Origin of the sequence: Devosia naphthalenivorans, from assembly GCF_003056355.1 — a bacterium.
Taxonomy (GTDB): domain Bacteria; phylum Pseudomonadota; class Alphaproteobacteria; order Rhizobiales; family Devosiaceae; genus Devosia; species Devosia naphthalenivorans.
This window is the reverse complement of sequence record NZ_PYVW01000008.1, coordinates 113,800-167,588: the sequence shown is the minus strand read 5'-3', so window position 1 is coordinate 167,588 and position 53,789 is coordinate 113,800. Positions and strand designations below refer to the sequence as shown.

The 53,789-nt window shown below is 59.7% G+C and carries 44 protein-coding genes and 2 tRNA genes; 23 read left to right on the top strand and 23 right to left on the bottom strand.

Annotated elements, in window-relative coordinates; genetic code table 11:
* The 5 genes from phoU to C8264_RS12210 all read right to left on the bottom strand — a co-directional run.
* On the bottom strand, positions 1 to 525 hold a 525-nt coding region (gene phoU / locus C8264_RS12230), incomplete at its 3' end, for a phosphate signaling complex protein PhoU (protein ID WP_108461258.1).
* 17 nt (positions 526 to 542) lie between these two features.
* On the bottom strand, positions 543 to 1,325 hold the full coding sequence (gene pstB, locus C8264_RS12225; RefSeq protein WP_245893132.1) for a phosphate ABC transporter ATP-binding protein PstB: 783 nt from the start codon (positions 1,323 to 1,325) through the stop codon (positions 543 to 545).
* A 97-nt stretch (positions 1,326 to 1,422) separates the two neighbouring features.
* Positions 1,423 to 2,703, bottom strand: coding sequence for a phosphate ABC transporter permease PstA (gene pstA / locus C8264_RS12220; protein ID WP_108461257.1), 1,281 nt, complete (start codon positions 2,701 to 2,703; stop codon positions 1,423 to 1,425).
* Between the two features lie 7 nt (positions 2,704 to 2,710).
* Positions 2,711 to 4,090, bottom strand: a complete 1,380-nt coding sequence (gene pstC / locus C8264_RS12215; RefSeq protein WP_108461256.1) for a phosphate ABC transporter permease subunit PstC — start codon at positions 4,088 to 4,090, stop codon at positions 2,711 to 2,713.
* Positions 4,091 to 4,148: 58 nt separating this feature from the next.
* Positions 4,149 to 5,186: a substrate-binding domain-containing protein gene (locus C8264_RS12210; protein ID WP_108461255.1), complete on the bottom strand. Its 1,038-nt coding sequence runs from the start codon at positions 5,184 to 5,186 to the stop codon at positions 4,149 to 4,151.
* A gap of 234 nt (positions 5,187 to 5,420) precedes the next feature.
* Here C8264_RS12210 and C8264_RS12205 point away from each other — a divergent pair, with 234 nt between their 5' ends.
* Complete coding sequence (locus tag C8264_RS12205) at positions 5,421 to 6,101, top strand: response regulator transcription factor (protein WP_108461254.1); 681 nt, start codon at positions 5,421 to 5,423, stop codon at positions 6,099 to 6,101.
* A gap of 48 nt (positions 6,102 to 6,149) precedes the next feature.
* Here C8264_RS12205 and phnE (C8264_RS12200) read toward each other — a convergent pair whose 3' ends face one another.
* The 5 genes from phnE (C8264_RS12200) to C8264_RS12180 form a co-directional block, all read right to left on the bottom strand.
* A complete protein-coding gene (phnE, locus tag C8264_RS12200; RefSeq protein WP_108461253.1) occupies positions 6,150 to 7,496 on the bottom strand; it encodes a phosphonate ABC transporter, permease protein PhnE in 1,347 nt (448 codons plus the stop codon).
* Positions 7,497 to 7,505: 9 nt separating this feature from the next.
* Positions 7,506 to 8,474 (bottom strand): phosphonate ABC transporter, permease protein PhnE, encoded by a 969-nt coding sequence (phnE, locus tag C8264_RS12195; protein ID WP_162783608.1) that lies wholly within the window; start codon positions 8,472 to 8,474, stop codon positions 7,506 to 7,508.
* Between the two features lie 58 nt (positions 8,475 to 8,532).
* On the bottom strand, positions 8,533 to 9,441 hold the full coding sequence (gene phnD / locus C8264_RS12190) for a phosphonate ABC transporter substrate-binding protein (protein WP_108461252.1): 909 nt from the start codon (positions 9,439 to 9,441) through the stop codon (positions 8,533 to 8,535).
* A gap of 81 nt (positions 9,442 to 9,522) precedes the next feature.
* On the bottom strand, positions 9,523 to 10,338 hold the full coding sequence (phnC, locus tag C8264_RS12185; RefSeq protein ID WP_108461251.1) for a phosphonate ABC transporter ATP-binding protein: 816 nt from the start codon (positions 10,336 to 10,338) through the stop codon (positions 9,523 to 9,525).
* A gap of 123 nt (positions 10,339 to 10,461) precedes the next feature.
* Positions 10,462 to 10,698: a helix-turn-helix transcriptional regulator gene (locus C8264_RS12180; protein WP_281261446.1), complete on the bottom strand. Its 237-nt coding sequence runs from the start codon at positions 10,696 to 10,698 to the stop codon at positions 10,462 to 10,464.
* A gap of 251 nt (positions 10,699 to 10,949) precedes the next feature.
* On the opposite strand from C8264_RS12180, the gene C8264_RS12175 reads away from it, so the two are divergent.
* The 6 genes from C8264_RS12175 (at position 10,950) to C8264_RS12150 (ending at position 20,165) form a co-directional block, all read left to right on the top strand.
* Entirely contained in the window at positions 10,950 to 11,582 is a 633-nt protein-coding gene (locus C8264_RS12175; RefSeq protein WP_162783607.1) for a hypothetical protein, read from the top strand.
* A gap of 72 nt (positions 11,583 to 11,654) precedes the next feature.
* A complete protein-coding gene (locus tag C8264_RS12170) occupies positions 11,655 to 13,607 on the top strand; it encodes an AAA family ATPase (protein WP_162783606.1) in 1,953 nt (650 codons plus the stop codon).
* A 464-nt stretch (positions 13,608 to 14,071) separates the two neighbouring features.
* Positions 14,072 to 14,872, top strand: coding sequence for a hypothetical protein (locus C8264_RS12165; protein WP_162783605.1), 801 nt, complete (start codon positions 14,072 to 14,074; stop codon positions 14,870 to 14,872).
* Positions 14,869 to 17,196 (top strand): Mu transposase C-terminal domain-containing protein, encoded by a 2,328-nt coding sequence (locus C8264_RS12160; protein ID WP_108461247.1) that lies wholly within the window; start codon positions 14,869 to 14,871, stop codon positions 17,194 to 17,196. The genes C8264_RS12165 and C8264_RS12160 overlap by 4 nt, the downstream gene beginning before the upstream one ends.
* Complete coding sequence (locus C8264_RS12155) at positions 17,189 to 18,259, top strand: hypothetical protein (RefSeq protein ID WP_108461246.1); 1,071 nt, start codon at positions 17,189 to 17,191, stop codon at positions 18,257 to 18,259. Before C8264_RS12160 ends, C8264_RS12155 begins: the two co-directional genes overlap by 8 nt.
* A gap of 43 nt (positions 18,260 to 18,302) precedes the next feature.
* Positions 18,303 to 20,165, top strand: a complete 1,863-nt coding sequence (locus C8264_RS12150) for a TniQ family protein (RefSeq protein ID WP_108461245.1) — start codon at positions 18,303 to 18,305, stop codon at positions 20,163 to 20,165.
* Between the two features lie 120 nt (positions 20,166 to 20,285).
* Here the strand turns inward: C8264_RS12150 and C8264_RS12145 are convergent, their stop codons facing one another.
* The 3 genes from C8264_RS12145 to C8264_RS12135 all read right to left on the bottom strand — a co-directional run bounded on the left by C8264_RS12145 (position 20,286) and on the right by C8264_RS12135 (position 22,863).
* Positions 20,286 to 20,804 carry a phosphate ABC transporter permease family protein gene (locus C8264_RS12145; RefSeq protein WP_108461244.1) on the bottom strand — a complete coding sequence of 173 codons (519 nt, stop codon included), beginning with the start codon at positions 20,802 to 20,804 and terminating at the stop codon, positions 20,286 to 20,288.
* Between the two features lie 60 nt (positions 20,805 to 20,864).
* Entirely contained in the window at positions 20,865 to 21,887 is a 1,023-nt protein-coding gene (locus C8264_RS12140) for a substrate-binding domain-containing protein (RefSeq protein ID WP_108461243.1), read from the bottom strand.
* Between the two features lie 220 nt (positions 21,888 to 22,107).
* The gene (locus C8264_RS12135; protein ID WP_108461271.1) at positions 22,108 to 22,863 is read right to left on the bottom strand and encodes an IclR family transcriptional regulator domain-containing protein; all 756 of its coding nucleotides are present in this window, start codon (positions 22,861 to 22,863) and stop codon (positions 22,108 to 22,110) included.
* 109 nt (positions 22,864 to 22,972) lie between these two features.
* On the opposite strand from C8264_RS12135, the gene C8264_RS12130 reads away from it, so the two are divergent.
* Positions 22,973 to 23,048, top strand: a tRNA-Ile gene (locus C8264_RS12130).
* 103 nt (positions 23,049 to 23,151) lie between these two features.
* On the opposite strand, the gene C8264_RS12125 is transcribed toward C8264_RS12130, so the two are convergent.
* A complete protein-coding gene (locus C8264_RS12125; RefSeq protein WP_108461242.1) occupies positions 23,152 to 23,727 on the bottom strand; it encodes an NADPH-dependent FMN reductase in 576 nt (191 codons plus the stop codon).
* Positions 23,728 to 23,922: 195 nt separating this feature from the next.
* On the opposite strand from C8264_RS12125, the gene C8264_RS12120 reads away from it, so the two are divergent.
* Positions 23,923 to 23,999, top strand: a tRNA-Ile gene (locus C8264_RS12120).
* Between the two features lie 417 nt (positions 24,000 to 24,416).
* Entirely contained in the window at positions 24,417 to 24,725 is a 309-nt protein-coding gene (locus C8264_RS12115) for a septal ring lytic transglycosylase RlpA family protein (RefSeq protein ID WP_245893121.1), read from the top strand.
* Between the two features lie 238 nt (positions 24,726 to 24,963).
* Here C8264_RS12115 and C8264_RS12110 read toward each other — a convergent pair whose 3' ends face one another.
* The gene (locus C8264_RS12110; RefSeq protein WP_162783604.1) at positions 24,964 to 26,109 is read right to left on the bottom strand and encodes a GGDEF domain-containing protein; all 1,146 of its coding nucleotides are present in this window, start codon (positions 26,107 to 26,109) and stop codon (positions 24,964 to 24,966) included.
* A gap of 457 nt (positions 26,110 to 26,566) precedes the next feature.
* Here C8264_RS12110 and C8264_RS12105 point away from each other — a divergent pair, with 457 nt between their 5' ends.
* Entirely contained in the window at positions 26,567 to 27,259 is a 693-nt protein-coding gene (locus C8264_RS12105) for a L,D-transpeptidase (RefSeq protein WP_108461239.1), read from the top strand.
* 24 nt (positions 27,260 to 27,283) lie between these two features.
* Here C8264_RS12105 and C8264_RS12100 read toward each other — a convergent pair whose 3' ends face one another.
* Entirely contained in the window at positions 27,284 to 28,609 is a 1,326-nt protein-coding gene (locus tag C8264_RS12100; RefSeq protein ID WP_108461238.1) for an erythromycin esterase family protein, read from the bottom strand.
* A 216-nt stretch (positions 28,610 to 28,825) separates the two neighbouring features.
* Here C8264_RS12100 and C8264_RS12095 point away from each other — a divergent pair, with 216 nt between their 5' ends.
* From C8264_RS12095 to C8264_RS12085, 3 genes are all read left to right on the top strand, one after another.
* Complete coding sequence (locus tag C8264_RS12095) at positions 28,826 to 29,266, top strand: DUF1236 domain-containing protein (protein ID WP_162783603.1); 441 nt, start codon at positions 28,826 to 28,828, stop codon at positions 29,264 to 29,266.
* Between the two features lie 71 nt (positions 29,267 to 29,337).
* Complete coding sequence (locus tag C8264_RS12090; protein ID WP_162783602.1) at positions 29,338 to 30,810, top strand: DUF6600 domain-containing protein; 1,473 nt, start codon at positions 29,338 to 29,340, stop codon at positions 30,808 to 30,810.
* Positions 30,811 to 31,056: 246 nt separating this feature from the next.
* On the top strand, positions 31,057 to 31,977 hold the full coding sequence (locus C8264_RS12085; RefSeq protein ID WP_108461235.1) for a crotonase/enoyl-CoA hydratase family protein: 921 nt from the start codon (positions 31,057 to 31,059) through the stop codon (positions 31,975 to 31,977).
* A gap of 3 nt (positions 31,978 to 31,980) precedes the next feature.
* Here the strand turns inward: C8264_RS12085 and C8264_RS12080 are convergent, their stop codons facing one another.
* The 3 genes from C8264_RS12080 to C8264_RS12070 form a co-directional block, all read right to left on the bottom strand.
* Positions 31,981 to 34,305 (bottom strand): putative bifunctional diguanylate cyclase/phosphodiesterase, encoded by a 2,325-nt coding sequence (locus tag C8264_RS12080; RefSeq protein ID WP_108461234.1) that lies wholly within the window; start codon positions 34,303 to 34,305, stop codon positions 31,981 to 31,983.
* Positions 34,306 to 34,516: 211 nt separating this feature from the next.
* Positions 34,517 to 35,128 (bottom strand): LysE family translocator, encoded by a 612-nt coding sequence (locus tag C8264_RS12075; protein ID WP_108461233.1) that lies wholly within the window; start codon positions 35,126 to 35,128, stop codon positions 34,517 to 34,519.
* Between the two features lie 60 nt (positions 35,129 to 35,188).
* On the bottom strand, positions 35,189 to 36,130 hold the full coding sequence (locus tag C8264_RS12070; RefSeq protein WP_108461232.1) for a nucleoside hydrolase: 942 nt from the start codon (positions 36,128 to 36,130) through the stop codon (positions 35,189 to 35,191).
* A 149-nt stretch (positions 36,131 to 36,279) separates the two neighbouring features.
* Between C8264_RS12070 and C8264_RS12065 the strand changes: the two genes are divergently transcribed.
* The 9 genes from C8264_RS12065 to C8264_RS12025 all read left to right on the top strand — a co-directional run bounded on the left by C8264_RS12065 (position 36,280) and on the right by C8264_RS12025 (position 51,488).
* Positions 36,280 to 37,539 carry an AI-2E family transporter gene (locus C8264_RS12065; protein ID WP_108461231.1) on the top strand — a complete coding sequence of 420 codons (1,260 nt, stop codon included), beginning with the start codon at positions 36,280 to 36,282 and terminating at the stop codon, positions 37,537 to 37,539.
* A gap of 75 nt (positions 37,540 to 37,614) precedes the next feature.
* A complete protein-coding gene (locus C8264_RS12060) occupies positions 37,615 to 39,477 on the top strand; it encodes a monovalent cation:proton antiporter-2 (CPA2) family protein (RefSeq protein WP_245893119.1) in 1,863 nt (620 codons plus the stop codon).
* 93 nt (positions 39,478 to 39,570) lie between these two features.
* Positions 39,571 to 42,039: a glycogen/starch/alpha-glucan phosphorylase gene (locus tag C8264_RS12055; protein WP_108461229.1), complete on the top strand. Its 2,469-nt coding sequence runs from the start codon at positions 39,571 to 39,573 to the stop codon at positions 42,037 to 42,039.
* 103 nt (positions 42,040 to 42,142) lie between these two features.
* Positions 42,143 to 44,338 carry a 1,4-alpha-glucan branching protein GlgB gene (gene glgB / locus C8264_RS12050; RefSeq protein WP_108461228.1) on the top strand — a complete coding sequence of 732 codons (2,196 nt, stop codon included), beginning with the start codon at positions 42,143 to 42,145 and terminating at the stop codon, positions 44,336 to 44,338.
* A 55-nt stretch (positions 44,339 to 44,393) separates the two neighbouring features.
* The gene (glgC, locus tag C8264_RS12045; protein WP_108461227.1) at positions 44,394 to 45,665 is read left to right on the top strand and encodes a glucose-1-phosphate adenylyltransferase; all 1,272 of its coding nucleotides are present in this window, start codon (positions 44,394 to 44,396) and stop codon (positions 45,663 to 45,665) included.
* Entirely contained in the window at positions 45,665 to 47,125 is a 1,461-nt protein-coding gene (gene glgA / locus C8264_RS12040; RefSeq protein ID WP_108461270.1) for a glycogen synthase GlgA, read from the top strand. The genes glgC and glgA overlap by 1 nt, the downstream gene beginning before the upstream one ends.
* A complete protein-coding gene (locus C8264_RS12035) occupies positions 47,106 to 48,740 on the top strand; it encodes an alpha-D-glucose phosphate-specific phosphoglucomutase (protein WP_108461226.1) in 1,635 nt (544 codons plus the stop codon). Before glgA ends, C8264_RS12035 begins: the two co-directional genes overlap by 20 nt.
* A 13-nt stretch (positions 48,741 to 48,753) precedes the next feature.
* Positions 48,754 to 50,760 carry a glycogen debranching protein GlgX gene (gene glgX / locus C8264_RS12030; protein WP_108461225.1) on the top strand — a complete coding sequence of 669 codons (2,007 nt, stop codon included), beginning with the start codon at positions 48,754 to 48,756 and terminating at the stop codon, positions 50,758 to 50,760.
* Positions 50,757 to 51,488 (top strand): metallophosphoesterase, encoded by a 732-nt coding sequence (locus tag C8264_RS12025; RefSeq protein ID WP_108461224.1) that lies wholly within the window; start codon positions 50,757 to 50,759, stop codon positions 51,486 to 51,488. The genes glgX and C8264_RS12025 overlap by 4 nt, the downstream gene beginning before the upstream one ends.
* A gap of 30 nt (positions 51,489 to 51,518) precedes the next feature.
* On the opposite strand, the gene C8264_RS12020 is transcribed toward C8264_RS12025, so the two are convergent.
* From C8264_RS12020 to C8264_RS12005, 4 genes are all read right to left on the bottom strand, one after another.
* Positions 51,519 to 51,950 carry a DUF3995 domain-containing protein gene (locus C8264_RS12020; RefSeq protein WP_108461223.1) on the bottom strand — a complete coding sequence of 144 codons (432 nt, stop codon included), beginning with the start codon at positions 51,948 to 51,950 and terminating at the stop codon, positions 51,519 to 51,521.
* 75 nt (positions 51,951 to 52,025) lie between these two features.
* Positions 52,026 to 52,409 carry an MliC family protein gene (locus C8264_RS12015; RefSeq protein WP_162783600.1) on the bottom strand — a complete coding sequence of 128 codons (384 nt, stop codon included), beginning with the start codon at positions 52,407 to 52,409 and terminating at the stop codon, positions 52,026 to 52,028.
* Positions 52,410 to 52,484: 75 nt separating this feature from the next.
* Positions 52,485 to 52,883, bottom strand: a complete 399-nt coding sequence (locus tag C8264_RS12010; RefSeq protein WP_108461221.1) for a hypothetical protein — start codon at positions 52,881 to 52,883, stop codon at positions 52,485 to 52,487.
* Positions 52,884 to 53,180: 297 nt separating this feature from the next.
* Positions 53,181 to 53,702: a MarR family winged helix-turn-helix transcriptional regulator gene (locus tag C8264_RS12005; protein ID WP_245893118.1), complete on the bottom strand. Its 522-nt coding sequence runs from the start codon at positions 53,700 to 53,702 to the stop codon at positions 53,181 to 53,183.
* Between the last annotated feature and the right edge of the window lie 87 nt (positions 53,703 to 53,789).

The window sequence follows — 53,789 nt, the reverse complement described above, 5'->3', positions numbered from 1 at the left end:
GTAGGTCAGAAGTTCGCGGAACAGGGAGGTATGCATGGCATCGACTTCGTCGTCGCGATTGCAAACCTCGATGGCGGCCGCCGCATCGCGGCTGGCATAGGCGTCGAGCGCTTCCTTGATCTGGCGCTGCACCAACGCGGTCATGTTCTTGACGCCATTGTAGAAGGTAGGCTGCAGCGTCATGCCTTCGAGCTTGAGCGAGCGGCGCGCCAGCTGCTTGGCCATGTCGCCGACGCGCTCCAGATCGGAGGCCACGTGGATGGACGTGACGATGGCCCGCAGGTCCGATGCCATGGGCTGGCGGCGGGCGATCATGGAAACAGCGACGTCGTCGATCCTGCGCTGCATGTCGTCGATGCGCTGGTCGGCGATAATGGTGAGATCGGCAAGCTCGCGATCGAGCTTGAGCAGGGATTTGGTGCCATTGTCGATGGCAACCTCCACCTGACCGCCCATTTCGGAGATCATCTGCCCGAGGGCGACGAGTTCGTCATTGTAGGACGAGACGATATGTTCGGTGGCCATTGTGATACTTCCTCGCCTTAGCCGATGCGGCCCATGATGTAGTCCTGGGTCTGCTTGTTGACCGGGTTGGTGAAGATGTCTTCGGTGACACCTTCCTCGATCAGGTTGCCCAGGTGGAAGAAGGCGGTCCTTTGCGACACGCGGGCCGCCTGCTGCATGGAGTGGGTGACGATCACTATGGTGTAGTTCTCGCGCAGCTCGTCGATCAGCTCCTCGATGATGGCGGTAGCGATCGGGTCGAGGGCGGAGCAGGGCTCGTCCATCAGGATGACCTCAGGGCCAACAGCGATGGCGCGGGCAATGCAGAGACGCTGCTGCTGGCCGCCGGAGAGGCCGGTGCCGGGTTCGTTCAGCCGGTCCTTGACCTCTTCGAAAAGGCCTGCCTTGCGGAGCGACGAGACGACGATCTCATCGAGATCGGTCTTGCCGCGAGCCAGGCCATGGATGCGCGGACCATAGGCGACGTTTTCGTAGATCGACTTGGGGAAGGGGTTCGGCTTCTGGAAGACCATGCCGATGCGGGCACGGAGTTCCACGACGTCCAGATTGGGATCGTAAACGTCTTCGCCATCCAGCTTGATCGTGCCGCCGACCTTGGCGCCTTCGATGGTGTCGTTCATGCGATTGATGCAGCGCAGGAAGGTCGACTTGCCGCAGCCCGAGGGCCCGATGAACGAGGTGACGGCGCGGTCAGGGATGTCGATGGAGATCCCGTGCAGAGCCTGCTTGGCACCATAGTGGACGGTGACGTCGCGGGCGGTCAAGCGAATGGGGCGTTCAAGCATGTCGGACGGGTCCATTGCGGTGTTCACTGATTGCTGGGTCATCTTTACCTTGCCGGCGACCATATCCATTTTCGACGTTCCTTCTAAGCTCGGGGTTGCGGGTGACCGCGGCCTACCAGCGCCGCTCAAGGCGCTGGCGCAGGAATATGGCGATGGCATTCATCAGGAGCAGGAAGCCAAGCAGCACCAAAATGCCGGCAGAGGTCCGGGAGACGAAGCCACGTTCTGGGCTGTCGGCCCAGATGTAAATCTGTGTCGGCAGAGCAGTTGAAGCTTCCATGACGCCCCCGGGAGGGCTGGTGATGAAGGCATTCATGCCGATAAGCAGCAGTGGGGCAGTTTCGCCCAAGGCCTGGGCGAGACCGATGATGGTGCCGGTCAGGATGCCCGGAAGCGAGAGCGGCAGCACATGATGCCAGATGACCTGCTGGGGAGATGCGCCCATGCCATAGCCAGCCTCCCGGATGGAGGGGGGTACTGCTTTGAGAGCGTTGCGAGTGACGATGATGATTGTAGGCAGGGTCATCAGTGCCAGAACAAGGCCGCCTACAAGTGGCGCCGAGCGCGGAAGCCCGAAGATCTGCAGGAACACCGCCAAACCCAACAGGCCGAAGACGATAGAGGGCACCGCCGCCAGGTTATTGATGTTGACCTCAATGATGTCCGTCCAGCGATTCTTGGGGGCGAATTCTTCGAGATAAATCGCCGCGGCTATGCCGACCGGGAAGCTGATGACGAAGCAGACCAGGAGGGCGTAAAAGGAGCCCGTGATGGCGCCGGCAAGTCCGGCGATTTCGGGGAAGCGGCTGTCCGCGTTGAAGAACAGGCCCCAGTTGAAAGGCGTTGAAATGCGACCCTGTTCGACCAGGGTGTCGAACCAGCCAATTTGCTGATCGGAGACGCGACGGTTCGCCTCGGGCGTGTCGCGGCTGATGTTGCCCTTGTTTAGCTGGTCGAAGATGTCGGCCGCCGGAACGTCGAGCGTAAGTGTGCCGCCTATGACGTCCGGATTGGCCAGGACCGCATTGCGCACGAAGAACTGAGTATTGCTGGTGAGAATCTGGGCGATCTGGCGTGTTTCGGCGGGGCTCTGGGAGCCCGGCAGCAGGGTCGCCATGGCATCGCTGACCACCGCTCGCCAATTGCCTTCGGCCGGATTGGCAGGATCGACGTTTTCCGCTGCGATGGGGAAGTCGACGCGGATATGGGTTTGCACGAATGCTGAGTAGCCGCCAATCACCAGGGTGAAGAGCAGGATGGCCAGCAGTCCGATGGCGGTGCCGATGGCGGCGATGCCATAGGCCCGCAGGCGGAAATCCGCAGCATTGCGCCGATTGCGCAGACGGATGCGATCTTGGCTGATGGGGCGAGTCGACACGGTTGCTTCGGACATGATGGTCTCAGTCGTACTGTTCGCGGTAACGGCGGACGATGGTCAGGGCGATGACGTTGAGCCCCAGTGTGACCAGGAAGAGCACCAGGCCCAGGGCGAAGGCGGCCAGAGTTTTAGGATTGTCGAAGGCCGTATCGCCGATCAGCAGGGTAACGATCTGCACGGTTACGGTGGTTACCGAGTCTAACGGGTTGATGTTGAGCGTGGCGATCAGGCCCGCGGCCATAACGACGATCATGGTTTCGCCGATGGCACGGCTCAGAGCCAGCAGGATGCCGCCCATGATACCCGGCAGAGCGGCGGGCAACAGCACCTTGGTCATGGTCTCGGCTCGAGTGGCGCCCATCGCCATGGAGCCATCACGCAGCGAACGCGGGACGGAACGGATGGCGTCGTCAGCCAGCGAGGAAATGAAAGGGATGATCATGATGCCCATCACGCCGCCGGCAGCAAGGGCGCTGTTAGGCGAAGTAGCTAGGCCCATCAGGCTGCCCGCGCTACGGATAGCTGGCGCCACGGTGAGCACGGCAAAGAAGCCATACACAACTGTGGGCACGCCAGCGAGGATCTCCATGATCGGCTTGACAATATTGCGCACGCGGTCATTGGCGTATTCGGTAAGATAGATGGCTGTGAACAGCCCAATGGGGGTAGCAACCAGCATCGCGATGGTGGCGATGACGATCGTGCCCAGAAACACCGGCACTGCGCCGAATGCCCCGTTCCCAGCGACTTGGTCGGCACGGATGGCGATCTGCGGCTCCCAGCGAAGGCCGAATAGGAACTCGTGCACTGGTACCATGGAGAAGAACTCGATGGATTCGTAGACCAGCGAGGCGATGATACCCATGGTGGTCAGGATAGCGGCCACTGAGCAGGCGATCATGATGAAGGTGGTGAAACGCTCGACGCCGTGACGGGCCCGGAATCGCGGAGCGAGGCGCGAGTAGGCGAAGAACATGGCCAGCAGCATTACGGCGATGACGACGACCACCATCAGCCAGTCGGCGATCTGCTGCCAGCGTAGCAAGGACTGGGCTGCCGCAGCGATCTCAGGAGTGGGTTCGGCGAAAATGCGCCCTGCGGCAACATTCTTGATCTCGGAGAGAAGCAGGCTGCGATCGGCATTGCTGGCGCCATCGAGCAGCGTGGCAGGGAGCGTGCCGAGCAGGAGGCCGTCGATCACCGGACCTTGGGCCATGATCCAGAGCAGCAGCAATACAAGTGCGGGAATGCCGACCCAAACGGCGACAAAGGCGCCATGATAGCCAGGCAAGGAGTGTACGGATGCGCCGCCGGCGGTGACGAACCGATCGCCGGCCGATCGGCCGACCCAGAAGGCCACAAGGGCGAATACCACGATGGCAAGGAGCAGGTAGCCGACCAAGGAAGCCTCCAGCAGAGACAGAAAAGGAAAGGGAGCCGGCGGGCCGGCTCCCAGGAACTTAGTTACCGGCGGTCATTGCGGTAGATTCGGCAACTGCGGTGCGGGTTGCGTCACGCTCTTCCGTGCTCAGCGGAATCAGGCCGCGCTCGGAGAGGTAGCCGCCTTCACCGAAGGATTCTTCCGAAACGTATTCGGTGACGAATTCCTCGAGGCCGGGGATCACGCCCTTATGGGCGTTCTTCACGTAGATGTAGAGGGGACGCGATACGGCATAGGAACCGTCTGCGATGGTCTCGGTTGACGGCAGGACGCCTTCGACTGCCACTGCCTTGAGGGTGTCGCTGTTTTCATACAGGAACGAATAGCCGAAGATGCCGAGGGCATTGGAGTCAGCATTGAGGCGCTGCACGATCAGGTTGTCGTTCTCACCGGCTTCAATGAAAGGTCCGTCCTGGCGCATGCGCGAGCAGGTCTCTTCCTTGGCATCTTCTTCAAGAGCCTCAATGGCCGGGAAGGTTGCGCAACCTTCAAGCATAACGAGTTCGACGAAGGCGTCGCGCGTGCCGGAGGTTGGAGGAGGGCCGAACACAGTGATCGCGGCGTCCGGCAGGGAAGCGTCGATATCGGACCAGTTCTTGTAGGGGTTGTCGACGATCTCGCCATCGACTTCAACCTGGGCTGCCAGGGCCTGGAAGATCTGCGCCTTGGTCAAGTCGAGGTCTGGGCCCTGCTGGGAGTGGGCGATCGACAGACCGTCGTAGCCGATCAGAACTTCAGTTACCGAGTCGACGCCGTTAGTTTGGCAGAGCTCGAATTCCGACTGCTTCATGGCACGCGAAGCGCCAGTGATATCAGGATGGTCCGGGCCGACGCCGCCGCAGAAAATCTGCATGCCGCCACCGGTGCCGGTCGATTCAACAACTGGCGCCGCGCCGCCGGTCATGGCTGCGTACTGCTCGGAGACAGCCTGCGTGTAAGGGAACACGGTCGACGAACCAACGATGCGGATCTGGTCGCGGGACTGGGCGAAGGCGGCGGTGGTGCCCAACGCAGCGAGCGTGATTACGGCGGCACTGGCGTAAAGTGCGGTCTTCATGGATTTCCCTTCCGGAATTCGTTTCAAGCACGGTCGACCTTCCGGAACTTTCCGTGATCGCCCTATGACGTCCGGACCGTACTTAGGTTGTGTGACACTTCTATAACGCACGAATGAAGGTAATATGACAGCTCAAGCCATTGTAAACGCGGGACAAATCAACATACTGTAGATTTTCGGCGTTGTCATAAAACCGTGACGAGGATGCAATATCGGTGTCCTTTGAGGTGACGAATGACGCAGCTTACTATTCTTCTTGTCGAGCCAGGTGCCCCCGAGGCTGCCCTGCTGACCGTTTCCCTGGAAGGTATCGGTTTCAAGGTTGCGCAGGCTTCGACGCCACAGAACATGGTGAATTCCCTTGCGTCGTCAGAGCCCGTGCATCTTGTGCTGGCGAACTGGAATCAATACGGTTACAGCGGTCTTGAACTTGCCGACATCATCCATGGAAGAGCCAAGGTTCTCCTTCCAGTCGTGATGTACGCCAGATCGGTAGCGGATGAAGATCTGGACCAGGCGAAGAGCGCTGGAGTGAGCGCCCTCATCAGCCTCCCCATCTCGGAGTCCGAGCTGAATCAGCGGCTCACTCCTCTTCTTCGCGAGCGGTACCCTTGGGCATACCCGGCAAGATCGGTTGTAGGGGACATCGAACTCGACCGGGAAACTCATGTCGTGACTAGGCGTGGACATCGGATACACCTCACGCCCAGCGATTTCCGCATGCTCGAACTGCTCGTGCGAAAGCCTGGCGAGGTTCTCTCGCGGGAAGTGCTGCTTGAGGCCTTTTCGTCGCCCAAAGCCGGAATTCGAACGGTGGATGTCCGGGTCCAACGGCTCAAATCAGCCTTAACGGTGGGCGGGAACGCACCGTCGATCAAAGCAGTTCGCGGCAAGGGCTACGTTATCGAGGCATAGGGATCGATGCGCCCCGACGCCACAGCACTTGCTGATAGATGCCGGACCCTATTGCGATTTCCCGATCAGCCGCGTCCTGAGTGCGTTCGATATGTTGTCGAATACGAAGACGACTATCAGGATCAACAGCACCATATAGGCGACATTTTCCCAGTCCTGGTTGGTGCGCATGGCCTCGAGCAGTTTGAGGCCGATGCCTCCGGCCCCGACTGCGCCGATGATGGTTGCGCCGCGGATATTTGCTTCCCAGAAGTACAAGGTCTGGCTGATAACCACGGGTGCGATCTGCGGTACGACACCGAAGCGATTGACATCCGCTGCGGAAGCTCCCACCGACCGCACGCCCTCGCGCTGCTTATCGTCTATGTTCTCAATTGCTTCTGAGTAGAGCTTGCCGAACGTGCCGGTGTCGGTAACGAAAATCGCTGCAATACCCGCTAGCGGCCCAGGTCCAAATCCACGGGTGAACACCAGCGCCCAGATAAGCATGTCCACCGAACGGGTGAAGTCGAAGAATCGCTTGGTGATCCAGTTCATGGGCCTGGAATTGGTTACGTTCCGAGCTGCGATGAACGCCAGCGGGAAGGCGAGGGTGGCTGCAAACAGGGTGCCGACAAACGCCATGACTATCGTTTGCAGGAGTTTGTTCAGCACGTCACCATGCTGCCACTCCGAATTGGTGAGGAACTCGTGCCAGGCGAGGGTCAAGTTGGATTGGTCGGGTTCGATTTGAGGCCCTGATGCAATCGTAGACCACAGCTCCGGCAGGCTCATGCCCCAGAAGGGCGAGGTGGTGTCGAAAACGAAGTTCTCCCAACCAAAGAAACGTCGACGGACCAACACCTGGGTCGACCGGATTTCCGCGCTGCCCGCAAATCCGAAACTTACCGTTACCCTGCCGTTCTTCTCGCTGAAGGCTGCTGGGGCATTGACGGGCAAGACTGCGTTTTCATTGGCGAAAACGATCTCATATGGAACGTCGTCAACAACCGCCACGACGTCCGTTGTCCCGATCTCCACGCGATTGGCCGAGCTGCCAAATGTCACTTCTTCCCGGCCATCGGGAAGGGTGGTCATCCAGTCGGTGTCGGGGTTTTCTCCCAAAGGGGAGAACCGTTGGTGCTCGATCTGCAGGGAACCATCCGGCTGAAAGCGATAGCGTGGCTGGGCCTCCCAGCTGATCCAGTCAGCCATATAGATGCCTGCACGTTCCCATTTTCCATCGCTCAGGGTGCGGCCGATATCAAAAAATGCCCAGCCATAGATAAGGTAGGCTAGCGCTCCGGCGATCAGCATCAGTCCACCCCAGCGCTTGAATATCCCGGGGTTAAAAAGGCTAGGGTGGGACCTGCGCAGTCGGGTCCGGTCGGAGGCGGTCAGGACGATTGCGGACATTGTTGGCTCCTAAGCTCCGAACTGGAAGGCGGCGTTTCCGACAAGGCGTCGACGCAGCCAGCCAGAGAGCTGGTCGATGGCGACGATGGTCAGGAACAGGAGGATGACGATGGCATAGGTCTTTGCCGCATGGTCGCGGCCGATGGACTGGCGGAAGACCTCGCCGATGCCGCCACCGCCCACGGCACCTATGATGGTGGATGCACGAACGTTGATTTCCGTCCGCAGAAGGAAATACGACACGAAGTTGGGCATGACTTGCGGCACAATGGCAAACCGCACCCGCTCGAACCAGTTGGCGCCGACCGCCCGCAAACCGTCATCGGGCTTCATGTCGGCGTTCTCGACGACTTCAAAAAACATCTTTCCCAAAGCGCCAACGGTATGGACCGAGACTGCGAAGATTGCAGCGATCGGTCCTAGGGACAGCACCGCAGCGAGCATGCCGGCCAGAACGATCTCAGGAAAGGCGCGCATCAGTTCAAGGATGCGGCGAACAATCCAGCGCACGGGAGCGGCGACACCCAAGTTTGATGCGGCGACGAAGCACAGCAGAAACGCGAACAAACCGCCTATCAGTGTGGACATGAAGGCGATGTTCAGCGTCACCAGCATCTCGAAGAAGTATTCCGGGACATAGAGGCCGGTGCCGAACAGGTAGTGCCGCCCAACCTCGTAGTCGTACTTGAAGGAGCCATCCGCATAGGGGGAGGGGAGGTCGAACATGGCGCGGATGATCTCGAACGGATCGTCCGGAACGAAGTTCTTGATAAAGTCGAAAAGATAAGGAATGCGATCGACGAATTTTCCCGAGCTCGCGTCGTTGGCGAAGATCAGGGCCAGGACCAGCACTATGGCGATGCCGGCAACCGCCAGGGCAGAATACAGTCGCTTGGTGGCCAACAATTGGCGGTAGTGGCGGTGTATCGCGGCAGTGGCCGCACTGAGTTCGCGGCCGTCGTTCGTAATGTCTGCCATGATCATCTCCATCAGGGACAGCGGCCGGCCCCTAGGAGGGAACCGGCCGCCATTTGGCTTAGCCGCCGATTGTCGCCTTGCGTGCGTCGATCACTGGTTTGTAGAATTCGGAGTCCACTTCGACGTAGCCGTTGTAGTCGCCAGCCTGAGCGGCACGGAAGCAGTCGTAATTGGTTTCCGGAAGGGCCTTGAGGAAGGACTCGATATTGTCCTTGGTTTCCTGGTCGAGGCCAGAGCGAACGACGATCGGGCCGTTGGGGATCAGCGGGGACTTCCAGATCTCCACGACGTCTTCCATGTCCAGCATGCCCTTGTCGACCATGGAGCGGATGTTGCCGGAGGTGTAGCCCTCGGAGAAATCACCGACACCCGAACCCCAGGTCACGCCGGCGTCGAACTGCTCGTCAAGGACGGCGAGAACAAGGTTCTCATGGCCGCCACCGAAACCTGTCTCAGAGAAGTATTCCTCCACCGGCATGCCGAGGTCGTTAGGGAGGGCGACGACGGGGATCAGGTAGCCGGAAGTTGAGTCCGGATCTGCAAATCCGAGCTTCTTGTCCTTCATGTCCTCCAGCGAGGTGATGCCAGAGTCCTTGCGGGCCAACATAATCGAGTAGTAGCCGGTGGCGCCGTCCGTCTGTTCGGTGGTGAGGATTGGCTCCACAGCTTCTGGATCCTGGAGGTATACCGCGGCATAGGCGGAAGCGCCCAGTTCGGCATAGTCGAGGGTACCGCCCAACAATCCTTGGATGACGCCGTTGTAATCGGCGGCGGGGAACAGCTGAACGTCAGAGAAGCCAAGTTCAGACTTCATGAGGTCGACAAGGCACTGGTTGTCACGCAGGCGGTCGGCTTCGTTTTCGCCTCCGAGCAGACCGATGCGCAGGACGTTGTCCTGGGCGACGGCGCCTGTGATGAGAGCGAAACTGGCAACGCCGGCCAGCAGAGCGGTACGGATCGCGGTCATGGGAATCTCCTTTGGTGACGCGAGGATATCGGCAGGTCGGCCCATCGCGACGGAAGGCCGGCCGGGGAACGCAAGAAAGACTCAGATAGCTTGGGCGGTAACCAGGGGCGGGGTGATCGGAGCGATCGAGGTCGATGTCATGGCCTCAGAGAACGCTTCCTTCAGGCCATCGGCACCATAGATAGTGCGGGCGACGTCCGTCGTGAGCTCATCCGGGGTCCCGTCGAAAACGACCTTGCCTGCCGACATGCCGATAATGCGCTCGCAATATGCGCGGGCAGTATCGAGCGTGTGCAGATTGGTGATGACGGTGATGCCGTCGGAATTGATATCCCGCAGGCTGTCCATCACGATTTGCGCATTGCGCGGGTCGAGGCTGGCGATCGGTTCGTCAGCAAGGATCATCTTGGGGTTCTGCATCAATGCACGGGCAATGGCCACCCGCTGTTGCTGGCCGCCCGAAAGCGTTTGGGCCCACTGCATAGCCGTAGAAGCGATGTCCAGTCGCTCAAGCGCCTTAAGTGCTTGGAGCTGCTCGTCGACCGAGAATATCTGCAGCAGGTTCAGCACGGGGTTGCGGCCGTTCAAGCGCCCCAGCATTACATTGGTGATGACGTCGAGTCGCGGCACCAGGTTGAACTGCTGGAAGATCATGGCGCAGTCGCGCTGCCACATGCGGAGCGATTGGCCACGCAACTCGGAGGTGCGCACGCCGTCATGCTCGATGTAGCCGCCGGAAACATCGGCGAGCCGGTTGATCATGCGCAATAGCGTCGACTTTCCGGCACCAGAGCGGCCGATGATGCCAACCATCTGCCCTTGCGGGATTTCGAGATTGACGTCGCTGACGGCAACCTTATTGCCGAAGCGCCTGTAAACACCGGATATCTTGAGCATCTCGTTCCCCGACCTTAAGTCGGGTTGCATCCCTATGGATGGCCGATGACGCTTTCACAACATAGGGTTGACGATTGGATGACAGCCGAAGCGTGATTTCCGCCGGAATTCAGAAATCACAGTCTACCGATCAGCAGAGACGCCATGGCGCCCGCCCTGCGAAAAGAACCGGACCCCGGCTGCTTCGAGGACGGCAAGTGCGGCCTCGGTGGTGCTGTCGCGTATGGGCAAGTTGCTTTTCTCAAGGCGTGACAGGGTTTTGCGAGTCACTCCGGCTTTTATAGCTAGTTCCTCCTGCGTCATGTTCAGGAGCGCCCGTGCCGCTCGGATCTGAGCGGGATGTATATCAGGATTATTCAACGAGCATCCTCAGGCTTGAGAACCAGGCGTTAACCATGATAACGCCAAAATACGCATTTTGGGTAATTTCGGTTGATCTTTTCCACAGATCATGCAAGGGAATCGCTGCCGGCACATAATTGCCCGCCTGAGCGCAGTCCGCTCACCTGGTGTTCGCACCGATCCGCACCTGGGACAGAGTTCCGGTGACGCAACAAAATCAATCAGTCACCTCAACTCTATCGAACCGCCTTCGGGCGGAAGGATTTCCCATGTTGGTACAAGCCTTAGTTTCTGAAGACAGCAATGCCCGTGTAGATTGTTGTCGTCAAACCCGCGTCGCGCGCCATGGCCGGGAACACACCCGCTTTCGCAAGAACCTCCTTGCCTTGATCCGTATGCAGCCGGGCATGGATCATTCCGGCGGAAACGACACCATCAGCTCGATGGCCCTCCAGTCCGGCTTCAAGTGGTCGGATCTGGTGATCACGTCTGTCGCCATGTGCTCCCGGAATTTCACGCTCATCGGCGTTCCGATGCGGCACTGGCACCGCCCAGATACCATGGCCCGCATTCACGCCCTCAAGTCCGCAGCCATTGATGCGGGACACCGCTGTGTGCTGGTGCCGGAGAATGCAGTTCAGAAACAACCCCGTCTGGAGAATGCCACTCTGATCGACGGTTCGCGCAATGTTGAAGCCACTGCGACCGAGCGCATGGCTCTCTTAGCCTGCCTCATCGAATTCGGTGACTGCAGCCTCAGCGATTGCGCCACTCTGTTTCATGGCAATGATCCCTATGGTGCCATTCTGAACCTGGCTGCCAAGGGCATTGTCAATATGGACCTGGATGTGCCAATCGGCCCCCATTCCTTGGTCAAGCTACCCGCAGCTTCCCGCACCTAACACCACCTTCCCTGTCATTTAGCCGATCGTGCGCTTCCGCGCATGGATACGGCCGCCCTAAGGAAACCTAAAATGTCATTGAACCTTGATGAATTTCCGGACGACCAGGACGAGCACTTGGAGAAGGTGCCGGACGTGCCGGATGTTCGGGACAGCATCGTGGATGTTGCCCTTTCCCGGGCAATCCCCTCCGCATTGTTCCGCGATCTGAAGGCCGGCAAGCCTCTGGCCCTCATCGTCTGCGTTCCTTCTGCCCAGTGGGTAGCTCCAGTGGCTGAGGCAATTGAGGAGATGACGCCGAAGGGAACACTTCTCGTTCAAGGCACTGAGGTGCCCAAGACGGGTAACGCCCAGGCCTTCGCGGACAAGAATTCGACCATTGCCCGGCGATTGTCAGCCGGCAAGATCGTGGTTGGTATCTCCCATGAACCGTCACGCCGCCTCCCTCAGACGCTTGTTTCGGCCGCCGGCCAAACGATCGTTGTGAGCCCGCTCAGCCAAAAGGAATTGCGGCAGGTCCTGCGCCGTTGTGCAACGGGTTCTATTCCACGGATGGAGGAGGCGCTTGCCGTTCAAACCCTCGACTTCGAGGAACTCGCATCCTTGATTCCGATCGGTCAGAAAGCCGGTGCAATCGTCACCAGCATTCGCGAAGCCTTGCAGCGCCGCAATTCGGCGGTGAACGACGACGGTACCCTTCCCGAGCTTTTCGACTGTGTAGAGTTTGGTGAGGCCAGGACTTGGGCTTTGGACCTGGCCCAGGACATTCAGGATTTCAAGGCGGGGAAGATTGGCTGGAAGGATTGCGATCGCGGCGTTGTGCTGCATGGGCCGACCGGTACGGGTAAGACCACGCTGGCTCGGCTGTTGGGGAAGGCCTGCGGTGTCCCCACCATTGTCGCGTCGGTGGCGGAACTGTTCGCTACATCTTCCGGGTATTTGGACTCGGTGATCAAGGCACAGCGCCAGCTGTTCGAACGCGCTCGTGCGCAAGCGCCTTGCATCCTTTTCCTGGACGAAATCAATAGCTTGCCAAACGTCGATACGGTTGGATCCCGTAACAAGGATTACTGGATGCCGGTAATTCTCGACTTTTATACCCTGCTGGATTCGGCGGTATCCAATCGCGAGGGCGTGGTGGTGGTGGGGGCCACCAACAGGCTCCAAGACATCAACCCGGCTTTGCTGCGCGGCGGCAGGCTTGAAAGAGCAATCTACGTCGGACCCCCTGATGCTGTGGGTGTGGAGCGTATCTTGCGTCAGCATCTTGATGGCAACCTCTGTGAAGCGGAACTCGGTCCATTGTGCCTCGCTGCGGAGGCCTCAGGAATGACCGGTGCAACGATCATGGAAGGCGTTCGGGCGGCTCGGCGCCGCGCGCGTCGGGAGAATCGACCAATGCAGATGGCAGACCTCGAAAATGCTCTGCTGCCTCCATATCAAATCGACCAGGCCGATTTGATGCGCATGGCCATTCATGAGGCTGGGCATGCCTACCTCGGTGCCGTGCTCGCGGGTGACCGCCTCCAGCGGGTCGATCTGTTGTTCAGCACCAATCCAACTACCGGCGTGGTATCGGGCGGTCGGGTACGCTTTGCCCCCCTCAGCCCTTTGCAGACCAGCGAAACAATGGAGAACGAAGCGGCGATCCTGCTCGCAGGCCGAGTTGCGGAAGAGGTGTTCCTTGGCTCGGCCTCAACAGGGGCAGGGGGATCCGAAACCTCGGATTTAGCCTTGGCCACACGTCTGCTTGCCCAAATGCATGCGAGCTTCGGTTTAGGCGACATGTTGGCATACAGAGGTGACGCCAGTCGCTTGGACGGCATGCTCTACATGGACCACGGTTTCCTGCAGATGATCGACGTCGACCTCAAGCGCATTGCAGAACGGGTGCGGGTTACCTTTGAGGAACAACGCCACGTCATCTCTGCTCTTGCCGGCGAGTTGATCGCCCGCAAGTCCCTTGATGCGCACCAAGTCAAGTCGATCATCGGTGTGGTGGGCTCACCACGGGCAGTGCATTGACGCGAAAAAGAGGGGGAGATCAGAAAGCTGCCGGGCTGGTTAACTGAATCTATACGTCGCAATAACTGACTCGACCCAATTGGTGCGTTTTCGGAACCGGCAAAAGCTGAGGCTGCGCTTCGGTCTGATATTATACCGATTGATCGAGGAGCCGGTACTCTCTGATATGATCCGGCCGGTGCGTTTTTGGAGCCGGCTACTAGGAAAGAAACGTGAGCATTAACAACGTCTTAGATCTTGATCGCCCCGGCTTGTTGTGGTCAAAGGCGAAAAATCGGAGGGCCTGTTATGCCGCCTTAGAACCCCAGAAATAGAAAAGGACACGCCAGAAGCGTGCCCTTTTAGACGTCGGATTGCCGTCCGACGCCCATGTGCCCACAACTGATGAAAGTCCGCGCACGACATGGACGCTAGGCGGGAACGCTGTTCCCGTCAAGTCCAACTCGTGGCCGCCGAGCGAAGCCATGACCGAAACTTACCCACAACAGCCGAGTCCTGACCATGTAGTCGTCACCCCCCTTTACGCGAGCGAGGGTGTGCGTACGCCTCCGATCCGCTCGAAGGGATCGCAGATCGGCAAGATCGTTTGTCCGACCACCAACTCGGTGATCCACACCGAAAGTGGCACTGAACATAATGCTGTCATGTGCCTCTATGCTGACCGCTCAATCAAGAAGGTGCGGTCCCAGGCGGTTCGTTTCTCATACACTGATCGGGAAGGGACGGAGCGGGACCATATCCTCGACCTGCGGGCAACACGCGATGACGACTACAACTATGGCGGGGTGGTCAAGGTTGCCGACAAGGCCGAGTCAATGGACCTCGATGCCTTTGTTGATCTCCTGGCCACTCAGATCTCCACAGAGGTTGCGGACGAACTTCGTCCGCTTACTGACGAACAGATGCCAGAGTGGCAGATTCGAAAGGCACGCCTATTTCGCAAGGTGCGCACCGAACGCCGCACCAGTGTCGATGACCAACTGCGCCTTCTGGCTCCAGAACTGACTGATCCAATTACGGTAGGTGAGCTGTCCGAACGCCTGGGAGGCGGTTCAATTGCCTTTCGCCCGATTGTCCGGGCAATTTTCTACGGCACCTTGACGCATCTAAGCAACGACATGATCGAGCCCGGTGGGCTTGTTCAGTACTCTGGCGAGGTGGGGCATGACCTGGACGCTGAACGCCGGGTTGAGGTCAGCGTCGCACTGCAACTGTACAAGCCACCTGCTCCTAAGGCCAAATCAGCTTCCAAGGCGGCGGCATGAGAATCCTCCCTCCTGTCCAGCCGACATCCAAGGAACTGTCAGTTCTTGCGCGTGTGGTCTGGGGACCGCATCGGTTTCGCATCGTTGAGACCTTCAAGGACGCCTACCGGCTTGAATGTTCAGACGGTCATGGAACCGTACGAAAGCTGAAGTTCGATGACATCCAGGGACTTTTGGACTCCGGAGAGCTGGTGCTCGAGGAAGGCCATTTCAACCTCGACGGCACACCTGCCGCTAAGGACAGCCCCTACAAGATGATTTCAACCTGCACCCCGGCGGAGCAGTACTTCATTGTCGGCAAGCTGATCTGGATGCGGTTATTCCATGCTGCCTACACCGCCGGGGAAGTCAAGAAGTACAAGGAGTCCGTCGATCCTTGGGTTCAGGTGAACTATCCGGTGTGGCTCGAAGAGATGAAGGCGTTTTTTGACCATGCCACGGTCGAAAAAGAGAAGCAGTCCGGGAAGAAGCGCAAGGTGCGCCGTGGCCAGCCGACTGGAGACGTAGGTGTCCCCAGTTGCTCCTCGCTCAAGGCAGACCATCTGATCTATATCCTGCCCAATTTCCGCCCCACCCAGTTCCGGCCCAATTTCGACAACTGCATTTACGGCGGCAAGCGTTTATCGACGGATCTCGTCACAAGGGTCGAGCTGATCATCCGTCAACATTATGCGGACGAGGGCCGCTGTACTGTTGCTGAACTCACTCGGTATATCGCTGCTCGGTTGCCCGATGGTGTGAAGGCTCCACACGAGCAGACCGTCGCAAAAATCATCAAAACTTTTCCAGATGCCAGGATGATCGGATCCCGGTACGGGCTGAAGGTCATGCGGGAAAGCCGAGGCATGTTCAGCGAAGGGCCTCGCTACACCATGGCCGGCGAGATGGTCTACATAGACGCTTGGAAGACTGACATCGTTGTCATCCTGAAGCACTGTGGTGCCTGGATGAAGTTCAATCGCCATGATCGCCGCACTATTGAATCTGTCAAAGAGCGTGTTTGGGTGTGCGTCGCGATGGATATCGCATCCCGTGTCATCCTCGGAATGGCGTTCGGATTGGCGGAGAGCAGCGAGCTTGCCCGTCGCGTCCTGCGCATGGTTGTGAGCGATCGGTCTGACTACGCCGAAATGGCTGGCTGCAAGCATCCTCCGCCACGGCAGATCGGTGTTGCAGCGATCAGGACTGACTCGGGCCCGGCCTTCATTGATGGAGCCTTCGCACTCTCCGCTTTGTCAATCACGGGCGATGTTGCCGTAGGCATTGTCGGACGACCCAATTACCGCGGACCTTTGGAACGGTTTTTCCGCACGGTCGGCAGCCAATTGCTCAGCTATTTCACGGGCCGTGCGTTCAGCAACGTCGTTGAACGTGGTGAATACGACCACGAGGCCCGCGCTTCGTTGATTTTGGAAGATTTCGGAAATGCGTTCTTTCGCTACATCAACGACATCTACCATCTGCGGGGCCACTCCGCCCTTTGGAAACAGCCGCCCATCAACTACTTCAATTCGGCATTGGCCACCACCGGTTGCCCCGATGTCTTGACGTCCGACGAGATCCGCTGCGCCTTCGCCATCCGGGTAACCAGAACCCTCACTCCGGCGGGCATTCGTTACATGAACGTGGAGTATCGGGCGAATTGGCTGGCTGACCTTTTAAGGGATGGCGGAAAGCAGGAAATCGAGTTCCTGGTTGACCCGGCTAACCTTGGGGCCATCAGCGTCATCCACAACAACCAATTCCACACGGTTCTTGGTCCTCCGGAATTGCAGAATGTCGGCGTTACCCGGTTGCTGCAGACTTACCGGGAACTTGAGCGCAAGCACGGCGCCGAGGCGGACGTGCTTTGGCCCATTGTTGCTGAAGCGATGCGGGATATTGCTGATTTAGGTGCAAAGGCACGTGTTGAAGCCGGTCTGCTGGACACGGGTTATGACAGCGATGCATTGGACAAGGCCGAACGGTCTATGGGTATCCGTGTCGTTTATCGGCCTAGCCCGGACGCCTACCGCCATCCCCTGTCCATTACTCAAGGAGGTTTGGGGCGCGGCACACCGGTAACTGGCTCTAGCGCTCCTCTGGCTTTGCCTGCACCTGACACGTCGGGCGAAGAAGATGATGATGTTGCTGACGAATACTACGAGCCTCTTCTGGATCCTGACGACGATCCCCGAAAAAAAGAGGACGAGGATAATTCAGCCCGGCCGATGCTTCCGGACGGCTCGCTGACGACCCCGCTCGCAATTCCTTCGGTTGCTCCAGTAACCCCGGCCCCCAAGGTCAGCCGCCGGTTCAAACCACAGGAGGATCATGATGAGTGAAGTCGATTTCCGGGCGCTGCGGGCGACGAATGCTTGGCGGGCGAAGTGCGATCTACTTGAAGACATCCAACTGGAAATTCCGGCCGTGGATTTGGTCAAAACGGAACTTGAACGTGTGCAAACGCAGATCAGGACGCGTTATGACTCGACCCAGCCATGGTCTCCCAGCAACCGAGCTCCGGTTAAAGGTGTGATCATTTTCGGTCGGTCGGGCTCCACCATCACCCGTTCGTTGCAGACTGCCTTGGGCGCCCTGAAACCAGTGGACCTCGGCGATGGCCACTTCATCGACCCCAAGACCACAATGATGGACGCGCCTGACTACGGCACCACGGCAGCCATGTCACGGGACATCATCAATTGGGTCGGTGGTGGCAAGATGGTTCGGGAACCGGACAATCGCGAAGCCAATCGCAAGGTGCTTTCCAAGATGACGAATGCGCAACTGACGGTGTTCGCCATTGATCGCATGCACCGGCTGCTCAATCCCGACCGCCATTCAGTCAAAGGATATCGCGCAGAAACCCACATGTTCTGGGAACAGATGATCGCCATCATGTCGAACCCGGACTGGTCAACGCCCTTGGCGTTGGCAGGCTCGGAAGTCATGCTGACTTCCCTGGACATGGAAGATCCGATCGACAAGCGGCGCCGTGTCCGTGAGGAGGCATTTGGGAAGTTCAGCCGTGTGCGTCTTCCCGATCTCACGATGTCTGACGACACCTTCATCATTGATACTGTCCAAAAGTATTGCATCACCTTGGGCATTCACATCGTCAACGATCTCTTCGCTGCCGACTTGGCCCGCCGGATCGTACATGCATCGGGCTACGCCTACGGACACGCTATTGTGCTGGCCCGCGAAGCGTGCGCACTCGCCGCCGTGCGACCCAGTTCCAAAGGCCTGAAGGCCAGCGACTTCGAGAACACTTATGCGGCTTGGACGAGCTGCGGCGTCGATGCAAACCCCTTGAACTCCCCGCATTGGGCCAACATCGACACGACCCGGATCGCTCCTCGCACCTTTGAGGAAGCCAAACATCGGCCCCGCGACAGCGCCTGATTGCCGAAATCCATCATCCCAACACGCCACCAGGATCACAGCCATGACCGCCCTCTCTGAAATTGTTCCCCTCAAACACGCACTGGCTCACAAGCCTCGTGAACCCGCTTTGCCTTTCCTGGCCCGCAATGCGGTGCACCAAGGTTGCTCGAACCCGCGGGACTTTTGCCTCGACTATGGAATCTCTGTGACAGAGGTTGCCCAAGGCAAAGTTGCGGCGATCACACAGCTTGCAGTTCTATGCAATGTCGACGCAAACGAGCTCCGCCGCTGGAGCCCAACGCGGGTTTCTGAACGGTTCTTTACCCTCAACGGCGAACTGCTCGGCAGCATGCATTCCCCGAAGAAGGTTTTGCGGGGGTGTCCCTTGTGCATGCTTGAAGACATCGAAGCTGCAGATGAAGGTGTGCCACAGGAGGTGGCTGTTTACACGCGGGCCGAGCATCTTGTTGGGTACATTCAGACATGTGACAAGCACAATGTGGCTCTGGTCGAGGTGCGGCGTCCCACCACACACGACGAATGGGTGGATCCCGCTAAAGGGGTGAACCAACTCCTCGACGCTATCGAGGAGCAACCGCTAGTTTATCGCTCCCCTACAGCTTTTGAAGACGAATGTCTGAACCGCGTTCTGGATCGTCCCTCAAGGGCGCCGGCACTGGCGCCGTTTTCACTGGTTACGCTGGCAAAGGCCTGCCGGGCACTGGGCGCAGACATTCTAACTGCGGAGGCTGAGAACAAAGCTGCCGCTGAAGATGATCGCCTGTGCATGGAAGCTGGCTTTGATGCGGTCAAGAACGGAGAAGCGTCATTGATCCCGGTGCTTAAGCACCTGCGGGGTGCAACGTGGACGAAATATGACCTAGCCGCACGAGCAATCCCTAACCTGATCAAGAACCTGCGGTCCATGTTTGGCACTGGAGAAGGCGAGGCCATGGCAGACTTAATTGCAGGAGCTGCCTTCAAGGTATTCCCTTACGCGGAGGGAGACACCTTTCTGGATGTAGTATGTAACAAGCGTTACCTGCATACCCTGCCTACCGCCTCCCGGGCATATCCTATGCCGCCGCGGGTCATGGAACTGTTCTTGGAAAACACTCCTGGTCTTGTGGTCGCCGGGTCATTGAAAGAGGGCAAGGTTCTGATCGATGCCACGATGGCCGACGAGCTCTTTCAGGATCGCGTCCCGCTCATTCCTATGAACCAAGTCGCTGTGATGACCGGAGTGAAGTGGGACGCTGTGCGGGAACTGTTAGACTGCGGATTGCTTCAGGACGAGCGTGATCCCCAGCTTGAACAGTATACGACCTTGTTTTCGCTGCCCCGGGTGGAAGCATTCCTTGCCGACTTTTACCTCGGGTGGAAGGCCGTTGAGGCTCCCAGCCCAGGGCGGGTCTCGCTGTTTACAGCTGTCAATCGGATACGCTCCCAGAGACCTAAGTTCTTCGAGTTCATCGCACGAGGTGAGCTATCGGTAGAATACCTTGCGAACAAACCACCCATGGGTTCAATCCACATTGATATCGATGAGGCATACCGTCTTTTTTATATGTCTCCGAACCCCATCTCGGCGGAAGAGGCCGGCAAGATGATGCTGGTCAACGAGATGTCAGTGCGCCGGATGATCGAAGCTGGATACCTCACCAACCTCCATGACAAGGCGAAGGTGAACGGCTGTCGTTTTGCCTTTCGCGTGGAGCAAGCGGAAGTGAAAGAGTTCATGTCTCGGTTTGCAAGCTTGGGAGAGTTCGTGAAGCGCTATGGAGCGGTCGCCGACAATGCCGTGAAGCTGGCAAAATTCGGCTACTCGCCGGCCGTGGATCTTGGCGCTCGTTCTGCCCCAAATTGTACGGCGACTTTCTATCGGCGTGGCGTTCTTGATGAAGTCGCCAAACATCTAAGCTAAGCCGCACACCAGCAGGCAATTCAGCAGGCCGTCCCGTTGGGAGGCCTGCTTTTTTGTGCTTTCGAGATGCGGAAAGAGGTTCAAATAGACAGGACGAATTGCGTTCCTGTGGGAATAAACTCAATAAATACAATGATGCTGGACAAAACTATCGCCGCTTCCACAGGCACGAAGGCGGGCATTGATGCGCGAGCGCGCATAGAGCAGCCCCAGCACAGCCAAGCCTGCGGAGGCAGCGACAACGGCCAGGAAAGTGATGAACTGGAAACTGCGCAACGCGTAGGCAGCGGACTGCTCGAACGGCTGAATTTCGCCGGCGACACCATAACCCGAGGCCAGGGCGCCAATGCGCTGCAGGGTGGCGTTGAGCCCGGCTTGATCGAGCGCCACAAGAGTGTCGGTGGGGATCTGCGCGACAGTGTAGCTGCGGGTGATCTCGGCACCGAACCAGGCCCAGATTGCCAGGATTACCAGGGCAGGCACCAAGGTCCAGAGGGCCACCCGCGCAGCGTGATATTGCGGGCGGGAGTGAACTTTCGGGCCGGTCGGGGTTACCAGGCGACGGCTGGTCGACCAGCCCGTCTGATAGGCCAGACCAAGCAGGACAAGCAGCAGGCCAGCAATGATCAGGGAATTCATGGTATCGCGCCCCGAGGAAAAAAGAGTGGGCCGCGCCTGTTGGCGCGGCCCGAAGGATCTTTACTGAGCGCCTGCTTCGAAAGCGGCGACCACTTCGGCGGTCTTTTCGGCCGGCTGCGGGATCAGGCCGGCGGCTTCAAGCGTGCCACCTTCGCCGGACATCTGCTCGGACAGGAAGAACTGAACGAATTCTTCAAGGCCGGGGATGACGCCGATGTGCTGGCCCTTCACGTAGAAGAACAGTGGGCGGGAAACTGGATATTCGCCGGCAGCAACGGCTTCCTTGGATGGCACGACGCCATCGACGGTGGCAACTTTGAGGGTATCGGTGTTCTGCTCGTAGAAGGAGAGGCCAAAGACGCCGACGGTGTTGGTGTCGGAGCTCAGACGAGCCAGGGTTTCGGTGTAGTCGCCGGAGATTTCGGTGACGACGTCCTGGCGCAGGGTGGTGCAAGCGGCTTCAGCGTCTTCTTCGCTGATACCTTCGGGCAGACCTGCTTCTTCGCAGCCAGCGCCGACGACGCGTTCCTGGAAGACTTCGCGGGTGCCGTGGTTGGACGCGGGAATGGCCAGAACGATCGGCTGGTCTGGCAGCGAAGCGTCCACTTCGGACCAGGTCGTGTAGGGATTGTCGACGAGAGCGCCGTCGACCATGACCTGGGCGGCGATCGCCTTGTAGACATGTACTGGGGTCAGGGCGAAGTCGGGGCCTGAAGCCGCCGAAGCGAAGACGATGCCGTCAAAGCCGAACTGGATTTCGCGGATGTCGGTCACGCCAGCTGCGGTGCATGCTTCACGCTCGCCGTCGCGCATCGCACGCGATGCATTGGCAATGTCGATCGTGTTTTCGCCAATGCCTTCGCAGAACTGGCTGAAGCCGCCGCCGGTGCCGCCCGAGCCAACCACTGGCGTGCTGAATTCGGGGAATGCAGCGCCGAACTCTTCGGCTACGATCGACGAAAATGGCAGGACGGTCGAGGAACCGGCAATCTGGATGGTATCGCGCGACTGGGCGAAGCTGGCAGTGGTGCCGAATGCGGCGAGCGCGATCACGGCGGCACTGGCGAATAGTGCGGTCTTCATAGGGATTTCCCTTCCGGAATTCAGTTCAAACCTGGCTGGTCGATCCGGCAATTCATTCCCGGCGCCGCCTTTGACGTGGCCGACCATATGGACCATGGGCGACAGTTTTATTGCAGTTCAATGACGCGTTTATGACGGGCTAAGTCATTGTTATGTCGATGAGTTCTCGACAAGAACGCAACAGGCTCCCGCCTCTATGACGGCAGCAGGGACACCATCGCTACCTTAATAGCGGCCGGACTTCGGCCTGGATCTTGCGCATCAGGGGCAGGAAATTGGCGATCATGTGCGAGGTGGAGGCGCGCGCAGATTGGGCGCCCACGTTGAGCGCGGCAATGATTTCGCCTTGTGCATTATAGAGCGGGATGGCGATCGAGCAGAGACCGAGCTCGAGCTCTTCATCGATCACGGCAAACCCCTGGGCCGCCACGACGGCAAGTTCCGTGGTGATCGAGGCGAGATCGGATTTGGTCTTGGCGGTGTAGGACACCAGCTCCGATTGATCGAGAATGGCGCGCGCCTTGGCCGGCGGCAGGGCGGCCAGCAGGATGCGACCCATCGACGTGCAATAGGCCGGCAGCCGCGCGCCCGCGCCAAGATTGATCGACATCACGCGACGATAAGAGGCGCGTGCGATGTAGAGGATCTCGGACTGGTCCAGAATGGCGGCGGACGAGCTTTCGTTGATCTTGCCGGAGAGCTCTTCGAGGAATGGCTGGATCAGGCGGGGCAGGGGCGTCGCCGCAAGATAGGAATGCCCGAGGTTGAGCACTCGCGGCGTAAGGCGGAAGAACTTTCCGTCATAGGTCGCGTAACCGAGATGGGTAAGGGTCAAAAGGCACCGCCGTGCCGTGGCGCGCTCCAGTCCAGTCCGGCTCGCCACGTCCGTGATGGACTGGCTGGCGTGCTCCTCATCGAAGCAGGCAATCACAGCAAGGCCTTTGACGAGCCCATTGATGATATCGCCTTCGCGCATGATTTCCGTCCCGTTCGCCGCTTGCTGGCGCCAGTGCAAGGCGCTGTTGAGCAATGTCCGGCCGATAAGCCCCTTGCCAGCATTTCTCACCCTGCTAATAGGGCAGGAGGGGCCCATAGCTCAATGGTTAGAGCCGACCGCTCATAACGGACTGGTTTCCGGTTCAAGTCCGGACGCGCCCACCACTACCGCAGGCGGCGAATGCTCTGTTCCGCGGCTATGCTGTCTCGAGCCGGCCTTCATGGCGGGGCCAAGACATGACCCGCGATCACCCTTCCCCCTTTGACCTCACTCCCCGCGCGGCAGGGCGGTGTAAACCCGGGCGACGAACTGATGAAATTCGGCCATGTAGTTGCTCAGGAAGTCGCGCGTGCTCGCGTTGGTGACCTCGCCATCGTCACTAATCAAGTCCGGCGTGAAGTGGATATAGGCTTCCGGAGCGTTCATTTGCGGTGAGTTGCAGAAGCTCAATACGCTGCGGAGGTTTTGCTGGGCGACCGCGGTTCCAATAGCACCGATGGATGCGCCGATCACCGCTGAGGGCTTCCTGGTGAAGGAATTCTCACCCCAGGGACGGCTGGCCCAGTCGATGGCATTCTTGAGCCCACCTGGGATGGCGCGATTATATTCTGGAGTGACGAACAGGATCGCATCGGCGTCCGCGATTGCCTGCTTGAAGGCTCGGGCCGCAGGCGGATAATCCGCGTCATAGTCGGGGCTATAGATCGGGAGTTCGCGAAACGAAATCTCGCTCATTTCAAAGCCGCGATGAGCCAATCGCACAAGGGCTTTGGAGAGCTTCCGGTTTATGGAGGTGCTGGAGAGGCTGCCGACGAGGTAGCCGACCTTGAACATGGTGGTCATGGGGTAACTCCCGAAGCGGATATGAATTGAGCAGAACGCCCGGCAGGACAGTTCGATCCAGAAGACCGCGAAATGGAGATTGCGCAAGAAACGCCCTTGACCCGGCATCCTTACCGACACTAGGAAACCAGGCGTTTCGAACGCGACGGGCCCATAGCTCATTGAATGAGCCGATCAATGCCCGGAGACGAGTGAGGGCGTGTAGCTCAATTGGTTAGAGCCATCCGCTCATAACGGATTGGTTATCGGTTCAAGTCCGGTCACGCCTACCAAAAACGGGCCCCTGTATTGTTGCAGGGGCCCACTCAACTCAATTCTTTCGTGGGACAGGGATCAGCAAAGAATCTGATATTCTCAGCACGCTGTAATTATCTTGTTCCACCCCAACATGTAGTTCACGTCAGGCGTAGCATCGACCGCGTCAACTTGCCCGCGGATACTGGGGTTGACTATCCCGGTTGGAACATATGTTGGGCATATCCATAGGTAAATGAGAACACAACTGGGCATGGTCTTGAAATGACCTCGCTCCTGCCTGCTGTTGTGCTCTTTCTGGCCACATCTCTCGGTTGAAAAGCGGCATTACCAACGCCACTCACGAGATATGGTTCCAATATATGAATAGAATTTCCAGGCTCACCTGCAGCGTAGCGCTGTCCTTGGCGCTCGGCGTCACAGCAATTGTGCCAATGGCCTACGCACACACTACTGTTCTTTCAGGTGTGGCTTCATGGTACGGACCCGGCTTTCATGGCCGCACGACCGCCAATGGCGAAAAATACAACATGAACGGAATGACTGCGGCTCATAAGTCCTTGAAGTTCGGAACCAAGGTCCGGGTCACCAACGAAAACAACGGCAAGTCCGTCGTGGTCCGCATCAACGATCGCGGTCCATATGTGGGCAGCCGCATTATCGATCTGTCCAAAAGTGCCGCCCAGGCCATCGACATGATCGGCCCCGGCACCGCAGCCGTGACCGTTGAAGTCCTGGCATAGCGCGTAGGATTTCTCAGCAGACCTCATCCTGAGCCTGTCGAAGGACGAGGTCGTGGCACCCCAGCCTCCACTCGCTCGACCTCGTGGTTCGACAGGCTCACCATGAGGTCTTCAGGTCCCTCATCTGAGGCCCGTCAAACGCGAGGCATAGCGATCCATTTCCGCTGGACCAAACTGTCTCCGAACAGCTTGGTCCGGCGGTGATCGCAAGCGCTAAGCGATCCCATAACCAACCGGTTCAGGCGACGAGCCTGGGCCCTTCCACCCGAACGCGATTGCGGCCGTCCCGTTTGGCGACATAGAGCGCATCATCGGCCCGCCTCAACACATCCTCAAAACTGCCCGGAGAATTGCTGGTGGCCGCCACACCGGCGCTTACCGTTCTTTGAACGATGTCGTCCTCGGCTCTGAGAGACGTAGTCTCGAAGGCTTCCCGGATCTTCTCGGCGACAAGTACCGCCGTTGCCGCCGCAGTCCGGGGCAGGATCGCGACGAACTCTTCGCCGCCGATCCGGGCTCCCGTCGCCTCGGGCGGCAGGTTTTCGATTATGCAATTGGCAAAGGCCACGAGCAGCCTGTCACCGACAGCGTGACCGTAGCGGTCATTGACGCTCTTGAAATTGTCGAGGTCGAAGGCGATCAGGGCGGTTTGGGGTTCGAGCGTCGCATGAGTGTCCAGAAGCGAGCGGCGGTTCACGAGCCCTGTAAGAGTATCCGTTCGCGCCTCGAGCAGATGCCGTTGCGCCAGGCGTGAATGGTTGAGCGCGGTGGAAATCGCCCCGATACCGGTGATGCCCATGAGCGACACCATGACGTTGAGATCTTCGGCCCAGTTGTCAGGCATCCCGACCAGGACGAAACGCCGTTCTGCGAGGAGCACCAGCCCGCAAAGAGCAAACGAGATGCCGGCGGCGACATAGAGGCCGCACATTGCCGCAATCAGCCCGCGCGCTTCCGACCGGCACTGCCAGAACAGGGCCGCCGCCATGACCAGCATCAGGCCGGAAAACAGGTTCGCAATAATGATGCCGATCCCGGCATAGCCGAGGAGGAAGGGCACGGTGACCAGCACAGCGGTCGGCGCCCCGAATGCTGCGGCATAGCCGAACGGCGCGCGTGCCCTTCGAAACTGCCGCGCTGCACCATAAACCACGGCGAGCCCCGAGGTGAGCAGCACAAACGAGAACGCTCCCACATATGGCGAGAGCGTTTCGGCATAGAAGTTGAAAGCGCCGACGGCGGCGGTCAGCACCAGCATGCCGGCCGACCAGGTCAATAGGAACTTGTCGTTCTTTGCCGCAAACCAGGCGGCCAGGAGCGTCAAGCTCATCGCGCCGCCGGAAAACAGGATGGCGAGCAGCAGAGATTGGTAGTCGAACAGCATGCCCGCTTCCCCCGGCTGTTTGCACCTTAGCCCAGCTGGCGGCTGGGCATTGAACATCACGCAGACTTTGGTGACTGTTCGGTAAATTTCGTCGGTCGCGCAGACATCTTGTTTGCTGGCTTGGTGTTGATTTTGACCGCAGATGAAGTGGCCCGACAGACCTCATGGTGAGCCTGTCGAACCACGAGGTCGAGCGAGTGGAGGCCTGGGTGCCACAACCTCGCCCTTCGACAAGCTCAGGATGAGGTCTACTTGGTACACCTTGGCGAGCCCGGCCGAGCAGCAGCAGGCTCATGCCTCGCCACTCCATTGGACGCCCTCCCGGAAACAGTCTGTTTCCCGCACATCCGCGCACGAAGGGGTGATCGGTCTATCATTTCCGATATGTCAGCATTACTGACCTTATGCTTACGGCGCTCGACCTTGTCGCGCCAATGGTTTCAACAGGAGTAGTGTGATGACGTATGGCCAGATGGGCAGAAGGACGGTGCTTACCGGAGGTGCCAGCCTGATGGGGCTGCTGCTGGCCGGGTGCGCGACCTCGTCCGGCCCCTCGCAGGTCACCGCTGCTGCAGTTGCCGCTCCCACTGGCGCGCAGTCCCCCGTTCCGCCCGAAACTGCCCTGATGTATGCGGCGGTCTTCGATGATACCTATCCCATCCGCGCGTCCCGCATGGAACTTGTGCCCGAGCAGTTCTGGCGCCAGGAGGTGAGCAATCCCACCGGCGAGGAAGCCGGGACCGTGATAGTCGATACGCAGAACCGTTTCCTCTATCACGTGCGCGATGGCGGCATGGCTACGCGCTACGGAGTCGGTATCGGGGCTGCCGGATTCGAATGGGCAGGCAGGGCACACATCGCCTACAAGCGAGAGTGGCCGCGTTGGACCCCGCCGTCCGACATGATCAAGCGCCATCCCGAACTCGAACGTTATCGGCACGGCATGGAGCCCGGACCCGACAATCCGCTTGGCCCGCGTGCGCTCTATATTCACCAGGGCAATACGGACACGCTCTACCGCATTCACGGCAATTCCGATGAGACTACGATCGGCAAGGCGGTGTCCAGCGGTTGTGTTCGTATGTTGCCGCAGGACATTATTCACCTCCATGACAACGTCCGGAGCGGATCGCCCCTGCTGGTGATCTGACGCTGCCTGCTTGTGACGGTTCGCTCAAACCCCGAACGGGAAGGTTTCCGGAGTACCCTGCGGAGCGACGGTGGGCAGGGGTGTAACCGCCTGGGTTTGCTCAAACCACACATAGGCGTCGAATTGCTCGGGCAGAACCGCTTCGAAATAGTGGCTCTGCCGCTCGGTTTCCGGCCGATAGATTACGCCGATGGCGCGCTCCAGCCGCGGTGTCGCCAAGGCCGAGCGCAGCTCTTCGTCCTGCCGCAAATCGGTCAGGGAACGGGCGGTGCCGGTGTGCCGGAATACCCGCTCGTAGGAATCGGGCCGGGAGGGCAGTACGGTCTTGATCTGCATCGGCGCGTCCCAATCGTCGGCGGCGGCCACTGTGCCGTGGTCAGTGCCGAAGCCAATGGCCAGGGCATTGTCGCCCCATGCCGTCTTGGCGAACTGGCCAATATTGAACTGGCCGCTCCAACCCATCTCGGTGGCCGACGCGTTGCCGATGTGAGAATTGTGAGCCCAGACGACGGCCTTGGCCTGTGGGCCGCGGCGATCCAGCAGCGATTGCAGCGTATCGAACATATGCTTGTCGCGCAGATTCCAGGAATCGTTGCGGCCGCGATACATCGCGCGATAATACTGCTCGGCAGACCGGACCACGCGCGCATTCTGCGCGGCGTCAAAGAAGTCGTCGCCGTCCTGGCTGGCATAGTTCACCTGGCGGCTGAGCAGTTCTGCCAATTGTTCGACGATCTCGTCTTCACATGGATCATGTTTGCCTGTGAGTACGGCGTGTCCATACCAGGCGGGCTCCATCTGCCAGGGCGTCAGGCAGCCATAACGCTTGCTCGCGCGCTTGGCTTCCTCGGGATCGACCTCTCTGAGATAATCCAGCACGGCCCCAACCGAGCCGCGCAAGGAATAGACGTCGAGCCCACGGAACTCGACCCGCTCCCCATACGGGCGTCCGGCATTGTGTTCGTGCAGCCAGCCGACAAAGCGGGCAACATCCTCGTTCCGCCACATCCAGGTTGGGAAGCGGGCAAAAGTCTCCTCGTCATAACCGCCGTCCGGCCGCTGCCGCACATGGCGGTCGATCCGGTTTGCATCCGGCCAGTCGGCTTCGACGGCGACGATGGAAAACCCGTGATATTCGATCAGATTGCGGGTTATGGCGGCGCGAGCGGCATAGAATTCCGAAGTGCCATGGCTCGCCTCGCCCAAGAGCACCACTCGCGCGTCGGCGAAGACATCGAAGAACGGGCCGAACTCCAGGGCGTGTTGCGGATCGGGAAGGGGCGTGACCGCGTGGCGAATGGCGCGGGCAATTTCGACGGCGCTTTCCGGCGCGAGATCCATAGTGTTCATCGGTCCCTCCGTGGCTGAAAGGCCCAACGCGACCACCTGTCAGGCGGCTGCCGCTTGTATCTCAGTTTACGAGCTTGCTAGAACCTTACAAAATGCTGACAAGCTGGTGCGGTTTCCTGTAAGTTATTGATCTGCATAACGAATGGAACAAGACGGGGGCCTATTCATTCCTGTGTCGATCCTTGCTTTGAGCAAGGCGAACCAAGGAGAATGATCATGAAGAACCTGCTTCTTGCTTCTGTTGCTCTCATTGCGCTGGGTTCAGCTCCGGTGTTTGCGCAGGATGCTGACGCCAAGACCGATGCTGCGGTGGGCGGCGCTGCCGGTGGTGCCACTGGCGCAGTTGTTGGTGGCCTCGTGTTTGGCCCGATAGGCGCGGTGATTGGCGGCTTTACCGGCGCTACGCTGGGTGCATCGGCCGGCGTCGAAGCTGACTCGGTGGAATATGTGCGCCTCAACCCAACAGAACCTGTGGTGATCGATGGTGACATCGACGTCGGCTTCGTGGTTCCGGAGGATATCGAAATCCACACCATCGAGACCGATCCCGACCACGGCTACTTCTACACCGAGGACCGCGTCTACTTCGTCGACCTGAGCGACCGCACGGTCGTTTATTCGCCGGGGACGGTGGTCGCTGCCGAAACCAGCAGCTGATCCTTTGGCGGTGGATCGCCGAATGGCGGTCCATCAACTGCAAGGGGGGCCTTCAGTCGTTCGAGGAAATCATGACCAAATCGAAATTATTTGCAGGAATGGCGCTTGCCGGCTTGCTGCTATCGACGTCTGCCCTGTCGCCGGTCGGGCCACTGGCCGTCACTCCGGCACAGGCCCAGTCCGTCAGCGTAAGCTTTGATCTATTCTTTGAAGAGCTTGAGCCTCATGGCGTGTGGGTCAGCCATCCACAATACCGCTATGTTTTCTGTCCCACGGGCGTGGACACCACCTGGCGTCCATATACCAACGGACGTTGGCTCTATCTGGAAGACCATGGCTGGTACTTCGCTTCGGATGAGCCATTTGCCTGGGCCACCTATCACTATGGCCGCTGGCTGGATGATGACAATCTGGGCTGGTGCTGGGTGCCTGGCACCAAATGGGCTCCGGCCTGGGTAAGCTGGCGTCGCGGTGATGAGGTCGTGGGCTGGGCTCCCTTGCCGCCGGAAGGGGAAGGTTATGCCGTCTCCCTCGAGGTGGTGCGCGAGGATTTCCCCGAAGACTACTGGGTGTTCGTCCCCACCCGCAGCTTCATCGAGCCCGACCTGTCGGTGAACATCATCTTCGGAGCGGATGCTCGTGACTACTACACCGATACCGAGTTCCTCGGACCTGTGGTGGTCGAGGGAGATGTGGTGACCAACAATGTGATCGAGGTCACCTATATCGAGCAGCAGATCAACCAGGAAATAACCGTCTACAACGTTGAGGAAGCGCCCGATCCAACGGCTGTTTCCGTCACCGGCGACCAGACGGTGCAGATCTTTAACCAGGAGGTTGCGGAACCCACGGAGGATGCAGCGCCTGCCGAAGCAGTGGATGAAGCCGAAGCCCCCGCCGTGATCGCCGAGGAAGGTGGAACGGCGGGCACTGAAGGATCCGAGGCTACGGAGCCGGAGGCCGAGGGTGAAACGCCCGAAACCGATGCGGTGACCACCGAGGAAACCACAGAACCAGAAACCGAAGCGACTGAGCCAGCGGCCACCGAGCCCGAAGGTGCGGAATCTGAGACTACGGAAACCGAGGCAACTGAACCTGCGGCAAGCGAGACCGAGGCGACCGAGACCGACGCTGATGCGGCTGCCCCCGAAGCCGCGACGGACGCCGAGGCCGAAGCTACGACCGAGGAGGCTGAGCCAGAGGCTGGCGCCGAACAGCCGGCAACCGAGGAAGAGCCCGCCGCGGATCAGCCTGCCCCTGCCGCTGAGGAGCAAACGGAAGAAACCCCGCAGCCTGCCGAGGCCGAAGTGGAAGCAGAAACGCAGCCTGCCGACGCCCAAGTCGAAGCAAATGAAGAGGCTGCTTCTCCCGCTGAGGAAGCCGCTCCCCCCGCTGAGGAAGCACCGGCTGCAGACTGTCCTCCTGAACTGCTAGTCGACGGAGTATGCCAGCCAGCAGAACAGAGCCCTGCCGAGGAGCCGGAAGCGGCTCAGCCGGACGAGGCCAGCGAAGCGCCCGAGGACGCGGAAACGGTGGTTCAATAGCCACGAACTCGGGGCGCCGCCGATGCGGCGCCCCAAATATCAGCTGATCGCCCAACCGCGCAAATCACTCCAGGAGGCGGTGGCGCCAAGATTTCGCCAAATTGGTTAACATCGTAAGTCCATGAGTCCGACCATTTATTTTACAATTCGGCCCGACCGGCAAGTCTCTCCCTCACGGTTAACAATTGCTTAACGCGGATGATTCACGTTTAGCTTACGGGGCAGAGTATTTCTGGAGTACGGCGGATGCTTCCTGGGGCGCAACAGACGCAACGTGCTGATCATGATCATGAGGACGGGGGCAATGTCCCTGCGATACAAGGTAACCCGCTAGGCCGGTTGTGGCCCGAGCTTGGTCAGATCGAGTGCTCGCACGACATCTCCCATGCAACGCTTTGGAGTTTCATGGCTTTCCGGGGCCGACCGTCCTACAATCCCAGCTTGCTGGAGGATTTTCACCGCTGGCAGACCAATATTGGTGTCATGAAGCGAGCCTATCCTGGGACGCTGAAATATGTGGTGCTTGGCTCGCGGCAACCAGGCGTGTTCTGCCTCGGCGGTGACCTCGACCATTTCCTGAATTGCATCGCCCGGCGGGATCGCGAGAGCCTTGTGCAATACGGATTGTCCTGCGTGACCATCCTGCACCGCAACTGGCAGGCGCTGAACTGTGACGTGACGACCATTGGCCTTGCGCAGGGTGATGCCCTGGGGGGAGGGTTCGAGTCGTTGCTCTCGTTCGACGTGATCTGCGCCGAAAAGGGAACGAAATTCGGCTTTCCTGAACAATTGTTCGGGCTTTTCCCAGGCATGGGAGCATTGTCATTCCTTGGCCGCAAGCTGGGGTTTGCGAAGGCCGAACTGTTGGTTCGTACCGGCAAAATCCTTACCGCAGAGGAGCTGTATGAGCTTGGCTTGGTTCATATCCTCGCCGAGCCGGGGCAGGGCATTTCCGCGGTCAGCCGCTACATCCAGAAGAACCAGGCGCGGCATGGGGCGCAGCTACAGATGCACCGGGCCAGCAAGCGGGCCAATCCGCTCCCGTATGAGGAACTCAGCGATATCGTGATGTTATGGGTCGAAGCTTGCCTGCAGCTTGAGGATCATAACCTCAATGTGATGCGTCGGCTGATTGGTGCGCAGTCGAAACTGGGGATGGTGGCCTGACGCTCAGGCAGCAAGAAACCGGCTGACTTTGGTGGGTGAAAACTGGGAAAGCACCGCGCCAATCGTGGCAGCAGGCTCCGGTTTTCCCAGCAGATAGCCCTGCACATGCGTGCAGCCTGCTCGCGCCAGGAACTGCAATTGCTCTTCGGTTTCTACACATTCTGCCACTACGCTGGTGCCCAGAATCTGTCCGATGTTGCAGACCGCCCTGATCACGGCGACCGAGCTGGCATCGCGGCCGAGGTCGCGCACGAAGGACCCGTCGATCTTGATCTTGCTGAAGGGGAAGGTCCGCAGGTGACTGAGTGAGGAGTAACCCGTTCCGAAATCATCCAGCGACACGCCCACTCCGATCGAGCGGAAGCGGTCCAGCATGTCCTGCGTCGTGGCGGTTTCGTTGAGCAGGGCGGTCTCGGTGATTTCCAGTTCGATCCGGCCTGGCGGAAGTGCCGACGAACGCAGCACCTGTTCGAGGAAATCGGGGAAAGTCTTGTCCTGGAACTGAACGGCCGAGAAATTAATGGCCAGCGTCACGTCACTGTCCAACCCGCTCAAAACGTTCGCCGCTTCCTGCACAACCCAGCGGCCGATCGCTATGATCAGGCCGGTTTCTTCGGCGACGGGAATGAATTCGGCCGGCGAAACCCAGCCGCGGGTAGGGTGCCGCCAGCGGATGAGAGTTTCCAAGGCCGAGATCCTCCCCGACGAGAGCTCTATGATCGGCTGGAAGGCGAGAGTGAACTGGTTGTCAGCAATCGCAGTTCTGATATCGAGCTCCAACTGGCGGCGGAGTTGCATCTGGACGTCCAGATCATCTTCAAAGACCACCACGTTCTGTCGGCCATTGGCTTTGGCGCGGTAAAGCGCCATGTCGGCACGCTGGAAGAGAACGTCGTTCTCGACCCCATGATCGGGAGCCAGCGCAATACCGATACTGGCGCCGATGTTGATGCGATTGCCGCTTATCTCGAATGGCATGCACAGGCGCTCGACAAGAGCCGCCGAAAGCCTTTGATAGTTGGCCGCATCGCCCATCAGAGGCTGGATCACGACGAACTCGTCGCCGCCCAGGCGTGCCACAAAGCCATTGGAGCCGACGACATCGACGATCCGTTTGGCCACCTCGACCAGCAGGTCGTCCCCGACGGGGTGACCCAGGGTGTCGTTGACGGCCTTGAAATTGTCGAGGTCAATCAGATGCAGGGCCAGCGACAAAGAGCTGCCGAGGTTGTTCAGGTTTTTCTTGAGGACTTCCCGGAACGATGCGCGGTTCATCAGGCCGGTAAGCTCGTCGGTCCAGGCAAGCTTCTCGATGCGGTCCTGCGCTTTTGCCTGTTCGGTGACGTCCTCGAACACGATCACGGCGTTGCCGTTTTCCATGGTTTGCCGGGATACAGCGATGGCCGTGCCATCGGGCAGTTGCACGGAGCTCTTCCTGTTGCGCGAGGAACTGATGCTGTAGCGGACTTCGCTGATCAGCTTGGCATTGCGCGAGGCGACGTCGTCAGACTCCGCCCAGTTCAGCATCTCTTCGAGACGCATGCCCTTGAAAATGCCTTCGCCGTCGTGCTGCAGGATGTCCAGTAGCTTCTGGTTCCATACCAAGAGGGCACCGTCGGCGTCGAACATACAGAGCCCGTGGGACATATTGTTCAATGCGTCGTCGAACAGGGCAGCCTGCTGCTGGGACGCGCGGGCCAATTTAGCGTTGAGAATCTGCGTGTTGAGGGCACCGATGATCGTCTCGCGTACGGAGACGGTGATGTCCGTCATGCCAAACATGAAGATCAGCAGGGCGCTTCCCACGATCTGATAGAAGCTAGTGGGGTGCAGGATGAGGCCGAGGCACATTGGCGCTGCGGCAAGATACAACTGGCTGAGCGCTATCCAAGGACGGCCCGCATTGCGCCCGGTGATGCTGGCGGCGTAGGCCGCCGTGGTCGTCGTCAGCATCAGGTGCAGCGGTTCGTTGTCGACGCGAAGGATCGCCAGGAAGCTCGCCAGGCCCAGCGAGAGGGCAAATAACCCTGCACCAGTAGCGTAGGCGAACTCCCAGCGGTTCACATTCGCTGCGTTGACCGGGTTTCCACGGACGTAAATGAACCCAAGGATAATCCGGCCCGCAGCAACAACGACGATAAAGTCGGCTACCGTCTCCAGGATGACGTCGTTGGAGAGGATCGAAACGGTTGCGGCAATCCACAACCCTGCGAGTGCTCCAGCAATCAGGGATGCAAAGGGGTAGAACAGGCCGTCGACGAGCTGCAATCGTATTTCAATTGGCAAAGCTCGCTCAGAACGCATCATCGACAGGAAGCGTTTGAACATGCTGACGCACCTCCGCGCACCAGTTTACCGGCAAATTGTGAAAAATTGCTTGAGCAATTCCGTCAAAGCCACGGTCGGGCGGCGTTGATTGCCGAATGCCCGGGAACACAAGCTACCTATAACCCACCACACCTTAATAGTAATTACGTATCCAGGGTGGTCTGGTCCTGCTGGTTAACAGAAGATGTCCCTGCCTGGTGAGGGCCGGCAATCAATGCTGCCAGACCACCAGGCCGGCCGCTGTCGCCATCATGACGCTGGCCGTCTTGTTGAGCCTGCCGAGGGCTTTTGAGCTCTTGAACATTTCCCGCGCGGCCGACGCCAGCCAGGCATAGCCACACCCGATGAGCAGCAGCACAACAATCACAATGAAGGTCAGTTCGGCAAACGCTAGCGGTGTCATCTGATCCAGCGGGATCACCGTGGGCAGGATGGCGAGGTAGAAGATGATGGTCTTGGGATTGCCCATGGTGAGCGAGAAGCCGGCAAGAAAGGTTTTCCAGCCGTCTTCGTTCCTGGGCTTCATCTGTTCGGCACCGGGCCGAGCCGTCCAGAACTTATATGCGATATAGAGCAGGTACGCGGCACCGGCCCAGCGCACGACCACGAACACCGGTCCAAAATAGGTGGCTATTGCCGCCAGCCCGAAAACCGCGAATACGAAGTAGACCAGATCGCCTGCGAGTATCCCCAGCACCATGGGGAAGGCGCCCTTGAACCCGCCGCCAAGAGCCCGGGCCACCACGGCCGCTACGCCTGGCCCCGGCACGAGCACTGCTATCGCATAGGCGATCGTGAAGGTGAGTAGCGTCAGTGGTTCCATAATGTCCGTCCCGGTTCGGAGGCGGACATTACGCGCGAGTTCTTGCGCCCGCAACTCCGCTCAGGGAAGGCGGGCGAGGCGTTCGGTCAGCAGCCGGTAGAAGCCGTCGGCATCGCCATGGCGCATGTAGGTGGCGTTCCTTATCTTGCCGGTAACATGCCAATAGTCGGTCACCGTCATGCCCATGGTGAGTTCGCTCGCCGTTTCGATGGTGACATTGCAATGGCGGCCCTCGAAGAGATCGGGCTGGAGCAGATAGGCGATAACCGTGGGATCGTGGAGCGGCGCGCCTGCCCAGCCATATTTCTGCAGGTCGAAAGTTTCCGAGAATGTCAGCATGGCATGGACTGCCTGACCGGATTTGTTTCCCAGGTTGAGGATGGCGGCAAGCCGATCCGGCGTGGATTGGATCTGGTGCGTGACGTCGAGCGGCAAGATCGTGATGGGTGCGCCGCAACGCATGACAACATCAGCGGCTTCGGGATCGACGTAGATGTTGAATTCCGCCGCCGGAGTGATGTTCCCAACCTCGAAATAAGCGCCGCCCATCATGACGATTTCGGCAATGCGCTCGGCGATGCGCGGCTCCTTGATCAATGCCATGGCGATATTGGTCAATGGTCCCAGCGTGCAAAGCGTGATGGTGCCTGCTTCCGCCCTCATCAAGGTATCGATGATGTAGTCAACGCCGTGCTGGCTCTGCAGCGGGATGGTAGGAGCGGGCAGGTCAGGACCGTTCAGCCCCGTGTCTCCATGGACGTGTTCGGCGGTGACCAGGGCGCGACGCATCGGGCGAGCACATCCGGCATAGACCGGGACGTCGTGCCGACAGGCCAGCTCCACCACCTTGCGGGCGTTGTTGGCGTTGTGGTGCAACCCCACATTGCCCGCGACAGCAACGATGCCCAGAACTTCCAATTCCTCGGGGGACGCGAGTGCCATCAGGATAGCGACGGCATCGTCCTGGCCGGGGTCGGTGTCGATGATGATTTTACGTGGCATTTCCGGCCCTTGGAAGCTGAATCGCTGAGGTCGATCCTAGCTGCTGTCGGTTCGCCGGTCGACCGTTCCAAGCCAGCAAAATGAGGAACATTCGAATGCGGCCTCACGTTACCTGAGTTGCGAGGGGTTGCAACAAACGGACACCGCCAATGGCACGCGCGACACTTCGGCCCCGGTCCAGGCAGGACATGAGCGAGAACCAGTTCGAACGGCTTTTGAACAATGCCGCGCGGTTTTCTCTGGTCTTCCTTGGCTTCATCACATTGCTGGTCGTGTTGCAGCTGGGGCAGATTTTCCTGGCGCCCGTTGCGCTGGCCGTCGTCGTCGGTTTGATGTTCGGCCCGGTGGCCGACCGGGTCGAGCGCTTCGGGGTGCCGCCGGCGCTGGCAGCTGCCATCGTGGTGCTCATGCTCCTGGGCATCCTCGCCGTCAGCGTCATCCTGTTCGCCGTGCCTTTGTCGGATTGGGTTGCCCGCGCGCCGGTGATCTGGAGCAGGCTGCAGTTGCAGTTGCAAAACCTCGAGGGGCCGCTGGAGACGATCACGGCGGTGCAGGAGCAGTTCACCGCCGTACTGAGCAGCGATGAGACAATGTCGGTGACCGTGGAGAACGACGGCCCGATGATGGATCTTGCCATGCTGGCTCCGGCCATTCTGGCGCAGATCCTGATCTTTCTGGCGAGCCTCTATTTCTTTGTGGCGACCCGCGATCACATTCGTATTTCGGTTCTGTCGCTCTGCGTCAGCAGGAGAATGCGGTGGCGCACCGCCCACATCTTTCGGGATGTCGAGCAAAAGGTCAGCCGGTTTCTGCTGTCGATTACTGTCATTAATATGCTGGTCGGATGTGTTGTCGGGCTGGTCATGTGGGCCATCGGCATGCCCTCGCCGCTGCTCTGGGGCGCGATGGCGGCAGCGCTGAACTACATTCCCTATGTGGGACAGGCCGTGATGATCCTGACGCTGCTCGCAGTTGGGCTCGGCACGCGCACGGGGCTGGAGGATATCCTGCTGCCGGTGGGCTGTTATGTGGCCATCAACTTCGTCGAAGGCCAGATCGTGACGCCGCACTTCATCGGGCGCACCATGACGCTTAATCCCTTTCTGATTTTTCTATCCATCACCTTCTGGCTATGGGCCTGGGGACCCATCGGTGGGCTTATTGCTGTTCCGAGCCTGCTGATCGGAGGTTCCGTGCTGGCCCATGTGTTGCCGGGCAGGCCGATGGTGCCCAATCGGCCGGTGCGCCGCACGCCCGGGATGACCGATGGGCAAGAAGTTCTAGCCAACGCTGCCCGGGCTATCCGGGAACAGGCGCAGCAGCCACAAAAGCCCACAGACAAACATCGCCAGGAGCGCTTCGAACCGCCCGAGGGTACGGCCCCCACCGGTGTGGAAGTGCATAGGTAGCCCTGCGCGGCGTCCCCTTGACGCGAAGCGTCCGAGGCCTGAACACTGCGTCGCTCAATGGGGCTGGAGTTGGCTGTGGCAGATGGGATTGTCGAACATGCGGCGGGCGCCGCGGCGCATGGTGTCGATCTGGTACCTGTCGTGGCTCTGTTGGCAGCAGCGGTCATCGGCGTGCCGCTGTTCAAGCGGCTGGGATTGGGGTCGGTGCTGGGCTATCTGGCGGCCGGACTGCTGCTTGGCCCCTCCGGGATTGCCCTGATCCATGACCCGGCATCCGTACTCACCACCGCGGAACTCGGGGTGGTGATGTTCCTGTTCATCATCGGCCTCGAAATGGAGCCATCCAAACTGTGGGCGCTGCGCAGGCAGATCTTTGGTCTGGGCGTCATACAGGTTCTCTCCTGTGGCGCGCTCCTCACCGGCGTTGGCATATTGCTGGGGTTCGCGCCTGTGGTTTCCTTCGTGTTCGGCATGGGCTTTGTGATGACCTCCACGGCCATCGTCATGCAGATACTGGGAGAGCGCGGGGAGCTCGCCAGCACTGGCGGACAGAAGATGGTTTCGATCCTCCTTCTCGAAGATCTGGCCATCGTACCTCTGCTAGCGTCGGTTGCGATCCTGGCGCCATCCAGCGGGGAGCAGGCCGACCTGGCGCAGCGGCTGATCAGCATCGGCGTTGCGCTGGGTGCGGTCCTGCTGCTGATTTTCCTTGGCCGACGGGTCATAAACCGGTTTTTTGCCCTTCTCGCATCAACCAAGCTGCGCGAGGTCATGACAGCCGCCGCCTTGCTGGTGGTACTGGGGGCGGCCCTGCTGTTCCAGGCCAGCGGCCTGTCGATGGCCATGGGGGCATTTCTGGCGGGCGTGCTGCTCTCCACCTCAACCTTCCGGCACCAATTGGAAGCCGACGTAGAGCCGTTTCGCGGAATATTGCTGGGCCTGTTCTTTTTGGCCGTCGGAATGTCGCTCGACCTGCGTATCGTTGCCGACAACTGGCAGATCGTCGCGCTCAGTGTCGCCGCCTACATGGTGACAAAGGGACTCGCGATCTACCTCATCGCCAGAGCGCTTAAATCAAGCCATGGCGAGGCACTTGAGCGTGCCGTGCTCATGGGGCAGGGCGGTGAGTTCGCCTTTGTGCTGTACACCACTGCGGCCTCGGCAGGCATTATCGATGCGCCCACCAACGCCATCTTCACGGCCACGGTGATCGTCTCGATGGTGCTGACGCCGTTTCTCATCATAGGCCTGCGCTATGTCATGCCAAAGCAGCAGCAGCCGTCCTTTGATGGGGTGGAAAAGGTGCGCGACCTCCATGCCCAGGTGCTCATCATCGGCTTCGGCCGCTTCGGGCAGATCGTCAGCCAGCCACTGCTTGCCATGAAGCATACCGTGGCGATTATCGACAACGACACCGAAATGATCAGGGCGGCGGCCCAGATCGGCTTCAAGGTCTACTATGGCGATGGTACGCGGCTCGATATCCTGCGCGCCGCGGGTGCTGGTACGGCGGATGTGATCCTGGTCTGTACCGACAGGAAAGAGCAGACCACCAGGATCATCGAATTGCTGCGCGATGAATTTCCCCTCGCCAAGGTCATGGCGCGGGCCTTTGATCGTGCTCACGCCATCGAGCTGGTTCGGGCAGGGGTCGAATACCAGGCGCGGGAAATGTTCGAATCCGCCGTGATGTTCGGGGGCGCGGTCATCAAGACGCTGGGCGCGAGCGATGAGGAGGCCACCGAGGTGCTCGAGGGTGTTCGCGACCGGGACCGACAACGCTTTGATATGCAACTGGCCGGCGAGGACTGGGCGCTCGGCCGAAGATTGCTGCTCAGCAATGCCCAGGAGCAGGCGCGCGAAGGCGGGGTAGCGCTTTCCGAGGACGTGGTGGAAGACGCAGTCGCCAAGAGCATCAATCCTACCCAGGCCGCATGACCACGCCGAGGGGGCTTCCGCCTGCATAAATTAAGTGCAAGGATTGGCACCCGACAGAGGGGAAACTGTTCGATATGGAAACTGGATTGCGATATGCCGCAACAGCCGATTGTCTACGATGCCCCTACGCCAGAGCCGCGCGCAACAACGGTTGAGGCCATACAGGCGGAAATCCTTGAGCGCCTGATCTATTCTGTCGGCAAGGACCCTATCGTCGCCCGGCCGCATGACTGGCTTGCCGCCACCATATTGGCGGTGCGGGACAGGGTCATGGATCGCTGGATGGAATCGTCCCGCGCAACGTGGCGGACATCCAACAAGCGGGTCTATTATCTGAGTCTTGAGTTCCTCATTGGCCGCCTTATGCGCGACGCCATGAGCAATGTCGGCCTGATGGAGCCGGTGCGCGATGCGCTCAAGAACCTCAACGTGGATCTGGGGGACCTTATCAGTCTCGAGCCCGATGCGGCTCTGGGCAATGGTGGGCTGGGGCGGCTTGCCGCGTGCTTCCTTGAATCCATGTCCACGCTGCAGATCCCGGCCTATGGCTACGGCATTCGATATGCCCATGGCCTGTTCCGGCAGGAGATGAGCGAAGGCTGGCAGGTGGAATTGCCCGAGGATTGGCTGGCGCACGGCAATCCCTGGGAATTCGAACGCCGCGAAAGTGCCTATGAGGTTGGCTTTGGCGGCTATGTGGAGCCGGTCACCGATCCGGATGGAGCGGTACGGCAGGAGTGGCGGCCCAACGATCATCTGCTGGCGGTGGCATATGACACGCCGATCGTAGGTTGGCGCGGTGCTCGCGTTAACACCCTGCGGTTGTGGAGTGCGCAGCCGATCGATCCGATCCTGCTCGACAAGTTTAATTCGGGCGATCACCTCGGAGCGCTGGAGGAAAGCTCGCGGGCCGAGGCGATCACGCGTGTGCTTTATCCGGCGGACTCCACGGCAGCGGGGCAAGAGCTGCGGTTGAGGCAGGAGTTCTTCTTCTCGTCTGCATCGCTGCAGGACATCGTGCGGCGGCATCTGCAGCAATACGGCGATCTGGGGTCGCTGCCCGACAAGGTCGCCATCCAACTTAACGACACGCATCCGGCAATCTCGATCTGCGAGATGATGCGTATCCTTGTGGATGACAATGGTCTCGAATGGAGCAAGGCCTGGAATTTGTGCAAGGGCGTGTTCGGTTATACCAACCACACGCTGCTGCCTGAGGCCTTGGAGAGCTGGCCCGTGGCCTTGCTGGAGCGGCTGCTGCCGCGCCACATGCAGATCATCTACCAGATCAATGCGGGCGTGCTGGCCGAGGCGCGCGAGCGTGGTAAGTTCAGCGATGCGCAGATTTCCAGTCTGTCGCTGATCGACGAGCACGGTGGACGCCGCGTTCGCATGGGCCAGCTTGCTTTTGTCGGTTCGCACTCGATCAATGGGGTCTCCGCACTTCACACCGAGTTGATGAAGCAGACGGTATTTTCGGACCTGCACAAGCTCTATCCGGACCGCATCAACAACAAGACCAATGGCATCACACCCCGCCGCTGGTTGATGCAGTGCAACCCCGAGTTGACCAGGTTGATTGTCGATCGGATCGGTCCGGGGTTCCTCGATGATATCGATCTGCTCAAAGGGCTGGATGCCCATGCTGACGATCCGACGTTCCAGGGGCAGTTTGCTGCCGTCAAGCAAGCCAACAAGCAAAAGCTGGCCAAGCTGATAAAAGATCGCATGAACATCACCGTCTCGCCTGACGCGATGTTCGACGTGCAGATCAAGCGCATTCACGAGTACAAGCGCCAGTTACTCAACATTATCCAAGCCGTTGCGCTCTATGACGAAATTCGCGCTCACCCGGAACGCGAATGGGTGCCGCGCGTTAAGATTTTCGCAGGCAAGGCAGCTCCGGGATACTGGAACGCCAAGCTCATCATCAAGCTTATCAACGACGTCGCCAAGGTCATCAACAACGACCCGGCGGTTCGAGGAATGCTCAAGGTGGTGTTCCTGCCGAACTACAATGTGAGCTTGGCTGAAGTGATTGTTCCCGCCGCCGATCTGTCTGAACAAATTTCCACCGCAGGAATGGAAGCCTCTGGGACAGGCAACATGAAGTTCATGGCCAATGGTGCGATCACCATCGGGACCATGGATGGTGCCAACGTGGAGATGCACAAGGAAGTGGGAGCCAAGAACATCGTCATCTTCGGTCTTTCCACCGCCCAGGTGAATGAGAAACGGGTCCGCGGTGAAACGCCACGGTCAGTGATCGAAGGATCGCCCAAACTCCAGGAAGCGCTTGATACTATCGCCTCAGGCGTTTTCTCTCCAGACGACACCAATCGTTATCGAGACTTGATTGGCGGGCTGTACGAGCATGACTGGTTTATGGTGGCTCGCGACTTCGAGGCCTATGTCGCGGCGCAAGCCGAGGTGGACGAGATCTGGAGAGACAAGCGGCGCTGGAACGCGATGGCTATCCGCAACACAGCAGATGTGGGCTTCTTTTCATCCGACCGCACCATCCGGCAGTATGCTCAGGATATCTGGAATGTGAAAGCGTAGCGAAAATCGTCGATGCGAGGACGGCAAACAAGACTTGCCGCCTTGGCAGGGTTTATTTGAGCGCACACGGTCCCAGACCTGTGCTGCTTCGGGGAGCGAGCGCGTGAGCAAGGAAGACTGGCAAGCCGATTCACGGGAAGTAGAGGCCATCGTCGAGGGCCGCCACAGCAATGCTTTCGCATTTCTCGGCCTGCATGAGGTCAAGGGTAGCTGGGTGTTGCGGGCATTTGTGCCGCATGCAGAGACCCTTGCCGCCTACTCTCTCGATGGCACTGAACTCGGTCATTTGATACCGCGCCACCCTGCGGGATTTTTCGAAGGCAAGGTGGACGCTACCAAGCCGCAGCCAATCCGCTATCGTGCAAAGAACGCCGGGGGCGAATGGGATGTTTATGATCCCTATTCGTTCGGACCGGTGCTGGGTCCGATGGACGACTATTACATCGGTGAAGGCAGCCATTTGCGCTTGTTCGACAAGCTGGGCGCCCATGAAATGGAATTCGAGGGCATCCACGGCACCCATTTTGCTGTCTGGGCTCCAAATGCTCAGCGCGTGAGCGTCGTTGGCATGTTCAATGACTGGGACGGCCGGCGCCATCCCATGCGCAAGCGGCTTGAAACCGGAATTTGGGAAGTCTTCATCCCAATTCTGGGTACTGGAACACTATACAAATATGAGATCGTCGGCCGCGATGGCACGGTCCAGCCGCTCAAGGCTGATCCCTACGCGCGCCAATCGGAAATGCGCCCCCGCACGGCCTCGGTTGTGCCCGATCCGACCGAATTTAGCTGGACTGACCAGCAATATCTTGAGGAGCGCGCAACTCGCGATTGGCGCCGTACGCCGATGTCGATCTACGAGGTGCATCTGGGCAGTTGGCGGCGCCGGCCCGATGGCGGCTTTCTGAGCTACGACCAGTTGGCCGAGCAGCTCGTGCCCTATGTGGCCGACATGGGTTACACCCATATCGAGCTGATGCCGATCACCGAACACCCCTATGATCCGAGCTGGGGTTATCAGCCCACGGGGCTCTTTGCGCCTACGGCCCGGTTTGGCGATCCGGCCGGGTTCGCGCGGTTCGTCAACGCGGCGCATGAAGCGGGGCTTGGCATCATCCTCGATTGGGTGCCGGCACACTTCCCAACCGATGCGCATGGTCTTGCCCGGTTCGATGGCACCGCGCTTTACGAACATGAAGATCCGCGCCAGGGCTACCATCCGGACTGGAACACCGCGATCTACAATTTCGGGCGCAAGGAAGTTGTCAGTTTCCTCGTCAACAACGCCTTGTTCTGGCTGGAGAAGTTCCACCTCGATGGCTTGCGGGTCGATGCCGTAGCCTCGATGCTCTACCTCGACTATTCGCGCCAGCATGGCGAGTGGGTGCCCAACAAGTTTGGCGGCAACGAAAACCTCGAGGCCGTCGATTTCATCCGGCGCGTGAATTCAGAGGCCTACCGGCTGCATCCGGGCACGTTCATGATCGCCGAGGAGTCCACTTCATGGCCTGGCGTCAGCCACCCCGCTTACACGGGTGGTCTTGGCTTTGGCTTCAAGTGGAACATGGGTTTCATGAACGATACGCTGCGGTTCATGGGCCGGGAGGCGGTGCATCGCAAGTACCACCACAACGACATGACCTTTGGCATGGTCTATGCCTTTTCCGAGAACTTCGTGCTGCCGCTGAGCCATGACGAAGTGGTGCATGGCAAGGGATCGTTGCTGGAGAAAATGCCGGGTGACGATTGGCAGCAATTCGCCAATCTGCGCGCCTATCTGGCGTTCATGTGGGGTCACCCGGGCAAGAAGCTGCTGTTCATGGGGCAGGAATTCGCGCAGCGGGAGGAATGGTCTGAGGCCAAGTCTCTCGACTGGTATCTGCTCGACGCCAGCATGCATGAAGGCATGCGCCGGCTCGTGGCAGACCTTAACCTGGCTTATCGGGAACTGCCGGCGCTGCACGCGCGCGACTGCGAGCCGGATGGTTTTGAATGGGTGATCGGGAACGATCACACCAATTCGGTTTTTGCTTGGCTGCGCAAGGCGCCGGGCAGCTCGCCCATTCTCGTGGTCTCCAATTTCACGCCGGTTCCACGCAGCGGCTACAAGATACCAATGCCGCTCGCGGGAAAATGGGTGGAGCGGATCAATACCGATGCGGGTTGGTATTCCGGTAGCAACACCGGCAATCAGGGTGCTGTTACCGCCCATGCTGTCGATGGGCAGCATTGGCCAGCGGAGGCGGAAATCTACCTGCCGCCGCTGTCGACGCTGTTTCTTAAGTTTGAGCCGGAATGAGCCGGCTCGTTTGCAGATAGGTCCCGGTCAACGGGCATTAGCGGAGGGTTAGAAAATGGCCGACTACAGAGTACCGTCACCCCTGGCCCGCGAGGCTATGGCCTATGTGCTTGCAGGTGGGCGCGGTACCAGGTTGATGGAACTGACCGACCGCCGCGCCAAGCCCGCCGTGTATTTTGGAGGCAAGTCGCGTATCATCGACTTTGCGCTGTCCAATGCGATCAATTCCGGCATTCGCCGTATTTCGGTGGCCACGCAGTACCAAGCACACAGCCTGATCAGGCATCTGTCGCGCGGCTGGAACTTCCTGCGCCCCGAACGTAACGAGAGCTTTGACGTGCTGCCCGCGAGCCAGCGCGTGCGCGAGGACATGTGGTATGCTGGCACAGCCGACGCCGTGTACCAGAACATGGATATCATCGAGGATTCCGGCGCCCGCTACATCGTCATCCTGGCGGGCGACCACATCTACAAGATGGACTACGAAATCATGCTTCGCCAGCATGTGGACACCGGCGCTGACGTGACCATCGGATGCCTGGAAGTGCCGCGCATGGAGGCGGTGGGCTTTGGTGTGATGCACGTAGACGGCCGCGACCGCGTGGTCGATTTCGTCGAGAAACCCAAAGATCCGCCGGGTATCCCGGACAAGCCCGACACGGCGCTGGCTTCGATGGGTATCTATGTTTTCGAAACTCGGTTCCTGATGGAGCAATTGCGGCGCGACGCAGCGACCGAGGGCTCCAACCGCGATTTCGGCAAGGACATCATCCCCTATATCGTCAAGAACGGCACGGCCTGGGCCCATCGCTTTCCACGCTCATGCGTGCGCTCGAGCAATGAGGAGGTCAGCTACTGGCGTGACGTCGGCACGATCGATGCATACTGGAAGGCTTCGATCGATTTGACCGACATCAAGCCGCAACTTGATCTGTATGATCGCGACTGGCCGATCTGGACCTATGCCGAGATCACCCCGCCCGCCAAGTTCGTGCACGATTTCGACGGCCGGCGCGGTTCGGCGGTCAACTCGCTGGTTTCAGGCGATTGCATCATCTCGGGCGGCCATCTGCAGCGTACGCTGCTATCGACGGGTTCGCGCGTGCATTCATATTCGGAACTCGACGAGGCGGTGGTGCTGCCCTATTGCGACATCGGCCGCAATGCACGGCTGCGCAAGGTGGTGATCGACCGCGGCGTCAACATTCCCGAGGGGCTTGTCGTTGGTGAGGACCCCGAATTCGACGCAAAGTGGTTCCGGCGCAGCGATGAAGGGGTGACGCTGATCACCCAGACCATGGTCAACAAATACATGGCTGGGCGATGATCGAGGTTCTCTCGGTCGCGTCCGAGGTTTATCCCCTAATCAAGACGGGAGGGCTCGCAGATGTTGCGGGCGCGTTGCCGGCAGCATTGGCAACGCACGGGGTCACCATGCGCACACTGGTGCCCGGCTACCCCACCGTCATGAGCAAGATGACCGGCGGCCGGGTCGTCATGGAACTCGACGATCTGTTCGGCGCTCCCGCCAAGCTGATCGCCGGGCGGGTGGACGGCCTTGATGTCATCGTCATCAATGCGCCTCAGCTCTATGACCGCCCCGGCAATCCCTATGTCAGCCCGGACGGATGGGACTGGCCGGACAACTGGAAGCGGTTTGCGGCGCTGGGTTGGGTAGCGGCCGAACTGGGCGTGGGCATGGTCGACGGTTATCGACCCCAGGTCATCCACGCCCATGACTGGCAGGCGGGGCTCGCCCCGGCCTATATAAAGTTCAGCCCCAATGCCGACGTCAAGACGGTGATGACCGTCCATAACATGGCTTTCAAAGGCTTCTTTGGCGGTGAAATTTTTGGCCAATTGCGATTGCCACCCCACGCATTCGGCGTTGGAGGGGTGGAGTATTACGGCGGCGTCTCCTACCTCAAATCGGGTATGGAATGTGCGGACTACGTGACGACGGTCAGCCCCAATTACGCCGACGAAATTCGCACGCCCGCTTTCGGGATGGGACTTGAGGGGCTGCTCAATGGCCGGGCGGACACCGTCGTCGGCATACTCAACGGGATCGACACCGCCGCGTGGAATCCAGCTACTGATCCTACATTGGTCCAGAACTTCACGGTCAACACGATCCATACGCGTCGTGTGAACAAGCGGGCCGTTGTCGAGAAGTTCGGTCTCGATGGTGCCGATGGCCCGTTGTTTTGCGTGGTGAGCCGACTGACAGACCAGAAGGGCATGGATCTGTTGCTGCAAGCTGCAGATGGCCTGGTTGACCTTGGCGGCCGGCTTGCCGTGCTGGGTTCGGGAGAACCCTATCTGGAAGACGGATTTCGTCACCTGACAGTGAAGCATCCCGGCAAGGTCGCGCTTATTACCGGCTATAACGAAGCGCTGAGTCACCTCATGCAGGGCGGATGTGATGCGATCCTCATTCCGTCGCGTTTCGAGCCATGCGGCCTAACGCAATTGTATGGGCTGCGATATGGCTGCGTCCCGGTTGTCAGTCGTATCGGGGGGCTCGCCGACACGGTGATCGACGCCAATCCGGCCGCAATTGCAGCTGAAGTTGCGACGGGGGTCGTGTTCGATCCCGACAGCGTTCACATGCTCTATGAGGCAATCCGCAAAACCGTGCGCCTCTACAGCGACGAAAAACTCTGGAAGAAAATTCAACGGCGGGGAATGAAGTCGGACGTCTCCTGGGACACCAGCGCCACGCGCTACGCCGAACTCTACGCCACACTTACCGGGCTCAAGACCAATGACCATCCAGACGATTGAGACGACCCCCTATGCCGACCAGAAGCCAGGCACCTCCGGCCTGCGCAAACGGGTGAGCGTCTATAGCCAGCCAAACTACGTCGAGAACTTCATCCAGTCGATCTTCGACAGCCTCGATGGCTATGAAGGCAAGACGCTGGTGATCGGCGGGGACGGGCGCTACTACAACGACGTTGCCATCCAGAAAGCCATCCGTATTGCCGCGGCCAATGGCTTCGGCAAGGTTCTGGTGGGTGAGAACGGTTTACTCTCGACCCCGGCCGCCAGCCACATCATCCGTCACTACAAGGCCTTCGGTGGCCTAGTGCTATCGGCCAGCCACAATCCGGGCGGCCCCGAGGGCGACTTCGGCATCAAGTACAATATCGGCAATGGCGGCCCGGCACCGGAGAAGATCACCGACGCGGTGTTTGCCCGGACCAAGGTGATCGACAGCTACAAAACCGTGGATGCTCCCGATGTGGCGTTGGGCGAGGTTGGCCAGCACTGGTCCGGCGACATGGTCGTCGAAGTTATCGATCCGGTTGCCGACTACGCGGCCCTGATGAAGAGCCTGTTCGACTTCCCGGCGATCAGGGAGATGTTCGCGTCGGGTTTCACCATGACGTTCGATGCGATGCACGCGGTGACGGGGCCCTACGCACATGCGATCCTTGAAGGGATGTTGGACGCGCCCAGGGGGACGGTGATCAACGGTACGCCATCGCCTGACTTCGGCAATGGTCATCCCGACCCGAACCTCGTCTACTGCAAGGAAATGTTCGACCTGCTGATGACGCCCCAAGGTCCGGATTTCGGCGCCGCCTCGGACGGCGACGGGGATCGGAACCTGATTATCGGCAAGAACCGGTTCGTTACGCCATCGGACTCGCTGGCGCTTTTGGCCGCCAATGCCCATCTGGCGCCGGGCTACAAGGGCGGCATTGCCGGCATTGCGCGCTCCATGCCTACCAGTGCTGCAGCGGACCGGGTTGCGGAAAAGCTCGGCATCGAGATGCATGAAACGCCTACCGGATGGAAGTTCTTCGGCAATCTGCTTGATGCCGGGCGCGTCACCATCTGCGGTGAGGAAAGCGCGGGCACGGGCTCCAGCCATGTGCGCGAAAAGGACGGTCTCTGGGCGGTGCTGCTATGGCTCAACATCCTTGCCGTGCGAAAGCAGAGCGTCGACGAGATCGTGCGCGAGCACTGGGCGACCTACGGCCGCAATTATTATACCCGCCACGACTATGAAGAAGTCGATGCGGCCATAGCCGGCAAGCTGGTCGAGGATCTACGTGAGCAATTGCCGTCGTTGCCGGGCCGCAACTTCGGCGATGATTTGCAGGTCGCCTATGCTGACGACTTCACCTACCACGACCCGGTGGATGGCTCGACCAGCGCCAAGCAAGGCGTTCGCATCGGCTTCACCGATGCCTCGCGGATCGTGCTGCGCCTCAGCGGCACTGGCACGGTGGGCGCCACCTTGCGGCTTTATCTCGAGCGCTATGAGGCGCCCGATGGACGGCACGACCTTGAGACGCAGATGGCTTTGGAACCCTTGATCGCGCTTGCCGATGATCTTGCCGGGGTCAAGCAGCGCACCGGGCGGCAGGAACCCAGTGTTATCACCTGAAGTCGGCAGCACGATGAAACCGGTATTGGTCCCCAATGGGGGCCGCATCGACAGGCTCGGCGCCACGGTCACGCCCGAGGGCGTCAATTTTGCCGTATATTCGGAAAGTGCGACCGCGATCTGGGTGTCGATCTTCGACGAGTTGGATCAGGAAACGGATCGCTTTGCGCTGGATGTGCGCCAGGACCACATCTGGGCCGGCTTGATCTCAGGCTTAGGGGCAGGCACCCCTTACGGGCTGCGTGCGGACGGAGAATATAACCCCGACCAGGGCTATTTCTTTGATCCCATGAAGCTTCTGGTCGATCCCTATGCCAAGAGGCTGGACAGGGTCTTTGTGCGCTCGCCACGCTTGCGGCTGGACCGCGCCGAAGCCGTGGATACCGCGCCACTCGTTCCCAAGGCTATCGTGGTCAGCGAGGCCTGGGAGGCTGCCGTACCACGCAAGAAAGCGCCAACGCTGTTCTATGAAATGAACGTGCGCGGCTACACCATGCGGCATCCCGGCGTGCAGGGGCCGCTGCGTGGCTCCATCGCCGGCCTCACCACCCAGCGCGTGATCGACCATCTCAAATATATCGGCGTCGATACGCTGCAGCTGATGCCCACGGCCGCTTGGATCGATGAGGGTCATCTTCCGGCGCTAGGGCTGACCAATGCCTGGGGCTACAACCCGATAGCCTATTCGGCGATCGATCCGCGGCTTGCCCCCCGCGGCCCGCATGAACTGCGCAACATGACCGATCTTTACCGCAAGAATGGTATCTCGGTCATTCTCGACGTGGTCTACAATCACACGGGCGAGGGTGACGCCTTTGGGCCCATGCTGAGCCTGATGGGACTAGATGCGCGGACCTATTATCGGTTCGTTGAAGTTGACGGCAAGCAGGTTCTGGTCAACGACGCCGGCACAGGCAATACGCTGCGGTGCGACCATCCGGCGGTGCAGCGGTTGGTGATCGATAGCCTGCGCTACTGGGTCGAGGAAATGGGCGTCTCCGGCTTCCGGTTCGATCTGGCGACCGTGCTGGGCCGCGAGCCCGGGTTCAACCCCAATGCCGTGATGCTGGAAAAGATCAAGTCCGATCCGGTGCTCAGCAAGTGCATCCTTGTGGCGGAGCCCTGGGACGTGGGGCCTGGCGGCTACGCGCTTGGGCAGTTTGGCAAGGAATTCCGGGAGCACAACGACACATACCGGGACGAGATTCGCGGCTTCTGGCGCGGCGAAGACGGCAAGATCGGTGAACTCGCCGGCAAGGTCGCAGGCTCGGCCGAGATATTCGACTTTGCTGGCCGCAAGCCTAGCCATGGGGTCAACATGCTGGCTGTCCATGACGGGTTCACCCTGCGCGATCTCGTCAGCTATGTGGACAAGCACAACGAGGCCAACGGCGAGCATAACCGGGACGGACACAGCCACAATTCCTCCTGGAATTGCGGCATTGAAGGTGAAACCGACGATCCCGCCGTCATCTTCGCGCGCAAGCGGGATGTGCGGGCGCTGCTCGCCACATTGTTCATGTCGCGCGGCATTCCGCTGTTGCAGCAAGGCGACGAGATGTTCCGCACGCAGCAGGGCAACAACAATGCCTATGCGCAGGACAACGAGATCACCTGGCTCGATTGGGAAAACGCCGATGGCGATCTGGTGGACTTCGTCGCCGCCATCAACCAGTTCCGCAAGGCCCATTCGGCGCTGACGCATGACCATTGGCTGACCGGACAGGAGCGCAACGGCGTGCGCGACGTGGTCTGGCTGCATCCCGATGGCCGGGAAATGAACGAGGATGACTGGCGCTATTCCGGTGCCTCGGTGCTCGGCATGCACCTGCGCAACAAGGATGACGAAGTGCTGGTCTGGTTCAATCGCCGTATCGAACCTGTTGTGGCGCATCTGCCTGACAGCAATTGGCAGGTCGGCATCGTTTCCGATCACACGGCACAGGTGACACTGATGGAATCCACCGCAACCCTAACGCCACGATCCGTCACCGCGCTGATCCGGCCGGTGCAGCCATGATCATCGCGCAGCTCAGTGACATCCATGCGGATGGAAGCAGCAAAGCCCTGGCACGACTCGATAGCGTGCTGGGCTGGCTCAAGCCTCTCCAACCGGACGCAATCATTATCAGCGGTGATCTGGCAGAGGTTTCGCACGAGCAAAGCTACGGTGATGTTCGCGACCGGCTGGAGGCGATGAACACCCCGTTTTATGTGGTTCCGGGCAATGTCGATGAACCCGCTACGATGCGGCGTGTCTTTGGCGACCGTTTCGACTGGCGCGCAGAGGGTAAGCTGAACTGCACTGCAGTGATCTCGGATGAGGTGCGGGTCATCGGCTTGGATGCCACCGTCGCGGGCGCTCACCACGGCGACGCTGAACCGGTGCTTGCATGGCTCGAGGCTCAGTTGAACGCCGGTGGTCCACCGGCCTTGGTCTTCCAGCACCAGCATCCGTTTTTCTGTGGGATCGACGGGAAAGATCGGAACAACTGCCGCAATCAGGAAGCCCTCGCACGGGTAATCGGAACGGCTCGCGACACCGTGCTCGGACTGAGTTGCGGGCACGTGCATCGCCCGATGTTCACCCGCTTCGCCGGCCTTCCCGCCACCATGGCGCCTTCAGTCGCCCGGGCGAACCAGTTGCGGCTCGATGGCAAGGAAGCACCCATCGCTGATCCGCCAGGACTGATGCTGCATCACATTCAGGAAAGCCGGCTTGTCAGCCACGCGGTCATGGTGGCGTAAGCTGCCGATGCGCAGGGACGTTCCGGGTTTTCACATCAGTCGCATCGCGAAGAGCGCGACAAAGCCAAGCCCCAGCGCCAGGCACAAGGGCGAGTAGACCCGGCGATCATTGAAGCGGAAACTGGGCTCCGGCGTGCGGGCAGCCCACCAGGCCGTATAGCCAATTGCTCCCCGAGCGAGGAACACGGCGCCGACGGGAAGTGCGGAGAGCGTGAGGCCCAATCCCCCGCTGGTGTGATCGGCCAGCGAAAGTGCCAGGATGCCGGCAGCCAGCGTCAATACGGCCACAGAAAACGAAGCCCAGCGCGGCGGCATGCGTTCAATGCCCGCTGTGCCGACAACGGTCTGCGCCAGGAGCTTTTCTTCGCGGATAGGCCAGGTGCGCCCAAACGACCATGCCAAATGCGCCATCGATGCGCTCAGCAGGGCGATAAACATCAGGGCGGAAACTAACATGCTCATGGGCGAAACAGTCTCGTCAAAAAATGGGCCTCCCCGTGGCGCAGCGCACCTATCGTTCTTCGGGGAGATTGCGATCTATGGAGTATTGACCAGTTCCGCACAGGTCAACACAGCCGCAGCATCCTCACCCTCTGTCACGTCAAAGAGGCTCGCATCTGGCCCTTGGCTCTCCCAAATCCAGCGACCCGACGCATAGCGCGCCAGGCCGTCCGAAAGCACCGAGGCAAATACCAGCGGTTGGGTTTCCCCTTCGACGGGAATGATCGCCAGGAAATTTGGCACGGCGTCCAGGTAAGTGACGACGAGCGGCGCTTCCGTGCCGCAATCATAGGTGACGGTCCGTCGTTCAAAGTCCTGGTCAGCGCTGAGTTGTAGCTGGAGTGAGGTTTCCACCGCAGCTGCGGGCAAAGTCGATAGCAGGGCAATGACAGTGATGGCGGCAATCGATTTTGTCGTCATGAGTGAACTCCGGTGACCGTTTTGCACCATTGCAGCATCACCAAGCGGCAGAATTTGGATGGCCTGGCGGCCGCCTCAATGGGTGCTGTCTTGCTTTACCTTCCGGTAAACGGCGCATGCGCGGTCGATCACCTCGTCGATCAGGACTTCGCCCTCCGCCATCTGTGGATCGCGCGTCTGGGTGCGCGCGATCAGCGAATAGGCCAGGACCTGAATGGCATAGGCCTCGTTCTGCCGGCCTTCGCGGTAATGCGCGTCGCCCCGCTCCTGGAACTTCTTGAGCAGTTGATCGTAAATCGGAACCGTCATAACGGATTTGGCCGCGGACCAGCTCGTGGCCTTCAGATCATTAGCCAGTTCTGCCGCCAGCGTGCCCAGAACCCAGATGATTTCGGGGTCCTTGGTGCCATCCTGCTGCAAGTCGCGCAGCAAGGTTGCGAAGCGCTGCTTGAAATCTTGTTCCTTGGTGGTCATGGGCAATGTTCCAGTCACGGCAGATGCGCGCCGTTAAAGCACTTTGCAGGTCGAAACGCCACCACTTGCGGCAATTTCGCATGGTGCGCACCAGGGCGCCGATCACACTTTGTCTGGGGCGGAACCCTTGCTGGTCGGTCTCGTTAAAGCTGCGAGCCGTGCCGCAACAGCGGGTGGCGAAGTGCTTGGCAGCCAATGGTTTGCCAAACAGTCGGTGGACTGCCGCAGAGGCTGACGCTCCTTTGTGGTGTCTCCCGTGGGGGCGCGAAACTTTGTTTCGCGTCCCTTTTTACTTGCCTAGATTCCCTTGGTGAGATTCAGCCGGTCCAGGGTCGAGCGGTCGGCGGGATCGACCATGCCGACCATGAACTGGGTGACGATCTTGCGGGAACCGGGGGGAAGGCTCGCGATGGCGGCCTCAATGCGGCTAGCCTGGGTGACGGACAAGGTGCGGAAGAATTGCCGGCCTTTGTCGGTTGCGTGCAGCAGGCGCTGCCGGCGGTCGGCATGGCCTGTCTTCTGCTCGATATAGCCATTGTCGATCAACTGCCGCAGCACCCGGGCGAGGCTTTGCTTGGTGATTTTCAGAATGTCGAGCAGGTCGGCAACGGGCATGCCGGGGCGCAGATTGACAAAGTATAGCACGCGGTGGTGAGCCCGGCCGAAATCCTGGCGTTCGAGCAGCGCATCGGCATCGCCGGTGAAGTCACGGTAGGCAAAGAAGAACAAGCCCATGATGTCGAGGGGCAGGGCGGCATCGTCGCCCGGTGGCACGGAATTTATGTCAGCCTTGTTGACATTCTTTTGGTGCGCTGCCATTGTCTTCCCATCAGGACGCCGTTCAGTCTTATCCCTCAGGCTTTGTGGTTTGCCAAGGCCTTGAGCCTGGGGCATGATCGGCGCCAA

Coding starts and splice junctions, on each gene's coding strand:
- pstB (WP_245893132.1), bottom strand. CDS start 1,325: ATGGACCCGTCCGACATGCTTGAACGCCCCATTCGCTTGACCGCCCGC.
- pstA (WP_108461257.1), bottom strand. CDS start 2,703: ATGTCCGAAGCAACCGTGTCGACTCGCCCCATCAGCCAAGATCGCATC.
- C8264_RS12210 (WP_108461255.1), bottom strand. CDS start 5,186: ATGAAGACCGCACTTTACGCCAGTGCCGCCGTAATCACGCTCGCTGCG.
- C8264_RS12205 (WP_108461254.1), top strand. CDS start 5,421: ATGACGCAGCTTACTATTCTTCTTGTCGAGCCAGGTGCCCCCGAGGCT.
- phnE (WP_108461253.1), bottom strand. CDS start 7,496: ATGTCCGCAATCGTCCTGACCGCCTCCGACCGGACCCGACTGCGCAGG.
- phnE (WP_162783608.1), bottom strand. CDS start 8,474: ATGGCAGACATTACGAACGACGGCCGCGAACTCAGTGCGGCCACTGCC.
- phnD (WP_108461252.1), bottom strand. CDS start 9,441: ATGACCGCGATCCGTACCGCTCTGCTGGCCGGCGTTGCCAGTTTCGCT.
- phnC (WP_108461251.1), bottom strand. CDS start 10,338: ATGCTCAAGATATCCGGTGTTTACAGGCGCTTCGGCAATAAGGTTGCC.
- C8264_RS12175 (WP_162783607.1), top strand. CDS start 10,950: ATGTTGGTACAAGCCTTAGTTTCTGAAGACAGCAATGCCCGTGTAGAT.
- C8264_RS12170 (WP_162783606.1), top strand. CDS start 11,655: ATGTCATTGAACCTTGATGAATTTCCGGACGACCAGGACGAGCACTTG.
- C8264_RS12165 (WP_162783605.1), top strand. CDS start 14,072: ATGACCGAAACTTACCCACAACAGCCGAGTCCTGACCATGTAGTCGTC.
- C8264_RS12160 (WP_108461247.1), top strand. CDS start 14,869: ATGAGAATCCTCCCTCCTGTCCAGCCGACATCCAAGGAACTGTCAGTT.
- C8264_RS12155 (WP_108461246.1), top strand. CDS start 17,189: ATGAGTGAAGTCGATTTCCGGGCGCTGCGGGCGACGAATGCTTGGCGG.
- C8264_RS12150 (WP_108461245.1), top strand. CDS start 18,303: ATGACCGCCCTCTCTGAAATTGTTCCCCTCAAACACGCACTGGCTCAC.
- C8264_RS12145 (WP_108461244.1), bottom strand. CDS start 20,804: ATGAATTCCCTGATCATTGCTGGCCTGCTGCTTGTCCTGCTTGGTCTG.
- C8264_RS12140 (WP_108461243.1), bottom strand. CDS start 21,887: ATGAAGACCGCACTATTCGCCAGTGCCGCCGTGATCGCGCTCGCCGCA.
- C8264_RS12135 (WP_108461271.1), bottom strand. CDS start 22,863: ATGCGCGAAGGCGATATCATCAATGGGCTCGTCAAAGGCCTTGCTGTG.
- C8264_RS12125 (WP_108461242.1), bottom strand. CDS start 23,727: ATGACCACCATGTTCAAGGTCGGCTACCTCGTCGGCAGCCTCTCCAGC.
- C8264_RS12115 (WP_245893121.1), top strand. CDS start 24,417: ATGGCCTACGCACACACTACTGTTCTTTCAGGTGTGGCTTCATGGTAC.
- C8264_RS12110 (WP_162783604.1), bottom strand. CDS start 26,109: ATGCTGTTCGACTACCAATCTCTGCTGCTCGCCATCCTGTTTTCCGGC.
- C8264_RS12105 (WP_108461239.1), top strand. CDS start 26,567: ATGACGTATGGCCAGATGGGCAGAAGGACGGTGCTTACCGGAGGTGCC.
- C8264_RS12100 (WP_108461238.1), bottom strand. CDS start 28,609: ATGAACACTATGGATCTCGCGCCGGAAAGCGCCGTCGAAATTGCCCGC.
- C8264_RS12095 (WP_162783603.1), top strand. CDS start 28,826: ATGAAGAACCTGCTTCTTGCTTCTGTTGCTCTCATTGCGCTGGGTTCA.
- C8264_RS12090 (WP_162783602.1), top strand. CDS start 29,338: ATGACCAAATCGAAATTATTTGCAGGAATGGCGCTTGCCGGCTTGCTG.
- C8264_RS12085 (WP_108461235.1), top strand. CDS start 31,057: ATGCTTCCTGGGGCGCAACAGACGCAACGTGCTGATCATGATCATGAG.
- C8264_RS12080 (WP_108461234.1), bottom strand. CDS start 34,305: ATGTTCAAACGCTTCCTGTCGATGATGCGTTCTGAGCGAGCTTTGCCA.
- C8264_RS12075 (WP_108461233.1), bottom strand. CDS start 35,128: ATGGAACCACTGACGCTACTCACCTTCACGATCGCCTATGCGATAGCA.
- C8264_RS12070 (WP_108461232.1), bottom strand. CDS start 36,130: ATGCCACGTAAAATCATCATCGACACCGACCCCGGCCAGGACGATGCC.
- C8264_RS12065 (WP_108461231.1), top strand. CDS start 36,280: ATGGCACGCGCGACACTTCGGCCCCGGTCCAGGCAGGACATGAGCGAG.
- C8264_RS12055 (WP_108461229.1), top strand. CDS start 39,571: ATGCCGCAACAGCCGATTGTCTACGATGCCCCTACGCCAGAGCCGCGC.
- glgC (WP_108461227.1), top strand. CDS start 44,394: ATGGCCGACTACAGAGTACCGTCACCCCTGGCCCGCGAGGCTATGGCC.
- C8264_RS12035 (WP_108461226.1), top strand. CDS start 47,106: ATGACCATCCAGACGATTGAGACGACCCCCTATGCCGACCAGAAGCCA.
- glgX (WP_108461225.1), top strand. CDS start 48,754: ATGAAACCGGTATTGGTCCCCAATGGGGGCCGCATCGACAGGCTCGGC.
- C8264_RS12025 (WP_108461224.1), top strand. CDS start 50,757: ATGATCATCGCGCAGCTCAGTGACATCCATGCGGATGGAAGCAGCAAA.
- C8264_RS12020 (WP_108461223.1), bottom strand. CDS start 51,950: ATGAGCATGTTAGTTTCCGCCCTGATGTTTATCGCCCTGCTGAGCGCA.
- C8264_RS12015 (WP_162783600.1), bottom strand. CDS start 52,409: ATGACGACAAAATCGATTGCCGCCATCACTGTCATTGCCCTGCTATCG.
- C8264_RS12010 (WP_108461221.1), bottom strand. CDS start 52,883: ATGACCACCAAGGAACAAGATTTCAAGCAGCGCTTCGCAACCTTGCTG.
- C8264_RS12005 (WP_245893118.1), bottom strand. CDS start 53,702: ATGGCAGCGCACCAAAAGAATGTCAACAAGGCTGACATAAATTCCGTG.